The following is a 40,461-nucleotide window of genomic DNA, read 5'->3' as shown; positions in this document are numbered from 1 at the left end:
TCAAAAAAATCGCATTGCTACAGATAATGCGTAATGCCACTGCCCGATAGTCAATTGTGTGGACTGTTGCTCTACTTCCTGCTGCGCTTTCATTTAAAAGCGCAGCAGGAAATAGTAGAACAGCAACATATTTGATCGTTTTCCACGGCATCTAAGCATTGACACCATCCATCCAACCAATGCCAATTGCAGTATTTTTTGCCGTTTTTTGGATCGGCCCCCACTCTACTCCGCTGCTGATTAGCCGAATTTACAGCTTTTCGACCTCCTATGTCTTTGTCGCTGTTCCCATGTTTGTTCTGATGGCTGCGATACTTGACCGATCTGGCATTGCTAGGGATCTGTTTAATGCCATGCGCTTGGTCGGCGGTAAAATACGCGGCGGTGTGGCTGTTCAAACCCTAGTAGTCGCTGTGTTCCTTGCCGCTATGTCTGGTATTATCGGCGGCGAAACTGTATTACTGGGTTTATTAGCACTGCCACAGATGTTGCGCATGGGATACAACCGTAACCTTGCAATTGGTGTCGTTTGTGCCGGTGGCGCTCTTGGCACTATGGTTCCCCCTTCGATCGTATTGATTATCTACGGCTTAATCGCCAACGTCTCTATTGGCGACCTATTTACGGCCTCTTTTGTTCCGGGTTTCTTACTAGCATCTTTTTATGTTATCTACGTTCTGGTGCGCTGTTATTTAGATCCAAGCCTTGCTCCCATTGCCGATGAAGAAGAATTATCGATGAGCAGTGCCGAAAAATGGAAAATTATGAGTGGCGTCGCCTTGCCTGTTGCGGTGGCTTTCACCGTTTTGGGCAGTATCTATGCAGGCATCGCCTCAGTCACAGAAGCCGCTGGCATTGGTGTAGCAGGGATCACTATCTCCACTTGGGTCCGCGGCGAGCTCAACTGGGAGCTGATGCGTGAAAGTGCCAAACAGACCTTACGGACTTGCGGCATGATAATCTGGATCGGCATCGGCGCGACTATGATTGTGGGAGTCTACAATTTGATGGGTGGCATGCGCTTTGTGGAGAATTTAATTCTTAACTTTGGCGACGGTAGCCCACTGTCTATCCTATTGTTGATGATGGCAATTTTGTTCCTGTTAGGCCTGTTTCTCGATTGGGTCGGCATCGCATTGTTAACCATGCCAGTATTTGTGCCTATCATTATTCAACTAGGCTATGACCCTATTTGGTTTGGCGTAGTGTTCTCGATGAACATGCAAATATCATTTCTAACTCCACCCTTTGGCCCTGCCGCATTCTACCTAAAGAGTGTCGCACCACCCGATGTAACCTTGGCTCACATTTTCCGCGCTGTGTTGCCCTTTATCGGCTTGCAGGTATTAGCACTTACATTGCTAGTCACCTTCCCCGTGTTGGCACTGTGGTGGCAATAAATACGCTGAGATAAATAACGATAACCACCGGGAGGTGGTTATCAATTCTGACTAAAAATTGGGAGGTAAACTGGGGACAGCCATAACTATATTATTGATTTAACTGTAATTGAACCACGTTTAAGCATTAAAGTCATCTATGTCCTATACTCTCCAGTGCTACATACGACTAGCTGAGGTGATATATGACCCGCGCAAGACATTCTCAAATTGATTTAACCGCCACCAGTTTTTATCACGTTATCAACCGTTGTGTTCGTCGCAGTTATTTATGTGGAGATGATAATGTTAGCGGTAAAAACTTTGATCATCGTAGGCAGTGGCTAGTTGATCGCTTTACCACCTTATCTGATGTTTTTTCAATTAATATCGCAGCTTATGCGGTTATGAGCAACCACTACCATCTGGTGCTTCAAGTAGACAAGTTTACCGCTGAGACTTGGTCAATGGATGAAGTAATCGATCGCTGGTATCGATTGTTTAATGGACATTTATTAGTAGACCGCTACTTAACTGAGGATAAAATAAGCCCTGCTCATTTTAACGCGGTAAAAAAGCTAGTTGAGTTATGGCGAGCAAGGCTTTACGACATATCGTGGTTTATGAAGTGCTTAAATGAACACATTGCTCGACAAGCGAATAAAGAAGATAAATGCACCGGGCGTTTTTGGGAAGGCCGCTTTAAATCTCAGGCGTTACTTGATGATATAGCCCTGCTGAGTTGCATGGCATATGTTGATTTAAATCCTATTAGAGCGGGCATTTCATCAAATATATCTCAAAGTGACTTCACTTCGATTCAAAAACGAATTGCCCAATATAAATCCCATCAAAAACAACAAACCAAGCACAACCATGACATCACTGTAGCCGCTCAACCCAAAACTTTACTACCCTTTGCTGGTACCGATCACACCAAAGCTATTCCATTTAACTATAGAGATTATTTTGAATTGGTTGATTGGAGTGGCCGCCACGTTGCTCCTAATAAATCGAGTTATATCAACCTAGAAGAACCGACATTATTGACGACACTGGGTATCGATGAAGACGACTTTATTACAGCAGTTAAACATTTCAGACGACAGTATGGCAGCTTTGCTGGCTCCACTGAACATTTACGTGACTTTGCCCATAGTCACGGTAAAAGCTGGTGTAAGCATCCCAGCTAAGCTAAGCAATTCATTACAAAAACCCCAAGAAGGTGAGAGTAATCTCAGGCTCCGCTTTATCCAAAATTTAGTCCAACCTTAATAAATGCATTCTAGTAGATGGATTTGAGCCTAATTCGTAAGATAGCACCGCGTAGGGGCTAGTTCAGATAGATCTACCACCAGCACCATTGTTTGTATATCAACTATTTAGTAATGGCTGTCCCTTGTTGAAAAATCCATTTTAAGGTATCAAATGTTGATAAGGGGCTTCGTTAAACCAGTCTGCCAGAAAAGTCATCAGCGCTTTTATACCTCGGCTAACTTGCACATCGGGGTGAGCCACCAGCCAACATTCTAAAGGGGGTAGCTGAAAATCAGCTAATATTGGTGTCAGTTCCGTGTAATGTTCCCCAATTGGAACTTGGCATACAGCTATACCAGCTCCTGCACGCATTAACCCTAGTTGCGTTAAAAAACAATCAGTACGTAAAGAAAAATCATCTGCAGACATGTCCAAGCCAGCATCACCGGCTTGATTTATAAAGATGAGATTCTTATCAAAACCAATAAGGTTGTGGTTCTTCAGTTCTTCTATACTTTTAGGCATACCGAAGTTTTCAATATAGGATTTGTGAGCATAAAAACCGAGTTGAATATCTGGCAAGCGTCGACAGACTAAATCGGGTTCGCTTGGCTTGAACATTCGCAGAGCAATATCGGCGTCTCTCTTATGGAGGTTTGTTGAAAAATTATTCACGTCAATTTCAAGTTGTAGCTTCGGATGTAATTGTCCAAACGCGGTTAACGCCGGCGGTAAAATATACGCAGCCATGATCTGGGTAGCACTCAATCTTATTGCCCCAGTAAATTCGGTACTGGTACCTTTGATCTGACGATCAAATTGATCTGCCGCTAACGACATTTTCTGTGCAGTTTCTACTAGCTCAGCCCCAGCATCGGTTAGCCGCAATCCAGTCGTTGAGCGCTGGAACAGGCTGAGCTTGGTCTGGCGTTCCAATAATTGAATATGCCGGCTCAAAGTTGGCTGAGATATGCCTAACTCCCTCGCTGCAGCAGACACGCTACCTAACTCTGCAACCGTTAAGAAATGCCGAATTTGTTCCCAACTTACCCTATCCATTTTCGTATACCCATCATGAGCTAACGCAACTTCCATATTTAAAGATGTATACCCATACTACATGGGATCAAATACAAAACGATGAAGATAGATCATTTAAATGTTTATAACACAGATATATTTGCTCTTCCCCTTTTAACTTAAACGAAAATCAATCGCTTAACCAATTACTGACTAGGAAATAAGGAAAAATATATATGTTAATTTCAAAACGATCTCTTTGGTTTTTAATGCTCCTGTTTGCTATTGGTGTTTCGGGTTATTCAGTAAGTCTGTTCTTTATCCCTGAAATGGGGGCGCCTTTTATTAAAGAGCGGCTAGAGAGCGGCGCGGTGGCAACTTATATTCACCTTAGCAGTGCTGGTATTGCTCTGACTCTTGGTGTTTTTCAAATGAGCACTTGGCTACGTTCCCGTTATTTGAAACTTCATCGATTTACTGGTCGTTTATATCTATTAGCAGTATTGCTAGGTGGGTTATCTGGATTACAAATGGCAACGATTGCCCAAGGCGGTTTATTGGCTAAAACGGGGTTTGCCGCTCTGGCCGTTTTATGGATATATACCGGGTTTATGGCTTACTCAACTATTCGACAAGGCAATGTAGTTGGCCACCGAAATTGGATGATGCGTAATTTCAGCCTGACTCTAGCAGGCATAACGCTACGGATTTATCTTGGTATAACTCTGGGGGCTTTGCAAATGGATTTCATGGTCGTATACCCATATATAGCGTGGGCATGTTGGCTGCCAAACTTACTCGTAGCACAATTATTTTTTATCACTAAAAATAGCGCACTAACGAATAGGCTTGTGCCAAGTATTTAGAAAGAAGAATACAGATAGTTATGCCTGTCCCTTGTTGAAGACTTTGTTTAATACTTAGTGCAGGCTTTTAATTTCGCTGTGCAGTATTTCATCCGCCGGCAGTGTTGATAGCGGCACTTGTGGATCGATGGGGATTTGGCCCGATAACTGCAATGTTAAATAACGCATGCAACAGACGCGTAAAAAGGAACTAAAATTACCCAAATCGTGTCCGGCATCGATAGATTCGTGATAGAGTTTAGTCAGTAACTGCGGGATATTTAGCTGGTCCCGGTGACCAATTTCAGTCAGTGCCAACCAAAAATAGTTCTCTAGCCGGACACTAGTGACCATGCCATCAATCCGAAGCGACTTGGTACTTGAACTCCACAAGTCAGCATCGGCACCAATAAATAACTTACACATATCATCCCCAATAAAGAGGCGGGACGTATCGCCCCGCCAGAGTATTAGCCGTCAGTTTTTTGCAATAGCAGCTGAAATTGTGCCAGCCATGCAGGGTGTGCAGGCCATGCTGGTGCAGTAACAAGATTACCCTCAGTCACTGCACTGTCGATAGCGATATTGGCATACTTTGCGCCACTTTGGGTAATTTCAGGTTCGCAGGCGGGATATGCCGAGCAAGTTCTTCCTTCTAGTACTCCTGCGGCCGTTAATATTTGCGCGCCATGACAAACCGCGGCAACGGGTTTGTTGCTGGTGAAAAAGTGCCTGACCATCGTGAGAACTTGTGGATTCAACCGCAGATACTCTGGCGCTCTACCGCCCGGGATCACCAATGCGTCGTACTGCTGCGGGTCAATGTCGTCAAAACTGGCATTTAAGGTAAAGTTATGACCACGCTTTTCGGTGTAAGTTTGATCACCTTCAAAATCGTGAATGCAAGTAGCTACAGTATCGCCGCTGCGTTTGTCGGGACAAACAGCATCAACACTATGCCCCATGGCAATCAAGGTTTGAAATGGCACCATAGTTTCATAGTCTTCGGTAAAATCTCCAGTAATCATCAGTATTTTTTTATTTATCATTGCTGTGCTCCTTGTGATTATTTGGATCAATATAACAACGGACGATTGCCACTAGGTATTAATTGGCTACTACATCGCCAAAAATACAGCGACCATCACAGCAACTAATTTTGGTAAACGCCATAAAATCACACTACTTAGTCCTGCTTTAAGAAGTCTAACAACCGCTTTATGTTACTGGTGGCGGGTACATTGCCAGCCCACAACGCGTTTAATGGTATAGCTTGCGCTCGCCAGTGTGGCAATATATGCACCAACTGTCCCTTTTTTATTAAGTCTTCGACTTGATAGTCGCCGAGCGTTGCTAAGCCAAGCCCTAGTTGACAAAATTGGCTCATTGCACTGACATTATCAACACTCACTTGATGCGAAAAAGTTAGCTCTTTGACTTGGTTGTTCGCATCATAAAACTTTCGGACATTGGGCAGTTGTGCCAGCTTAATCCAATGCCAGTGTGCTAAGTCGTCAATGTGCTGGGGTTGATCGTGTTGGTTGTAATATTCTGGAGTGCACACTAGCAAGCGTTTAATTTCACCCAAACTTTTAGACTTAAGGTTGCTGTCTTCAAGAGCACCAGCCCGAATAGCAATATCGATACCTTTTTCAATGATATTTTCGCGGTTATCACTAAAAGATAAACTTAAACGTATTTTCGGATAACGCTTTGCAAACTTCGCAAGTTTTATATTAAGCGCAGAGTTAGCTAAGGCCGACGGTAAAGATATTTTTAACTGCCCTGTTGGCTCAACACTCGCGCCACCAAGTTGTTCAATGCCTTGCCTTGCAGCGCTTAACATTTCAACCACACTTCGATGAAACAACTCACCTTGACAAGTCATTGATAAGTGGCGAGTTGAGCGATAAATTAATGCAACACCTACCCGTTTTTCTAGTTGTGAAATATGATAACTCACCACCGATGGCGCTAAGTTCAATTCTTTAGCGGCCGCTCTAAAAGAGCCCATTTTGATTACTTCGGCAAAAATAGCCATGGCTTTTAAGTCATTAATCATCACATTGTTCTATTTAATCGAATTATAAATTTCAATTAAAGCAGCTAGTCGTACATAGAGCAATTAGCTAGAGTAATAAAAAAATTTGGAAAGCTGTTATGACACTTATTATTGCGATGTTCGCTTTTTCTTTATCAATGTCAATCTCGCCCGGGCCAGTCAACTTGATTTGTTTATCGAGTGGGCTTAATTATGGTTTTAAACGAACCCTACCCTTTATCAGCGGCGCCACTGTTGGTTTTGTGTTGTTATTAACGACCATTGGATTAGGGCTTAGTACGATAACCAGTGAGTATTCACTGGTCTTTAATACGTTAAAGTATTTAGGTAGCGCCTTTATCGGCTATATGGGTATTAATGTTTTCTTATCCGCAGGAAAACTCGAGATCAATAAAAACTATGCGGCCAAGCCAACCTTTAAACAAGGGCTGTTGTTACAGTGGTTAAACCCTAAAGCTTGGGTTGCCTGTATGGCTGGGTCTGCGGCATTTAACGCCGCTAATTCTCCAGAGACCTTGGGCTTATTTGTGACTATCTACTTTATGGTATGTTATTGCGGCATCGCTTGTTGGGCATTGGTTGGGGTAAAAATAAGTAAGCTGCTAACCCAGCCTAAACAGCTTAAAATTATAAATCGACTCATGGGCATAGCACTTGGCGCTGTCGCCATTTATTTGAGCGTTATTTGATCTACTGTAAAATGGCCCAGGACTGGAGCCAACTGACTAAAATAGCAAACGTGCATCTGTAATCTAAATATGACGACTCTTATGTTTGTTAAGAACGCCGCTTAAGTAGACAAATAGGATTAAGAATAAAAATAAATTTACCATTACATGGTAGAAACGCATACCATCTAACGGCTCTAATATAAAATTAAATACTGGCAGCTTATTTAAGATAAAAAATAGCAAGATTGTCGTCGTTAAAAACGAATAGATATAATACCTTGTTCTTCCAAACGTGCAAATCAACAACGTACTAAATACAGAGAATAGAAAAAGAAGTGGTAACTGTACCCACACTATCAAAAAAACAGTTTCAACAGTTTCATTTAAGCCGTTTATCCCAAACAAAAATTTCGTCAATTCAGCATAGAGTAAAACCCAATTTTGATTGATTATCGTAAGCGACTCGCCATTTAATAATAAACAAGTCACTATTCCCATTATAACTGACAACAATTTCACTTTTCACCACTCTTATAAATTAAAACGTCCATTTAATGAACAAAATTTCGCGACTAAGCACCTTACTAAGCTTTATCACCGTAACGCGCCATTATCTTGTAATAGCTTATAAATCTCTTGTGCCATTTTTCGATACCCTTGTTGATTGAAGTGGACATGGTCCGACTTTAACTGGGGGCTGGTCTGTAAATTTCGAATAAGCGAGCCATCAAAAACCAAGTCATATTGATCGGCGCCTTCCTGATAAAAAGGCGCAGAATTAGAAAATAGCTTCTTCTGTGGGATGCCAATCAGCGCCACAGGTACGCCTTTGCTAGCTCCAACATGTTTTTTATATTTTATCAGGATTTATATTTCTTAAAATATCATTGCCACCGTGGATCAATATCAGTAAATCGGCAGAACTTTGTTTGAGTTCCCCTGATAACCTTTTAAGCCCACCATCGCTGACCTCACCTGATACTCCAGCATTAACAACCCTAATTCCACTGAGCTGTTCAAGAGTTACAGGGTAGCTATTGGCGGAGGTGGTTCCGACACCGAGGGTCAAACTGTCGCCAAAGGCTAAAGGCTAAAGTGGTACCATTCGCACTGATAAGCTCTAATTTTGGTGAACCACATCCCGATAGAACAATTGACATCAACAAAACCATAAAGTTTCTAATCATGTACTTCTCTTTGCCCGAACTGCTTGTTTATTAACCTACGCTTCCATAGTACCTTATAGCTGGCTGTTCTGACTACTTTTAAATTTTTTATGTTGATTAAAAACAGGACCTTATTAAATTTTAGCCATTCAACCAATTAGAACTAGAATTTAACTTTAAGATTAGAATTTAGACAGAAATTTACAATGTGGCAACACATCTCATCGACCGTTGATCTACTAATGGCCCGCTAAAGCAAACCCGATCTCGATATATATTAGGTGTCTGGTCACTATAAAATGGATTTTTAGCGTCATGTAAATCGCCATGATAAAAATAGCGCTGGTTAAACAGCACTATTTTTGCCTCAAAATCCATAAACCTTGCCACGTATTTATCGAAACTGGGCGAAATCGCCACCAATACATTACCAATGTAATTTCTAACACGAGAAGACGATGGGCTCACCTCGCGATTATTGGCTATTTCAATGGCAAACTCGGCGGGTGTCAGTGCGGCCAATCTCTCTAACCGAGTGAAAAATGGTGCAGTAGCGTTAATTGACATATTAGGTTTGTAAAGCATTCGGGTGATCCAGCCCGGAAAATTAGCACCAAGCTCAAAAAAATCTGGGTTTTTGTCTAATCGCTTGAAAGTATAATAAGTCATTGCGAATTCTCTGGCACTAATCAAGCTAAAGTCTTTTTCAGCTTCACTCAAGGCATTAATCTGCTTGATGCTGCCATTACCGTTTGAATTGTTAAGCATAATACTTGCGACATCGAGTATTTCAGACAGTTTACTTAAAAACACCAGTTTGCCAATCAGGTTATCTTGCAAGGCTAATGAGTGTCTAAGTGCCTTTAAATGCACGAATAAAGCATTAATCGCTGGTTGAACCTGACCGGATTGGTAGGTTGATATCGCCAAAAGTACCGTTAAACGACTTGCCGTCGCAAGGTATGTATATGCTGGATATTGCTCTGAAATAGTCGGTTTAGTCAGCGTTGTGTATTCACTAAAGCGATGAAATATATTGGCACGCTGCACCAAAATTTGATGCTGTTTATAGAGCTTATTAAGATCACTGTCACTATTAAAAAGAGTCTCTAAACAACCCACTTGCCACGTTTGACAAAAAAGCGGGCCTTGTGGCAGCGATATTTTGTTAATGTCTGGATAGGCCACCACCCGATATGAGTCGTCAGTTTGCGCGCGTTGGAACTGATCGAACATCGCTTGTCCAACAACGGATGGCTGCTGGTTTTCACTGGCGTAAATGCCCGTTAAGAAGAGAAAAGCCTCACTGCTTGTCGTTGGGTCTATTGCGCTGATAAGCTTGGTTGACTCAGCGCTAAGCTTATCATCAACCTGCAATGCAGCCGCTACTGCAATCAGCAATAATATAATGATTAACAACGACTTTTTAAGCAAGATAGCGCGCTTTTCTAAGCTGAAGTGACCACTTTGGCATAAGATGATTTTTCTATGTCAAGCACTTCAACCGTTAATGAAGTCGCTGTTAAGCTTAACTTTTCAAGCTCGGCTAATATCAATTTAGCTAACATCGTTCGTTGTTCTAAACTGCGCCCAGATAAAATTTTAGCGGTGATATGAACAAAAGGCGCTTTAATAGGACCTGACTGATAATGATCAAAACCAATGGTTCTGGTTTTTATGTCGGCATCAGAAAATAATTGCGATTTTTTAGCCCCGTCATACACCGCTTTAAGCAAGCTTAACGGTGCTAAATCATTCGAATGTTCAATAATACAATGTGGCATGGCTAACGTTCCTGTGGAAGTAACTGGCGTTGGACGATCGGTGTTCAATCCAAAATATTATTATTGGCCAGCTGTTATCAGTCAACCGTTATCAGTCGGCATACTCCGCCACATTGTCCGTAAATCACCGCAGGTTAATTAGTCTTGGCTCTGCCATGCTTCAAATGTGAGTGCAATCGTTTCTTGTTCAGTGTTTAACCAAATCTCGCCACCTTGAATTGTAAATTGTAAATTCATGGTTCGCTCAGCCGCATTAGCCAACGCAGTCATCGATTCGTCATCTAAGAAATAAACTGACAAGTTTTTGTATTTTGCGGCGGTAGATTTTTGCTGCTTCCACCAGTTTTTAGCTGAATTTTCACCGTAGGTATAGATAACAGCTTGCTTACCACGCACACTGGATTTTTTGATTCGTTTTTCATCTGGGGTGCCAAGATCAACCCATAATTCAATTTCGTCGCTGTAATTAACTTGCCATAAGTCAGGCTCGTCTTCATCACACAGCCCTTTGGTGAACGTTAGTCGTTCATTGGCATTAACTGCCCAAGCAACGACACGTAACATCATGCGTTGCAGGGTTTCAGATGGGTGCAGTGCAATCGTCAGGCTTTGATCGAGATAGACTTCTCTATCCATATCGGCAACATTAACATTTGCCTTATAAATTGTTGCTTTTTGTGCCATTTTGTTACACTCGTATTTCAAATGCGCTATCTTACTCCAATTGTGTTTACTGTCTAGGTTTTTACTGCTTGAGCCTAATCCGTAAGCTAATTTTGCAAAACATGGGCCATAGATCAATGACAAAAAAATTAACGGTTGAATTATTACTGACAGGCAACGAATTAATGTCTGGTGATGTTGTCGACAGTAACTCAGCAATGATCGCACAACAACTTAGCTTGCTGGGGCTTGAAGTTTCTCGTCGTGTTACGGTAAAAGACAATCTGTCGTTGCTGACCGAAGAAATTATCAGCCAATCGCGCCGCGCTGACATCTTAATTATTAACGGTGGCTTAGGGCCAACCATTGACGACATGACAGCCCAAGCATTAGCTGGGGCTGCCAACACCGCGTTAGTTGTTCACCCACTGGCGCTCGAACAATTGAGCCAATGGTGTGAAAAACGCGGTTATCCGCTTAACCAAGCCAACAAAAAACAAGCTATTTTGCCTCAGGGCTGTGACATTATCGACAATAAAACGGGCAGCGCGCCAGGTTTTATTGTTCAGCTCAACGGCTGTGCTATTTACACCACGCCTGGAGTGCCTCATGAACTACGCACCATGCTTAGCGAGCAAATCAGCCCTATAATATCTCAAACGTTTGATCTCAGCAGCACCACAGATGTCACAAAGTTTCAGGTATTTGGCATTGGTGAGTCAACCATTCAAGAGCGAGTAAGCAACCAGTTAGCTGATTGGCCTGATGATATCGAGTTGGGGTTTCGCGCCGCAATGCCACTGATTGAAATAAAGTTGACCACAGATTCCGAGCAAGGTCATCGTAATAAAGCACACTGGCAACACAAGGTTAAACAATTATTAGGTGGCCATGTGGTTGGCGATAATAAAACCAGCCTCGGCCAAGCGTTAGTAACAGCGCTGGCTGAGAAAAATAAAACAGTGACCTTTGCTGAGTCTTGCACTGGCGGTTTAATGTCGTCGCTGATCACTGAAGTAGCTGGTAGTTCTGGCGTGTTCCACGCCGGTTTTGTGACCTATTCCAACCAAATTAAATCAAAAGTCATTGGAGTAGCGCCGCAAACATTACTAGATCATGGCGCAGTCAGTGAACAAGTCGTATTAGAAATGGCGCAAGGCGCGCTAAGTATGAGCGAGTCTGATTATGTGGTGGCAGTTTCAGGCATTGCTGGCCCTAGCGGCGGCAGTGATGACAAGCCAGTCGGTACCGTCTGGCTTGCTTGGGGCGATAATTCAAAAATGCATAGCTTGGGTTTGTGCATTGCTATGCCGCGCCGCGCCTTTCAGCAATATGTAGCCTCGGTCGGGCTCGATTTAATTCGCCGCTTGGTATTAAATATTAATGACATCCCCTACTACGTCGTCCAACGCCAAATAAAGTAACGCAGCAACAACTATCCTGATACAGGGCAACGACTAAAAATACGACTGAAATAACGTAGTACCGATGTCGGCCAAGATCAATCGTAGCGAGAGCGAACTTGAGCTGGCATCGAGTTTAACTGCTGTTCAACCATCACATTGAAAGTGTTGAGCAGTGGTTCAAAGTTCAAACTATCACCTTCTAACTCAGTCAGTAACTGATAACAGGCTTCAACAGTTGAAAGGCTGTCACTTCTTGACGATTTCCGAATTCGGTAATTGCTTTGATCGCTCGGCGTGATGCCAATACACGGCAATGACTGTAATAGCGGGTTAAGGCAATATATTTTATAGGCCTTTTTCCAGCTGCCATCGAGCACAATAATTGTAATATGACTTAACTTAACACTGCTGTCGGCCTCAAGTTGTTGTTTCAACTGACGGGGACTAATGGCGTTGTCTTGTGGATATAACAACAGCACCTGCTGGTCATTATTAAATAACGCGTTAAATTCGTCATTAGCGCTAAAATCTTCACCGATCATAATTTGACGATGAGTTAAACTCAGCTCGACTATTTTCGCGGTGCCTTTGGCATGTTTCACTTCGCTCGGGTGCTGTAATATAACGAGCTTGACCTGATTATCGAGTGACTTAATCGTGTGACAAAAACACGCCACTGGCGCTCGTAAACAGTGTGCACAACGTGCTCTTTTATTCATTAATTGGGTTCTCGGCTTACGCTTTGCAGCTTTCGTGAGTATAGTAACCTAAGTTTAAGTGCATTAGATCTTCTAAGGGTTGGTTTATTAAGATGTTATTTTCAGTTCGGTCCAAATTATTATTCGCAAAAACACTCACGCCGCAAGGACTCACTATGTGTGCATTGATGGTTATTGCAATGGTTTTAGCGCTATTTCAGCCGATGGTACAACCAGCACTTGAATTTAATCACGAACTCATTAGCAATGGCCAATACTGGCGCTTGCTCACCGGAAACTTTTTGCACACCAACGGCTGGCATTTGTTGTTTAACCTCGCGGGTCTGGTTTTGTTACATTTATTATTTGGTCAATATTTCAGTGCGCGAAGTTTGCTCGGTTTCACCATAATTAATGCCAGCAGTGTCGGCCTGTTGTTGTATTTTTTCAGCCCTGACATCACCTATTACGTCGGTTTGTCAGGTTATCTACATGGCTTATTCGTGGTTGGCTGTTTAAGTGAAATAGACCACGGTATAAAAACCAGTTACCTGTTGCTCGGCGCTATCGCGGCCAAAATTTACTATGAACAAACCTCAGGTGCATCGGCACAAATGAGCGAACTGATTAATGCCAATGTCGCGGTTGACGCCCATTTATACGGCGCCATTGCCGCTCTGCCAATATTTTTGGTTTATTGGTTATATCGTCGCAGCCTAGCGCGTTAGCAATAAATCATTAAGTGCGGCGACATCGTCACGAATTTTAGCCGCTTCCTCAAATTCTAAATTGCGGGCATGCTCAAACATTTCTTGTTCAAATTTCGCAATTTGTTGCTCCAGTTCTTTGTTTGATGACGTCAAATATTGCGCAGTAACATCGGCTACTTTATCGACCACATCGTTCTGACCGACATCGAGCATGTCTGTTACTTTCTTATTGAGACCTTTGGGAGTAATGCCATGTACAAGGTTGTATTCATGCTGGAGTTCACGCCGTGCAGTGGTCGAATCAATCGCCTTTTGCATTGATTTGGTAATTTTATCACCGTATAAAATCGCGCGACCGTTTAGGTTACGCGCGGCACGACCAATAGTTTGAATCAACGAACGCTCAGAGCGTAAAAAGCCTTCTTTATCAGCGTCGAGGATTGCCACCAATGAGACTTCGGGCATATCAAGACCTTCTCGCAACAAGTTAATCCCGATTAAGACATCAAACTTGCCTAAACGTAGATCACGGATTATTTCGATTCGCTCAACCGTGTCGATATCGGAATGCAGATAACGGGCCCGTACACCATGATCATCGAGATATTCGGCTAAATCTTCCGCCATCCGTTTAGTCAGTGTTGTGGCTAACACCCGTTCGTCAAGGGCGACACGAAGGTGTATTTCACTAAGTAAATCATCAACCTGGGTAGATACCGGTCGCACTTCAATTTGAGGATCAAGTAAACCCGTTGGTCGAACAACTTGACGCGCGACTTCGCCATTAGACTTGTTCATTTCATAATCGCTTGGCGTTGCTGAGACATAAATTGTTTGCGGCGAAATCGCTTCAAATTCTTCGAATTTTAAGGGCCTATTATCAAGTGCAGACGGTAGTCTAAAGCCGTATTGCACCAGATTCTCTTTGCGCGATCTGTCGCCTTTATACATCGCGCCTATTTGTGGCACGGTGACGTGCGATTCATCAATAATTAACAGCCCGTCACTTGGCAAGTAATCAATTAAGGTTGGTGGCGGCTCGCCCGGTGCCCGACCTGATAAATAGCGCGAATAGTTTTCAACGCCCGAGCAATAACCTAGTTCATTCATCATTTCGATGTCATAACTAACCCGCTCAGTGATCCGCTGTAATTCAATCGCTTTATTTAAACTGCGGAGCTGCCCTTGGCGCTCAGCCAATTCGGTTTTGATGTGCTCAACCGCCGCCAGAATTTTTTCGCGCGGTGTCACATAGTGAGTTTTGGGATAAACCGTAAAGCGGGCAACCGTTCGTTCAACCGCGCCAGTGAGCGGATCAAACAATGAAATTCGCTCAACTTCATCGTCAAACATCTCTACGCGCATCGCAAGCTTGTCAGAGTCAGCGGGGAACACATCTAACACTTCACCACGGACTCTAAAAGTGCCCCGCGCAAAATCAACATCATTACGCTTGTATTGCAATTCGGCTAAGCGGCGTAAAATACTCCGTTGTTCCATGACCTCACCCACGCGGAAATGCAATAACATTTTCATGTAGGATTCTGGGTCGCCCAAACCATAAATGGCAGATACCGAGGCAATCAACACAACATCTTTACGCTCAATGAGTGCCTTAGTCGCTGATAATCGCATTTGTTCGATATGGGCATTAACCGCGGCATCTTTCTCAATAAAGGTATCACTAGCCGGCATATAGGCTTCGGGCTGGTAATAATCATAATAAGAAACAAAATACTCAACCGCATTTTCAGGAAAAAATTCTTTCATTTCACCATACAGTTGCGCGGCTAACGTCTTATTAGGTGCCAAAATTAAGGTCGGGCGCCCAGTGTGAGCAATAACATTAGCCATGGTGTAGGTTTTACCCGAGCCAGTCACCCCCAGTAATGTTTGGTGAGCCAGACCCGACTCAAGGCCATCTATTAACTGGGCAATGGCAGTGGGCTGATCGCCCGCTGGTTTAAACTGCGAATGTAATTTAAAGGTCACGCTGATTTCTCATTTATCGATACTATGTCGTTAGTGGTGTCTGGCAGTGATTGGTGACAACGTGCAAGCTGGCGTGACAATGTCGCATAAGCGATGATGCCAGAAAAACCACATGCTAGTGCTACGCCAACAAAAAGACCCGTTATACCATTGATTTGACCGCCAATATAAACAAAAGGCACCAACAACACAAACAATCGGATAATATTGAGTTTAAGGGCAGACAATGGTTTATGAAGCGCATTAAAGGATGAGTTACTCAATATGGTGACGCCAATTAAGCCATGGGTTATCGGTACAATCATCAGGTAGCTGACAATTATTTCAATAACTTTAGGATCATCAGCAAATAACTGGGCAATCGGCTGCGCACTAAGCATTAATATTAAATAGACCAATAATTGCCACCACAGTACAAATTTAACGCTGGTATTGTACCCTAGTTTTACGCGGTTATATTGCCCTGCCCCATAGTTTTGGCTAATAAAAGGTGGCAAAGACATCGACAGTGCCAAGACGAAAATAAGCGCAAATGATTCAACCCTGCTGCCAACCCCAAATGCCGCCACCGCTTCGCTACCATAAGAAGCGACCATCGCGGTCACGATACTGGTGGCAATCGGGGTCATCATATTAGAAGCCGCTGCAGGTAAAGCTATCACTAACACCTTTTTGGCAGAATCTATGCTTTGCGCTAGCGAATAGCCCCAACCTAGCATGTTATAGGTGGTGGTCAGGCGATAGAAAACTAAGATGCAGCTAACGATACTTGCAATAATGCTGGCCAGTGCAGCCCCTGTAATACCCATTGGCGCAATGGGGCCATAACCAAATATTAATAGCGGGTCGAGTAACGCATTAATTAACGCGCCCAGTGCCATCACTTTCGCCGGCGTTTTAGTATCACCTGACGCGCGCATCACCGAGTTACCAACCATTGGCATGATCACAAAAACACTACCCAATAACCAAGGCGTCATATATAAACTAATTAAAGTAATGTGCGCTGGCGTGGCACCCAACGCCGTGAAGATTGGTGTTAACACCGACCATACTAATAATGCAACGCCATAGATAAGCACCATCGACAAAATCAGGGCTACCGTTGCATGTTGACGAGCATTAGCTTTATCCTTTTGGCCCAAGGTTATTGCAACGACAGCCGATACACCGACACCAAGGCCAATTGCCAAGCTAATGATAATAAAAGTCACCGGGAAGGTAAAACTAAAAGCAGCTAACGCTTGCGTGCCAAGTAAACTAACAAAGAACGTGTCGACTAAATTAAATGACATTAACATCATTAAACCGAACATCATCGGGATAGTCATATTTTTCAAGGTAGGTTTAACTGGACCGGTTAATAACACCGAAGAATTCATATTGCTCGCAACTTATAATGGCTAGAATGTAAATTTTAACAGAAAGACCAATAACAATGAACAATCAAGCCAAGCTTAACCCCGCAAAATTTGACTTTATTCTATTCATTTTTTGAATAAATAACAGCCTATCTAATTATTGTTTTTGGACTTGTTACCCAGGCCGATTGACACAAATTAACCTGTTGAATTTTAAAGAAAAACATCACCTGTACAAAAAACAACTATATCATCGCCAAGCCGCATGGGCACTGGCTTAGCCGCGCTTATAAATTTCCATGAACATAGTTATCCACAGATTTAGTGGATAACTATGCTCAGCCCTTTAATTATCAGTGCTTCGCTATTACAACTAATATTTTGATTAAGTCGGTATAAAATTTCTTTTATATCAATTTAGCTAACTATCACCATTTCATTTGTTTTTTGTTATGAGATAGTTTCCCAACGCAATATCTAGAGCAATATACTATTGTATAATCAGCGAGACTCATTGGATAAATGGTAAGTATCACTTTTGATCTCGCTAATTCTAAACTTTGGCCATTAGTTAAGTGTCAAAAAATTACTTAAACAGGGTTTATTTAACTAGCGTTAAAAACTTAAGGCTAAAAAATAGACTATTTCGTGTTTTATTGGCTAGTAATGCAACTAATTGCTTAAGTGTCAGCCAAACAGTGACTTTTTTGAAATTAGCCTGTTGACAGTTATCAATCAAGACTTTAATATGCGCTCCGTCTTACAGACAAAGGTTCAACAGCAGCACGGACGGCAGTAATGCTTAAGTATTGTATTAACCTTAGAAGTGGACAAGTTATCCCTGACAGTCCTGATGGTAAAACATCTATGTATTAGATTGGATGATGAAAAATGATTCCCCGATAGTTCAGTTGGTAGAACGCCGGACTGTTAATCCGTATGTCGCTGGTTCGAGTCCAGCTCGGGGAGCCAAAATCTAGATTTTAATATCTGTATATTATATAAGATATTGAAAATACATATTTTAAGTAGTATCTTGTTTGGGATTGATTTTGACGTTTATCGATAACCTAGGTTATTTATGAATTAATTATCAATAGTTTGTAAGATTAACTTAAATACTTTGTAGTTCCCTGATAGTTCAGTTGGTAGAACGCCGGACTGTTAATCCGTATGTCGCTGGTTCGAGTCCAGCTCGGGGAGCCAATTTCAAAACACCCTCCTGTAATAATTTTCTCGTATAAAATCCCGCAATCGTAAATAAATAACATCTAAAGAAGTCCACTATCTTTATCTGTATCTTCATCACCTTTTAACGATTAAGTAATGCCTCTAGTACTGCTCGCTATGCAAATATCAATCCTCGACAAAATTAATCGCCATTAAAAATAATATCCCCCTGATTACTGCTTTATAGATCGCTTAATAACAAATTCTAAATTAGCTAAAATCTTTGATAAATGTAACTTTTTTGTAAATTTTAACGCCCAAACTACGACCAGCTCTTTTATCTGACCTGTGCACCAATTTGTTTCATCAATTTGTTAACTCCCTTCACTATATGTGGTTGTTTCCAGCGCAAGAAACGCGGATAATAGCGCCATAATTTTATAAAAAACAAATCTACAATGGTCGAGTATCTTTTACTGTTAATTAGCACGGTGCTGGTTAATAACTTTGTCTTAGTCAAATTCCTTGGCTTGTGCCCTTTCATGGGGGTTTCAAGTAAGTTGGAATCGGCCATTGGCATGTCTATGGCAACCACATTTGTGATGACCGTTGCGTCATTATGCAGCTATCTCGTTAACGAATACCTGCTGGCACCGTTTGGGCTTGAATATTTACGGACCTTGAGTTTCATTTTGGTCATTGCGGTTGTCGTGCAATTTACTGAAATGGTCGTTAGAAAAACCAGTCCAACGCTTTATCGCATGCTCGGGATCTTTCTACCGCTTATCACCACTAATTGCGCAGTGCTCGGCGTAGCCTTACTCAATGTTAATGAACAACATAACTTTGTCGATTCGATTGTTTATGGCTTTGGCGCGGCACTCGGGTTCTCGTTAGTGCTCATCATGTTCTCTGCGATGCGTGAACGCATAGCAGCAGCTGATGTGCCACTGCCTTTTAGGGGCGCGTCTATTGCAATGATCACGGCCGGATTAATGTCGCTTGCCTTTGCAGGTTTCACCGGGTTGGTGAAGTAAGATGGAATTTTTATTAATTGCCATTGTGGTTTTAACTGTCTTAGCGCTAATTTTTGGTGCCCTACTTGGTTTTGCTTCCATAAAATTTAAAGTAAAAGAAGATCCTGTTGCTCAAAAAATTGACCTTATTTTACCGCAAACTCAATGTGGACAATGTGGTCACCCCGGCTGTCGACCTTATGCCGAAGCCGTTGCAAACGGTGAAGCTATTGATAAATGTGCACCCGGTGGTCAGGCGACCATAGTGCAAATAGCCGATTTAATGGGGGTGCCAGTTCCTGAAAAAAATAGTGATGAAGCGGCCCCAGTAAAAACCGTGGCCTTTATCATTGAAGATGACTGTATTGGCTGCACTAAATGTATCCAAGCCTGTCCGGTTGATGCCATTTTAGGCACCACCAAGCAAATGCACACGGTAATAGCCGATGAATGTACAGGCTGCGATCTGTGTGTTGAGCCCTGCCCGGTTGACTGCATTGAAATGCGCCCAGTCGCTACTACCCCGAAAAATTGGAACTGGCAATTAAATGCTATCCCCGTAAAGCAGTTGGAGTCTTGACTTGAAAACAATCCTTAACCTAGTCGATGACGGACAATTGTGGCAGTTCCATGGCGGTATAAAACCACCAACACGCAAAAAATTAACGCACAAAGTCAGCATTAGTGAATTGCCGCTGCCCCAGCAATTATTTTTATCTTTGTCACAACATATTGGCCAAGCAGCTATCCCAGTGGTGGCTGCAGGTGACTATGTCACAAAAGGACAATTGCTGGCGAAGCAAGACGGCTTTATTTCGGCGGCCATTATCGCGCCAACCTCTGGTACCATCAGCGACATCAGGTTGCACAATAATACCCACGCGTCGGGCATTCAAGCCTCAACCATTATTTTAACCCCTGATAAGCTCGAGCAATGGCGTGAGCAACAGCCGCTAACATTGAACGACGACAAGTCGGTATTACTGGAAAGAATACAACTGTCAGGCATTACCGGCTTGGGCGGTGCTAGTTTCCCGACCGCGGTAAAACTAGCAGCCACAGCCGCGATTGATTTTTTAATTATCAATGGCGCCGAATGTGAGCCCTATATCACCGCTGATGATTTATTGATGCAAGAGCGTAGCGATAGCATCGTCGCTGGCATCGAAATAATGCACAAACTATTGTCGCCACAACGGGTCATTATTGCGATTGAAGATAATAAGCCACTGGCAATAGCCGCGCTTAAGCAAGCCGTTAAAAAGGTAGCAGACCGACTCACGATTATTGTTCGCTCAATTGCGACTATTTACCCGGCCGGTGGTGAAAAGCAGCTGATTGAAATGCTCACCAGCAAACAGGTGCCTAGCGGTAAAATTCCCGCCGATATCGGCATTGTGATGCAAAATGTTGCCACAAGTTACGCGGTAGCCCAAGCCGTGTTAGCAGATATTCCCTTACTATCACGAATAGTTACCGTCACGGGTGATTTAGTCAATAAGCCGGGCAATTACGAAGTTCTTATTGGTACGCCGATTGAAACTTTGTTAAAACACGCTGAGTTTAAAGCCCAGCCTCAGCAAAAAATAATTATTGGCGGCCCAATGATGGGCTTTGCTTTGCACCATATTGATGCTCCGGTGGTTAAATCAACCAATTGCGTCATTGCCGCAAGTAAACATGAACTGCCAGAGCCGCCACCGGAGCAAAACTGTATTCGCTGTGGCGATTGCGAGCAGGTTTGTCCGGCTAATTTGTTACCGCAGCAATTACAGTGGTATGCCAAAGATCAAGATCAAGCCAAATTACTCGATCATGACCTGTTCGACTGTATTGAATGTGGTGCCTGTGCCTTTGTCTGCCCTAGTGCTATTCCTTTGGTCCAGTATTATCGCGTTGCCAAGGCTGAAATACGTCAAACTAACGAAGATAAACGTCAAGCAGACCGCGCTAAAGAGCGTTTTGAGCAACGTAACCTACGATTAGAACGCGACAAAGAAGAACGAGCGCAGCGCAGCAAAAAAGCAGCGGAAGCACGGCAGCAAGCAATGGCTAAAACCTCTGCAGGCGATGCTGTTGCCGCCGCGTTAGCCCGAGTGAAAGCCAAAAAGGCTGCAGCGCAGCAAACCGACGCCCCGAGCGATAGTGGCAAAGACCGGGTTGCCCAAGCCATTGCGCGTGCAAAGGCTAAAAAAGCGCAACAGCCAGGTCAGCAAGCCGTGCCAACTAGCGACAGCCCTGCACCCGTAACAGCTACAAACCATTCAGATGCAGCGCCATCAACTGGCAATGCTCAAAAAGATCGAGTAGCAGCGGCCATTGCCCGCGCTAAAGCAAAAAAATCTCAAGCCCAGCCTGAGCAATCAGAGTTAGCCAGTAGCGGCGCAGCAGAAGAAGATCCTAAAAAGGCTCGCGTCGCTGCGGCAATAGCGCGTGCTAAAGCAAAGAAAGCTGCTGCGCAAGCCGATACACAGCCAGTAGAAACAATTGAAGCTGACTTATCAGTCAAATCAACAAACGAACTTGAGTCAAATGTTGAGCCGATACTCGAGCCAAGTGCTGAGCCAGCAATAGATCCACAAAAAGCTCGTGTCGCCGCAGCAATAGCACGTGCTAAAGCAAAAAGAGCCGCCGCGCAGGCTGATACACAACCAGTAGAAACAGCTGAAGCTGACTTGTCTGTTACAACAAGCGAACTTGAATCAAGTGTTGAGCCAGCGGTAGATCCACAAAAGGCCCGAGTCGCCGCAGCAATAGCACGTGCTAAAGCAAAAAGAGCCGCCGCTCAAACAGAGCAGCAGCCGAAAACCCTAGCACCTGATTTACCTGCTGAGCCTATAGGTACAACGGAGCAAGCTAGTGCGCAGAATCCAGCGGCCAGCGACGACAAAAAAGCACGGATAGCTGCAGTCATTGCAAAAGCTAAAGCAAAGAAACTCGCTCAGCAAACTGACCACAACAATAACCTCGACCAGACTTAACAGGTAAGCTTTATGTATTTATCAGTGACTCCGTCACCACACCGCCATGGCAATACGAACACTGCCAGCATCATGCGAAATGTTATTCTGGCGACCTTGCCAGGGATCTTAGCGCTGGTTTATTTTTTTGGTTACGGTGTGCTTTTTCAAATTGCCATTTGTGTTGCGACCGCTATCGCCAGTGAAGCCGCTATTTTAAAATTGCGAAATAAAAATATTCGGGTCCACCTGAGTGACAATACCGCGCTGCTAACAGGTTTGTTGATTGGCATTGCGATCCCGCCGCTAGCCCCTTGGTGGATTGGTATCATCGGCACTAGCTTTGCGATCATTGTCGCCAAACAATTATACGGTGGCCTTGGTTTTAACCTCTTTAACCCAGCAATGATTGGCTATGTCTTGTTACTTATTTCATTTCCTGTTGCGATGACCAATTGGCTGGTACCACTTGAACTGAGTCAGTTTAGCCTGAGTATTGCTGACTACATTTCAGCCATCGCGACCGGTTACACCACCTCAGGGCTGACCGTAAACGAATTAAGGCATGGCCTTGACGGCGTAACAATGGCGACCCCACTTGATACCCTAAAAACAGATTTAACTTTAGGGCTAACCAGTGGCGAAAGTCAGTCTAAAGCTATTTTTGACAATATTGCCGGAGTCGGTTGGCAATGGGTAAACATTGCGTTTGCGCTTGGTGGCCTAGTGTTACTAAAAATGGGGATTATTCGCTGGCATATTCCGGTTGCGGTTTTAGGCTCATTAGCGGTTTGCTCATTAATTGGTATCGTACTTGATCCTGACGCCAATGGTTCGCCACTGTTTCATCTTTTTAGCGGCGCGACCATGCTTGGGGCATTCTTTATTGCAACCGATCCGGTAACAGCGGCGACCAGCAATAAAGGCCGGATCTTGTTTGGCCTGATGATCGGTTTTTTAACCTATATCATCCGAACGTTTGGTGGCTTCCCTGATGCTTTTGCTTTTGCCGTATTACTTGCCAATATGACGGTGCCAGTAATTGACTACTATTCAAAACCAACCACTTATGGCCGAGGCAGTAACAATGAATAAAATAATCAGTAAAAATGGCCTGATTTTGGCTGGTTTTGCGCTGGCTGTAACCAGTGTTGTCGCTATTACCGAACTGCTAACCAAAGACGAAATAGCGCGCCAAGAGCAAAAACAATTATTAAAAGTGCTCGATCAAGTCATTGAGCCTACTAGCTACAACAATCAATTATTTATGGCGTGTGTGCCAACGCAATCTCAGCAGTTCCTTGGCAGTGAAAAAATACAACGGGCATTTTTAGCCTTTAAAGATCAAAAACCTATTGCCGCCGCCATAGAAACCATTGCGCCAAATGGCTACAGCGGCAATATCTATTTGGTGGTCGGCATCACATTCGATGGCATGGTGACAGGCGTTAGAACCTTAGCCCATCAAGAAACCCCAGGGCTGGGTGACAAGATTGAACGGGCAAAATCAGACTGGATTACCTCCTTTAATCAACTTAAAATAACCAGTCATAAAGATCCACTGTGGCAAGTAAAAAAAGATGGTGGCCAATTTGATCAGTTTACTGGTGCAACTATTACGCCTCGCGCGATTGTTGCTGCAGTAAAAAATAGCCAAATTTATTTTGAGTTAAACAAACAAGCGCTCTTTAGTAGCAAGCAACGTTGCGGAGAATTGTCATGAACCAATATGCAGAATTAACTTGGCAGGGTTTATGGAAAAACAACCCGGGTTTGGTGCAATTGCTTGGGTTATGTCCATTGCTGGCAGTAACCTCGACCTTAACTAATGCACTAGGCATGGCCATTGCTACCATGGCGGTATTAATTGGCTCAAATGCCACGGTATCACTGGTTAGGCAATGGGTACCGAAAGAAATCCGGATCCCAATTTTTGTGATGATTATTGCCGGTTTTGTGACGTGTATTCAGTTACTTTTTAACGCTTACGCCCATGGGCTCTATCAGTCGCTTGGTATTTTCTTACCACTAATTGTCACCAACTGTGTGATCATCGGTCGCGCAGAAGCTTTTGCCTCAAAAAATTCATTGTTACCTTCTATTTTCGATGGTTTCATCATGGGGCTAGGTTTTACCATCGTGCTGGTATTATTGGGCGCAATCCGTGAAGTATTAGGTCAAGGCACCTTGTTTGATGGCGCACAGCTACTGCTTGGCGATTGGGCTGTGTCACTGCGGATTGAGTTGCTGGAAATTGACCAATCATTTTTATTTATTATGCTGCCACCGGGCGCGTTTGTCGCAATGGGCTTTATTATTGCGCTAAAAAACTCACTCAATTCACGGGTTGAGGCTTTCGTTGAATCACCTGCTGTGGTCGAAAAGCCACAACGCGTTAGAATTAAGTGATGCCATTATGAATAAAGTAAAACGTCAGAAAATTTTAGAAATTTTACGCGATGATAACCCGCACCCAGAAACCGAACTAAATTTTAGCTCGCCCTTTGAATTACTAGTAGCAGTAACACTCTCAGCCCAAGCGACGGATGTTAGTGTCAATAAAGCGACCGATAAGTTATTTCCGGTCGCCAATACCCCCCAAGCCATTGTCGATTTAGGGGTTGCTGGCCTATCTGATTACATAAAAACTATTGGTTTGTATAACTCAAAGGCTAAAAATGTCCATAAAGCCTGTCAAATGTTAGTCGACTTACACAATAGTGAAGTACCACAGAATCGTGAAGCGCTTGAAGCATTGCCCGGTGTCGGACGTAAAACCGCCAATGTCGTGCTTAACACCGCCTTTGGTTGGCCAACCATTGCGGTTGATACCCACATATTTCGCGTGTCGAATCGCACCAAGTTAGCTATGGGTAAAAATGTCGACCTAGTTGAACAGAAATTACTTAAAGTGATCCCCAAAGAGTTTATGGTCGATGTTCACCATTGGCTTATTTTACTCGGTCGCTATACCTGTATCGCGCGTAAACCCCGCTGTGGTTCGTGCCTTATTGAAGATCTGTGTGAGTTTAAAGACAAAACCGAATAACCCACAATTTTGCGGTGGCAAGCGTAACAGGCGGGCAGCAAAAATCGTTTTCAATTAATTGATCTCAAGATATCGCTGCTGCACTTTGTCACCAGCAATAAAAGAGTCAGCTTATAAACCTGACTCTTTTTTATTACGGTAAAGCTGCTGCTCAAACTGTTGAAATTAAGCACCAAGTACTTATGCTGGCTTAATTACAAAATGTTACGTTATGCTGATTGCTCGCTTGCGCTATAAACAACGCTTTGACTCACGCCCTTGCACTTGGCGTCAGCCAGCGCGATCTGAGCATTTTTAATCGCAGCAATAGCTGAACTGCTCGATTGCCAGTGATAACTGCAACCGATACTGACGGTGATTGTATCAACCTCTTCAAAAGAGCATGAGGCAATGTAACTGCAAATCTTTTTCGCGGTATTGTGGAGCTTTGCTTCATTGGTATCAGAAAAAATCAGCAAAAATTCATCGCCTGCCCACCGACCAAAAACATTATCGGGATTGGTGCCCTTTTTAAGTAACATTGCCAATCGTTTCAAAATATTATCACCGACTTGGTAGCCGTAGGTATCATTTAAATGTTTAAACTTATCGATATCGATGATCAAAACACCTAAGCCATGATCGTAATGTTTTACTACCTTGGTTTCTTGTTCAAGAATCTCGTTAATTTTGTGGCGATTAAAGACACCGGTTAAGTTATCGTATTGGGATGATTTCTCTAGGTATTCACGCTCTTTACTGAGGATTTGTTCGCGTACTTTTCCTTTCACTAATGCGTCGGAACGTTTACCTAGTTCAATATTTAACTGATTAAAGTTGTCGGTCAGTTTATCTATTTCATCGATACCAACCGAATCAAGCAAGATGAGATCGTCACTTTTTCCCAAATTGGCGGTATGGGTTGCGAGTTTTTCTATCGGCGTCGAAATTTTTCGCGATAATACCCGTGACTTTTTCACCAAATATAAAAAGAACAGCACATAAAAAACTAATATGACAATGATAGCGGCATAACCAATATCGGTGCTAAGCTTACGCAATGTTGTCATCGGCTGTAGCACTATGCTGCTATTAACAAGTGTTAGCATGCGCCAACCTGTTTCTGGAATAACCCCAACCTTTAAAATATAATTTTCGTTGTTAAATGTCAGTTCATAAGTACCACCATTATCGGTTAAGATCACATGAGCAAGCTTTTTCATCTCTGGGTTATTTGATTGTAGTATGCTGTATTCTTTAGGTTTATAGGTTGTTTCTTTAACTTTGACATACGGTTGTGTTGAGGTGATTTCTTTAATACCAAGTAACTGTTCTATTTCTTTGGTCATCGCTAAAATACCGCCTTCGCTGTCAACGACAAAAGAACTTGAGTCCCAGGGTAGCTCAATATTGAGGAAATCATCAACAATGGTTGAAATCGTGACATCAAGGCCAGTAACGCCTTCGAGCTTGTTGTTGTGATAAATAGGCGTCACGGCTGAAACCATCCAACCTAAACCATCGTTCTCGAGATAGGCCTTAGTCCAGACTGTTTTTCGCTCAGGGTTATGTTGTTGATCCGCTAAATAGTAAAAATTGTAATCCTTCAGCGCTACGTCAGCGCCAAATTGATTAGGTACATCGTCAATAAATGGATATATCCGTACCATATTGTCTTGAGTATTAAGATAGGCTTGCGTGACAATGCTATTAGTATCGACAATATTTTTAAGTAAAGGATCGAGTGTTTCAGTACACTTTGCTTTGCTTTTTTGCTCGGGGCCCAGCACCGTACTTTTAGCATAATAGAGACTGCCGCCGCCATTATTACGTAATTTGTAGTAAGCGCCATTTTTGTGAACCCCGTATTTCGCTTGGCCATTGGGCTGTTCGCACGATTTGTCTGATGAGAAAAACGTCTCATGATCTAATCGTAATAATTGGGTTAATTGCGAAATGCCGATAAGTTTTAAATTGATGTTGCTCACTTCTCGATCCACAATTTGCTCTAAACTGGTCACGGTTTCGGTATATAGGGCTTCTTTGTGCGCCTCTGACATGTACTGATTAATACCAAAATATAATAACAGTAATAATAATTCGATAAATAGAATTGGCGCCAGTGCACTAGAAAGGTAACTTTTATAGATCACACTTTGTAGGCGCAAGCTTTTGAACAAGGATGGTTCATCAGTCTTTGTCATCTTCTATAATTCCATTTATTTAGATGAGGGCTGCTAATTAAAAAGCTTAGTTAAAAACATAATAACGGTGCACAGTTAAATACAATGGTGCAAAATATCGCTTAAACAAGCAAGCACTATTTATGAGCGATTACGACTTAACTATCGGACTTAAAACTATATTAAGACGACTCTTAAAGAGAAGTTTTACTCTGTAAATAGCTTAACTCTGTCGGTTTAGTGTTAGTGAATTGGCAGTTGTCAAGATTGAGGCTCGGCTTAATCCAATGAGCATGCCCTAAGACAAAAGAAATAAGCACTCGTCATTAAAGTCAGCGCTCGCCGATTGAAAAATATCAACCGACTAATGTATCGAATAGAAAGTAATAGATATCTATCCTGCCTTAATGTCATCTATCACCAAATTAACCAAGAGTAACAATCTCTATTTTCGTAAAAATTGAACAAGAGTGGCCGACATGGCTTAACGGTGATATTAATTATTGGCTTTTTATTCAAGCGCTACAGCGAAACAATCCTCAGTTGTGGTTCGTACCTTATTGAAAAGCGGACTAATTTAAACAAAAGTTTTAAACAATTGAACAATCAAATTCCCAGATTAAAATCGTTGCGCAAAATGACTCTAATACAATGTTATTTATCACTATTTTATGAGACAATGCTAAATTCAACATAAGCTCAACTATCAACTCCATAGATTGTTGTTAGCACAGCTATAAGTACAGATTTTATTAATATCTTTGCTAAACCCATATCATAATAAGAACGGTTAACCCTTGATGTATTTTAATAAAAATAACCTTTGGATAGTCTTTTATTTAGTGGCTTTTTTCTGGCTACTTTCTTTTAGTGTCGCGCTAAGTTCGATCTATAAAAATACCTTTCGTGAAGTTATTATTGAGCAAGAAAATCTCACATCAATGACGGCAAATTCACTCACCGATTCTTTACACAAATATGAAGTGATATTAAACATATTTGGCGAGCTACTTGAAAACTGCCTACTTACCGATAAAGAACTTTCTCAAGCTAGAATCTATTCTTTCGTCAATTCGGACCCCTCTATTTTAGCGGTTGGTTTTTTTAAACCCGACGGCCGACTACTTTTAGGCTATCCACTCTCTGCATCATTGGTTCATCAACCGTTAAATCATATCGCCGAAACAAAAAGTACCTTTCAATACACGCTTGATTCGAAAGAAATGGTTATTGGCCGGACGTATTTTAACGATTATTTAGGGGAGCTTATAATTCCGGTAAGAAAATCCGTTAGAAATAAACAAGGAGAGGTGATTTTTGTTGTGTCTTTGGCAATTAGTTTAGAAAAAGGATTTAGCTACTTTATCGATAATATAGAGCAATCCCCGAGTCATAATAGCTATTTATACCGGGAAGTAGACCGATATCTTCAACTTGCCCCGATCAAAAAAATTAATGATAAGTCTATTTATAGCTATCAAATACCCGTAGCCGAAATCAATGATGCGATAAAAAAATTAGAGCTGACAACAGATATGTCGTATGACCAAATTAAAGCGTCAGGCAAAGTAATAACCCAAGAGGTAAAACGCTCGTCACAGCAATTACTTTCGACTAATTATTATCTGACACGCTATCAACTTTGGCTAACCACTGAAATTAGTAAAGATGTAATCGTTAATAACTTAATCAACAAGTCATTATTACTGTTTTTTGCTCATTTATTTTCGATAATTGTGATCTTTTTTCTGTTTCGAAAAGTCGCAACAGGTCACAAAAAACAATCCGATTTATTATTTTTTCAAGCGAGCCATGATTACCTGACTAATTTACACAACCGATTTTATTTAGACCAACAGATCAGTAATTTACCTCCAAACACTGCTTATCATCTAATCTATTTCGATATTGATAATTTTCAGAAAATAAATAACAATTTTAATTATAAAATCGGTGACAAGCTGCTGATCAAATCATCTAGGTTGCTAGAGTCATTTATCGCGGCGGATGATTTATTAATAAGAGCTTCCAGTGATAAATTCGTGATCGTTTCTTTTAGTCGAAACAAACAACAAGTCAATGAACTTGCTAAGAGAATACTCAATGGTTTCAACCATACTTTTAATGTTGAACAGTACAAAATTAAAATATCGGTCAATATCAGTATTGCTAGCAATGATTCCGGGTCCACAGAGCTGTTAACTCTCGAACAGGTCAAGAGAAATTCTGTGTTGGCGATGAAAGTAGCAAAGACACATAGTGAGCATCTTAGCTTTTTTGAAGATGAATTATTGGCGTCGTACCTTGAGCGCAATGAAATAGAGCTTCAGTTAAAAACAGCGCTAACCAACAATGAAATATACATGGTATATCAACCTCTTTTTGCTAAAAATGAACAACTCATTGGGGTTGAGGCGCTGATCCGTTGGAACAACTCAAAACTGGGTTTAGTGTCTCCTGAGACGTTTATCGCTATCGCTGAATCGACCCGTGAAATTTGTTCTTTAGGTGAGTTTATTTTACAAACGAGTATGCAAGAAATTAAACAGGTTATTGACTCAACCAACATTGAACTCGCTTTATCAATTAATATTTCAGTATGCCAGTTCCAACAAGAATATTTCTTTGAAGACCTTGAGCATTTTATCGATATTACTGACTTTAATCGATTACAGTTAAAACTTGAAGTTACAGAAAATGTCCTAATAGATGATATTGAAAATATTCGTAATTTGTTACTTAAAATTAAACACCAAGGGATCCAAATTTCTCTCGACGACTTCGGCACGGGTTATTCATCATTATCATTATTAAAAAACTTGCCGCTTGATGAACTAAAAATTGATAAAAGTTTTGTGATGGATATGTTGTCAGATCCTGATTCATATGCAATGGTCGAAGCTATTATCGCTATTGCAAAACAACGAGATTTAGCAATTGTCGCTGAGGGCGTTGAAACCCAAGAGATTGCTCACGCATTAGAAAACTTAGATTGTGACGTCTTTCAAGGCTATTTTTATGCTAAACCGCTACCCAAAAATGAACTAATTGACTTTATTAAACATAAAATGACAATTAATTAATAGCTGGGCCAATCCATCAAAAATAGTCCTTACACCGTAGCCTCTAGATTTTTTTGTTGATTTCACAATAATGAAATCAACTTCTTAGCCGATAAAATAAGCAACTGGCGATTGACAAAGTCCCTGATATGTTCTTAGATAATACTTACTTTGCAAGGGGTGAGATCTATGAGTAAACGTGTATTAGTTATTACAGACATAGAAAACGACGACATGCTGGCGCTAGAAAAGGCCCGTGATATCGCTTTACCCATGGCCGCAACCATGGAAATAATTAAATTTATTAATCACGATAACGTACCTCAGAGCCAGCTAGCACAACGAGCAGACCAAGAGCAGCAATCACTTTCAGTGACATTAGCTAAGGTTTTCGAATCTACTGCCGACATTACCAGCCAAGTTATTATTACCAACAATCTTGCTGATTGGGTGGTCAAATATTGCGAGCAACACAGTATTGATCTTGTCATAAAAGCAGGTCATCGTAGTGAGTCACTATTCCATACCCCCTGTGATTGGCAACTTATCCGACATTTAGCTTGCCCAATTTTAATCGCCAGTAATGTAAAATGGAAAACCAAGGCAAATATATTATTAGCCTTGAATTTATCGAGCAATGGCGCAAACCACCATCAACTAAATGGCTTAATTTTAGACTGGGGACAAACTTGGTCCCAAGTTACTCAAAGCCAATTACACGCAACCTATAGTATTCCCATTGCTAAACCATTACTTGAGTTTGACGTGGTAGACGCCTACTCTGTTGAACAAAAAAAAGCCCCCGCGGCCAAAGAAAAAATGCACAAATTATTGGCTGACTTTGATATGGAATCAATTAAAAGTCATATCTCAGCAGGACCACCAGACCGTACCATTCCCCACATGGCCAATCAATTACGCAGTAACCTTGTCATTATTGGCAGCGTCGGCCGCGCCGGTATTAGCAGTTGGTTGCTGGGCAATATTGCCGAAAAAGTGCTTCACCACTTACGAACCGATTGCTTAATCATCAAACGACCTCAAGATTAAAAGACTCAAACCAGCACGACGCAAACTAGAAAGTACAGCTAGCAGTAATTTGTTTTTGACCATGGACTAACGATTGAACCGCCTTTGCGGCAACCGGTTGTTCCATTGGTTGATCAAGGAGAATTATGCGTTACATATTGAGCTTATTGTTTTTGTTGATAGGATTTTGGTTGGTGAATTCTGGCTACTACACGGGTTTATTACTCGCATTAGGCTTGGGCTCTATTACCTTGGTCTTGCTAATTTGTCACCGTATGAACATCATTGATCATGAGTCCTGGCCGTTACAACTGCTTCCAAATATTTTTCCTTTTTATGGCTGGTTAATTAAAGAAATTGTGTTGGGCTGCATCGAAGTGCTCAAACTGATAGTGCAAGGGCCAAAATTAATCAGCCCTGAGGTTTTCTCGCTGAAATTAGATTTTAATGATGAAATCAGTAAGGTGATTTTTGCCAACTCAATCACCTTGGTGCCCGGTACCCTAACCCTTGAAATCAAAAATGACACGATTGTCGTTCATGCGTTAACTCGTAAACTCGCCGACGATTTGCGCAGTGGCGAACTGGCGAGTCGAGTCAAAAGATTAGAAAAGTCATGTTAGCTGCCGCGCTAATAGCCATTCTAGTCGTGATGTTGCTCGCTTTATGCCGCGCCTTTATCGGCCCGAGCCTTTATGACCGAATTTTGGCGGTGAATATGTTTGGGACCCAAACTGTTTTATTTATCGCGGTATTAGGTTTTTTCTTTGGCCGCCCTGATTTTCTCGATATCGCGCTGGTATACGCATTGCTAAACTTTATTAGCACCGTTGGCATCTTACGTTATGTTCAGCACAGTGTGGATAATCCACCGTGCTCACCAGACAAGGAAGGCTGATGACATTTATTATCAATAGCCTGAGTTTTGTGGCGATATTGTTAGGTGTCATTTGCATTGTTATTGCTGCTATTGGCAATTTTCGTTTACCTGATTTTTATACCAGGCTGCACGCGGCTGGCGTTGCAGATACCTTAGGCGTTGGCCTGATATTAGTGGGTTTAATGTTGCAAAGTGGCTGGGATACAAGCTTGAGCAAGTTATTTGTACTGCTCGTTTTTATTCTCATTAGCGGCCCAACAGTTAGTTATGCATTAGCCCACGCCGCAACTAAGGATAAGTTAAGCTCCAAAATTCCAAACGCTGACCATCAAGACTCAAACCTTGTAGACTCAAACCAAAAAAACTCTCAACATCAAACTTCTGCCGATGACATCGCAACAGATAAAACCAAAGGAGATCAATTATCGAATCATTAATTGATATCAGTTTATTGTGTTTGTTACTGCTCACTGTTTGCGGGATCACCCTAAGCTATGATTTGCTCGCCAGCGTGATGTTATTGAGTATTTATAGTTTGTTGTGCGCCAGTTTTTTCGTCCTGATGGACGCGGTTGATGTCGCTTTTACCGAAGCGGCGGTGGGCGTGGCCATTTCAACATTATTATTGCTGTCGACCTTATCGGTCACTGGCCGTTTTGAAAAAAAACAGCGCCAACAACCGAAACTTGCATTAGCTGTCGCGGCCTTTACCACTGGATTATTAATTTACGGCACCGTGCAAATGCCGCCATTTGGCGCAGCAAGTGCGCCGATTCATCAGCATGTCGCTTCGTATTATATTAATCAATCGTATGGCGATACAGGTATCGTCAACATCGTCACCAGTGTCTTGGCAAGCTACCGAGGTTACGATACCTTGGGTGAATTACTGGTGATTTTTAGCGCCGGCATTGGCGTGCTTGCTTTGTTAGGCAGCCGCATGATCAAAGATAAATCACCCGCTAACGAATCAATTGCTGGCACCATGAGTGAGCATCATATCTTACGGATTGTTGCAAAAGTGATTATCCCCTTTATTTTATTGTTTGCATTATATGTCCAGTTTCACGGTGATTTTGGTCCAGGTGGCGGCTTTCAGGCCGGGGTTATATTTGCGACCGCAATTATTCTCTATACCATGATCTTTGGCCTGCCCGCTGCCGTCAAACTAATCAGCATTGCCTGGCTTGAATTTTTGGCCGCGCTCGGTGTTTTATTCTATGGCAGCATTGGGCTGCTTTCACTATTAGCCGGACAAAATTTTCTTGATTATAAGGTGTTAGCACAAAACCCAATCGCTGGCCAACATCTGGGAATTTTCGCGGTCGAGCTGGGCATAGGCCTAACCGTTGCCTCGATTATCTTGTTAATTTTTATGTTATTTACCAGTCAAATCCCTAAATTAGGGGGCTATGATGAATATAAGTGATTCATTTAATTACTGGGTGGTGATGCTAGTGATGATGAACGGTTTATATATCGTGATCGCACAAGCTAACTTGGTCAAGAAAATCATTGGCCTGACTATTTTTCAAAGTGCCATTTTCATTTTCTTCATTAGCATGGCCAAAATAAACGGCGCAACCGCACCTATTTTGGATAAAAGCAGCAGCGCCGCAGCAACCTTGTACTCGAACCCATTACCTCATGTGTTAATGCTAACCGCCATCGTAGTGAGTATTTCGACCACTGCGCTGGCTCTTGCTTTAATTATCCGAATTAAGCAACGTTATGACACCATCGAAGAAGATGAAATCCAGGCTAAGGATCGTCAACAATGATCGCTCAGCTGCCGATTTTACAAGTTATTGTGCCGCTGATTGGCGCGCCGTTATGTCTGCTGATAAGTCGACCAACGCTGGCATGGCTGTTTGCGCTGTTGGCTAGTTTTACGTCCTTTGTGATATCGATGATGTTAGTCAACCAAGTCATGGACAGCGGCCCAATTAATTATGCACTTGGTGGTTGGAGCGCGCCTATCGGCATTGAGTATCGAATTGATTATCTCAACGCCTACCTATTATTAATCGTGTCAGGCATGAGCAGTATCATTTTGTTAGCCGCCAATACCAGTCTTAAGGCCGAATTGGCCACCCATAAACATCGATTGTTTTATGTCCTTTATTTGGTGTGCTTAACCGGAATGCTCGGCATCATTGCCACTGGCGACGCTTTTAATGTGTTTGTCTTTTTAGAAATAGCGGCGCTTTCAACCTACACCTTAATAGCCCTGGGCAAAAACCGACGCGCATTAACCGCGTCATTAACCTATTTATTAGTGGGTACTATTGGCGCGACCTTTATTTTGATCGGCATCGGTTTAATGTACATGTTAACGGGTACCTTAAACATGCATGATCTGGCGCTGCGACTGGCCGACGTATCCGATTCAACAACCTTAATCACTGCATTTTCATTTTTCACCGTCGGTGTTTGTTTAAAACTAGCGCTGTTTCCGCTGCATTGGTGGTTGCCCAATGCCTATGCGTTTGCTCCCTCGATAGTCAGTGCTTTTTTGGCCTCAACCGCCACTAAGGTTGCGATCTACATTTTATTGCGCTTTGTTTTTACCATTTTTGGCGTCAGCTTTTCCTTCACCGTATTACCGCTGCAAGATATCTTATTAACGCTTGGCTTAACCGGTATTTTCGCCGGCTCGATTGCTGCGATTTATCAACAAAATGTTAAGCATATTTTTGCTTACTCCAGTATTGCTCAAGTCGCTTATATGATGTTAGCACTGAGCATTAATAGTACCAGTGGTTTGACAGCAACTTTATTACACCTGTTTAACCATGCCTTAATTAAAGGCGCGCTGTTTCTCGCGTTAGCCAGTGTGATGTATCGGGTTGGCAGTGTGCAATTGTCGCAGTTTGCCGGACTAGGACAGCGCATGCCGTGGACGATGGCCGCTATCGTGATCGGGGGTTTAAGTTTAATTGGCCTGCCACTGACGGTCGGTTTTATTAGTAAATGGTATTTACTCAGTGCCACGCTTGAAAATGGATGGTGGCCAGTCGCGGTCCTCATCTTGTTCGGCTCACTATTAGCGGGCGTTTATGTTTGGCGCATTATTGTTATGGCCTACTTTACGCCACCAGCAACAGATATTAGCCAACTTAAAGAAGCTCCTATCAGCCTGTTAGTGCCAACGTGGATTCTGGTGCTGGCCAACCTCTATTTTGGGATTGATCCGAGCTTACCGCTTAATATCTCGACCTTAGCGGCCGAGTATTTAATGGAGATGTCGCCATGATCAGCGCAAGTGATAATTTAAGCTTGCAGCTGATTTTGATCTTGCCATTAATCGCTGCAGTGATGATTAGACTAGTTGCAAAGCACCCGAATATCCGCGAAGGGGTTTCGCTAATCGCTAGTTTTAGTCTGTTACTGTTAATTTATAACTTGGATCATAACGTCACGACTGATCCTGCGGCAGTCCTAGTATGGATTACCCTACTGCCCGGCTTAAGTTTAAGTTTTACCATTGAGCCGCTGGGACTTATCTTTGGCTTAATGGCCAGCTTTTTATGGTTTGTCACCAGTATTTATTCAATCGGTTATATGCGCCAGCATCATGAAGCGAACCAAAGCCGTTTTTATCAATTTTTTGCCATCGCGATGGCCGCAGTTATGGGCATTGCCTTCGCCGCTAATCTGTTTACCTTGTATATATTTTACGAGTTGTTGACCTTATCGACTTTTCCGTTGGTGGTTCATGCTGGCACCGAAAAAGCCAAACGTGGTGGCCGAATTTATTTAACCATTTTACTCGCAACATCAATTGTGTTTTTCTTGCTCGCGATGATAAATACTTGGCTCATTAGTGGCACATTAGACTTTACCACCGGCGGAATATTTACCACCCAGCTCGCGGCGAACCCTGCCCTTGCCACCACTATCTCAATATTACTGGCCTTATTTATTTTTGGCATCGCTAAAGCCGCTATTTTCCCTTTTCATCAGTGGTTGCCAGCAGCCATGGTCGCCCCAACACCCGCCAGCGCATTATTACACGCCGTTGCGGTAGTCAAAGGCGGTGTTTTCACCATTTTAAAAGTCTGTGTGTATATCTTTGGCACCGATACCCTACAACAACTTAGTTCGCACCAAGTCTTATTGTATGTAGGTGGTTTTTCGGTGTTATTTTCCGCCTTGGTTGCCATGCGCCAAGACAATCTCAAAAAGCGTCTCGCTTATTCGACTGTCAGCCAACTCGGTTATATCACCATTGGCGCATTACTGGCCAACAGCTCAGGCATCATTGGCGCCGCCATGCATATGGTTACTCATGCATTTGGCAAAATTACCTTGTTTTTTTGTGCCGGTGCAATCTTGGTGATGACCAACAAAACCAATATCAGCGAGTTGCGTGGCATCGGCCGACAAATGCCCATTACCATGGCTGCATTTTTTGTGGCAAGTTTATCGATTATCGGTTTGCCGCCAACCGCTGGCATGTGGAGTAAATGGTATCTCCTGCACGGTACAATTGAAGCGCAGCAATGGTTGTTGATGTCGGTATTAGGGTTGAGCTCAATATTGAACATATTTTATTTATTGCCAATCTCGGTTCGTGCTTTTTTCGACCCCGTTGGCGCTGCTCAGTTAAGTAAGCAGCCACTAAACAAGCCGTCGCTTGAAGCGCCGTTGCCAATATTAATTGCCATTGTTATCAGCGCATCCGCCTGCGTCATTTTATTTTTATTTCCACAATCACTGTATCAATTAGCGGCAAGTATTCCCGTCGCGGATAAATAGCCAGCAAACTCATTAGCTAAATCGATGTTTAATGTACTCACGGAGGGCACAAGATGACACAGAAAAAGCATTTGTTTGACGATCCTAAAAATGTGTCGCGGCTGATCCGCAGCCTAGCGGTGATGTGTGCCACCTTATTCGCTTTAGATTTTGTATTAGACCGCCACACCAGTCATCCGCTTGAAAGCGTGCCGGGCTTTTACGCGATTTACGGCTTTATTGGTTGTGTTGTTTTGGTCGTCGTAGCCAAAGGCATGCGTCATATCTTAATGCGCAGTGAAGATTACTACGATAACGATCTAGACAACAATCTAGACAGTAATTCGCAGAAGAATGGACAGGAGAATGCACTTAACACAGCAGCTAGCACTGATGATATTAGTGTCAGCTCTGATGCCAGCGCTCAAAGCGATAAATTAGCAACGACGGATAGGAGCAATAATGTCAGTCTTTAACCTGCCCCCTTTTGTACCGTTTTTAATCATTGCAGTATTAGTGCTGTTCTCTCGTGGCCGTCTAACCACCGTGTTGATGCTAGCTGCGCCGTTATGGGGAGCCTTGAATATATGGCAGGTGAGCTTACAACCTTTTGAACAAATTGGCTGGCAAGTTAATCTATTAGCACTAGATTTAGTGCCCTACCGCGTCGATAAACTCAGCTTGTTATTTGGTTATCTCTTTCATATTGCTGCACTTTTTGCGATCATTTATGCCTTGCACGTCCGTGATAAAGTTCAGCAGCTCTCAAGCTTAATATATACCGCCGCGGCCTTAGGCGCTGTCTTTGTCGGTGACTTGTTATCGCTGTTTATCTTTTGGGAGCTAATGGCACTGTCGTCAGTATTTCTGATCTGGGCACGGCGTAGCGAAAGGTCATTAACCAGTGGCTTTCGTTACCTGATTTACCAATGCCTGTCCGGTTTATTACTACTAATCGGCACGGCGTTTTATTGGCATCAACATGGTAGTGTCGCCTTCACCGAAATAGAGTTGCAAGGTGTCGGTGCCACCTTAATCTTTATTGCCTTTGGCATTAAATGCGGCTTCCCACTGCTGCATACCTGGCTAACTGATGCTTACCCAGAAGCAACGCCAACGGGCACCATCTTTTTAAGCGCCCTGACCACTAAAGTTGCTGTTTATGCGATGGCCAGAAGCTTTGCTGGCACCGAAAGTTTAGTCTATATCGGCGCGGTCATGACCTGCTTCCCGATATTTTATGCGGTGATTGAAAATGATTTACGCCGAGTGTTAGCGTACAGCCTGATCAACCAACTCGGTTTTATGGTAGTAGGTATTGGCATAGGCACTGAGCTAGCAATCAATGGGGCAATTTCACACGCCTTTAACGATGTGCTATTTAAAGGCTTACTGTTTATGTCGATGGGCGCAGTATTGCAAATGACAGGCAAGATTAACGGTTCTGATCTCGGCGCACTGTACAAAACAATGCCCAAAACTACCCTATTATGCTTAATTGGTGCGGCGTCAATCTCGGCCTTTCCGCTGTTTAACGGATTTATTAGTAAATCGATGGTCATGAGCGCGGCGTTAGCTCAAGGTTATGACGTTGTTTGGCTGATGCTGCTTTTTGCCTCAGCGGGGGTTTTCCATCATGCTGGTATTAAGATCCCTTATTTTGCCTTTTTTGGTCACGATAGCGGCCTGCGCGCCAGCGATCCACCAGCCAATATGCTAATTGGGATGAGCATTGCCGCGGCATTGTGCATAATCATTGGTGTCTACCCTAACTTATTGTACCAAATATTACCTTATAGCTCGGATTATAATCCCTATGATACTAGCCATATATTGGCTCAAACTCAGCTGTTGTGTTTCTCGGCACTGGCGTTTGTGTGGTTAAAGCTCAAAGGCATTTATCCGGCAGAATTACATTCAACCAATCTAGACAGTGATTGGTTATATCGGCGTTTATTACCCAACATTTGGGTGGGATTAATCAGCCAGGTAAGCACGGTTGACCAGCTAATTCGCCAGCATGGTGGCAACCTGTATCGTCAGCTGTTACTCAAGGTTGAACAATACCAGCAGTACCCTATTTTGATCCTCGCGAATCAGACCGTCGGCCAAATGACCTTATGGATTATTATTGTGCTGGCATGCTTTTTAGCCTTGAGCTTACTAGGCAGCTAATAGGTGTGACTCTATGATAAATATTGCACACTGGTGCAATCATTTGCATGCTGAATTGCCAGTGCTGAACTCCTAGTGATGATTTCCAAGCGCTGAATTCCCAGTGCTGATTAGTGCGCTGCTGGTTTCGCTACTGTACTGACAGCTTAATCTAGATTATGATCCGCACTTTCTATTGCATCGGCAAATAATATCAATTTTTCAGGGCGACAGCCCTTAGCAACCCCTTAGGATTTAGGTTATGAGATTACTTCACACCATGTTACGCGTTGGCAATTTGGAGCGCTCAATCGAGTTTTACACCTCATTAATGGGCATGGAGCTGCTGCGCACCTCAACCAACGAACAATACCGTTACACCCTTGCCTTTCTTGGTTATCAAGACGAAGCAACTGGTACTGTATTGGAACTAACCCACAATTGGGATACCAGCGATTATGATCACGGTAGTGCCTTTGGTCACTTAGCGATCGGCTGTGATGATATTTATCATTGCTGTGAGCAATTAAAGCTCGCTGGCGCAACCATTTGTCGCGAACCAGGACCCGTCAAAGGTGGTACCACAGTGATTGCTTTTGTTGAAGATCCTGACGGTTACAAAATCGAACTAATCGAAAATAAGGACAGTGGCCAAGGCCTAGGTTAAATAACCAGAGTACCAGATAAGCGATCGCGCCCAATAATGCTATTTTAGCCGCTATCAGCGTCGTTTGTCTTTTTAACTAACTGAATATAGATCATAAAAAGGGCGAGTTTTTAATAAACTCGCCCTTTTTATACAGCGTCTTGAATGGAGACTAGGATTAGTAACCACGACTCATGGTGATCACCACCCTGCGGTTAGCGTCGCGGCCATATATTTTTTCATTTGACGCAATATGGCGTTTTTCACCATAACCATTAACCGTAATTTTGTTGTTAGCAATGCCTGCTTTATTGAGTAACTCTTTCATTGAATTAGCGCGCTGCTTTGATAATAATTCGTTTTTATAACGACCGCCGTAGCTATCGGTATAAGAATCGATCAATACCAATTCCATTTCAGGTTCATATTTTAAGTATTGCTGGATCATATCGAGCTTTTTCTGAGACCGATTGTCTAACTGCTGGCTGTTTTTACGATAGTTTAAGGTCGTAAAAGCTATATCGTCAAAACTGTAAGGCAACAGACTGCTAATACATTCCATAAACTGCTGGTGTTGTG

38 protein-coding genes, 2 tRNA genes and 1 pseudogene (1 of these 41 cut by a window edge) are annotated in these 40,461 nt (G+C 42.6%); 27 read left to right on the top strand and 14 right to left on the bottom strand.

Features of this window, described 5'->3' with window-relative positions; all coding sequences use genetic code 11:
• Window positions 1-185: 185 nt before the first annotated feature.
• Window positions 186-1,400 (top strand): annotated as a pseudogene (locus HRU23_00745) (TRAP transporter large permease subunit).
• Window positions 1,401-1,585: 185 nt separating this feature from the next.
• On the top strand, window positions 1,586-2,572 hold the full coding sequence (locus HRU23_00740; protein ID NRA52655.1) for a transposase: 987 nt from the start codon (window positions 1,586-1,588) through the stop codon (window positions 2,570-2,572).
• A gap of 223 nt (window positions 2,573-2,795) precedes the next feature.
• Here HRU23_00740 and HRU23_00735 read toward each other — a convergent pair whose 3' ends face one another.
• A complete protein-coding gene (locus tag HRU23_00735) occupies window positions 2,796-3,695 on the bottom strand; it encodes a LysR family transcriptional regulator (GenBank protein NRA52654.1) in 900 nt (299 codons plus the stop codon).
• Between the two features lie 197 nt (window positions 3,696-3,892).
• On the opposite strand from HRU23_00735, the gene HRU23_00730 reads away from it, so the two are divergent.
• The gene (locus HRU23_00730; protein NRA52653.1) at window positions 3,893-4,522 is read left to right on the top strand and encodes a DUF2306 domain-containing protein; all 630 of its coding nucleotides are present in this window, start codon (window positions 3,893-3,895) and stop codon (window positions 4,520-4,522) included.
• Between the two features lie 54 nt (window positions 4,523-4,576).
• On the opposite strand, the gene HRU23_00725 is transcribed toward HRU23_00730, so the two are convergent.
• From HRU23_00725 to HRU23_00715, 3 genes are all read right to left on the bottom strand, one after another.
• A complete protein-coding gene (locus tag HRU23_00725; protein NRA52652.1) occupies window positions 4,577-4,927 on the bottom strand; it encodes a ribbon-helix-helix domain-containing protein in 351 nt (116 codons plus the stop codon).
• Window positions 4,928-4,971: 44 nt separating this feature from the next.
• Window positions 4,972-5,550 (bottom strand): DJ-1/PfpI family protein, encoded by a 579-nt coding sequence (locus HRU23_00720; protein NRA52651.1) that lies wholly within the window; start codon window positions 5,548-5,550, stop codon window positions 4,972-4,974.
• 137 nt (window positions 5,551-5,687) lie between these two features.
• A complete protein-coding gene (locus HRU23_00715) occupies window positions 5,688-6,563 on the bottom strand; it encodes a LysR family transcriptional regulator (GenBank protein ID NRA52650.1) in 876 nt (291 codons plus the stop codon).
• Window positions 6,564-6,661: 98 nt separating this feature from the next.
• Here HRU23_00715 and HRU23_00710 point away from each other — a divergent pair, with 98 nt between their 5' ends.
• On the top strand, window positions 6,662-7,252 hold the full coding sequence (locus tag HRU23_00710; GenBank protein ID NRA52649.1) for a LysE family translocator: 591 nt from the start codon (window positions 6,662-6,664) through the stop codon (window positions 7,250-7,252).
• Between the two features lie 576 nt (window positions 7,253-7,828).
• Here the strand turns inward: HRU23_00710 and HRU23_00705 are convergent.
• From HRU23_00705 to HRU23_00685, 5 genes are all read right to left on the bottom strand, one after another.
• Complete coding sequence (locus HRU23_00705) at window positions 7,829-8,053, bottom strand: hypothetical protein (GenBank protein ID NRA52648.1); 225 nt, start codon at window positions 8,051-8,053, stop codon at window positions 7,829-7,831.
• Window positions 8,054-8,084: 31 nt separating this feature from the next.
• Entirely contained in the window at window positions 8,085-8,303 is a 219-nt protein-coding gene (locus tag HRU23_00700) for a hypothetical protein (protein NRA52647.1), read from the bottom strand.
• 298 nt (window positions 8,304-8,601) lie between these two features.
• Window positions 8,602-9,834, bottom strand: a complete 1,233-nt coding sequence (locus HRU23_00695; protein NRA52646.1) for a hypothetical protein — start codon at window positions 9,832-9,834, stop codon at window positions 8,602-8,604.
• A 14-nt stretch (window positions 9,835-9,848) separates the two neighbouring features.
• On the bottom strand, window positions 9,849-10,184 hold the full coding sequence (locus tag HRU23_00690) for a 5-carboxymethyl-2-hydroxymuconate Delta-isomerase (GenBank protein NRA52645.1): 336 nt from the start codon (window positions 10,182-10,184) through the stop codon (window positions 9,849-9,851).
• 138 nt (window positions 10,185-10,322) lie between these two features.
• On the bottom strand, window positions 10,323-10,868 hold the full coding sequence (locus HRU23_00685) for a YaeQ family protein (protein NRA52644.1): 546 nt from the start codon (window positions 10,866-10,868) through the stop codon (window positions 10,323-10,325).
• A 116-nt stretch (window positions 10,869-10,984) separates the two neighbouring features.
• On the opposite strand from HRU23_00685, the gene HRU23_00680 reads away from it, so the two are divergent.
• Window positions 10,985-12,271: a CinA family nicotinamide mononucleotide deamidase-related protein gene (locus HRU23_00680; protein NRA52643.1), complete on the top strand. Its 1,287-nt coding sequence runs from the start codon at window positions 10,985-10,987 to the stop codon at window positions 12,269-12,271.
• Window positions 12,272-12,348: 77 nt separating this feature from the next.
• On the opposite strand, the gene HRU23_00675 is transcribed toward HRU23_00680, so the two are convergent.
• Window positions 12,349-12,972 carry a DTW domain-containing protein gene (locus HRU23_00675; GenBank protein NRA52642.1) on the bottom strand — a complete coding sequence of 208 codons (624 nt, stop codon included), beginning with the start codon at window positions 12,970-12,972 and terminating at the stop codon, window positions 12,349-12,351.
• A 155-nt stretch (window positions 12,973-13,127) separates the two neighbouring features.
• Between HRU23_00675 and rrtA the strand changes: the two genes are divergently transcribed.
• Complete coding sequence (gene rrtA / locus HRU23_00670; protein ID NRA52641.1) at window positions 13,128-13,679, top strand: rhombosortase; 552 nt, start codon at window positions 13,128-13,130, stop codon at window positions 13,677-13,679.
• Here rrtA and uvrB read toward each other — a convergent pair.
• Window positions 13,668-15,659 carry an excinuclease ABC subunit UvrB gene (uvrB, locus tag HRU23_00665; protein NRA52640.1) on the bottom strand — a complete coding sequence of 664 codons (1,992 nt, stop codon included), beginning with the start codon at window positions 15,657-15,659 and terminating at the stop codon, window positions 13,668-13,670. The two genes, rrtA and uvrB, sit on opposite strands and share 12 nt — an antisense overlap.
• Window positions 15,650-17,035: an MATE family efflux transporter gene (locus tag HRU23_00660; GenBank protein ID NRA52639.1), complete on the bottom strand. Its 1,386-nt coding sequence runs from the start codon at window positions 17,033-17,035 to the stop codon at window positions 15,650-15,652. Before HRU23_00660 ends, uvrB begins: the two co-directional genes overlap by 10 nt.
• A gap of 875 nt (window positions 17,036-17,910) precedes the next feature.
• Between HRU23_00660 and HRU23_00655 the strand changes: the two genes are divergently transcribed.
• The 9 genes from HRU23_00655 to nth all read left to right on the top strand — a co-directional run bounded on the left by HRU23_00655 (window position 17,911) and on the right by nth (window position 25,209).
• Window positions 17,911-17,986: transfer RNA gene (locus HRU23_00655), tRNA-Asn, on the top strand.
• Window positions 17,987-18,144: 158 nt separating this feature from the next.
• Window positions 18,145-18,220: transfer RNA gene (locus HRU23_00650), tRNA-Asn, on the top strand.
• Between the two features lie 422 nt (window positions 18,221-18,642).
• Window positions 18,643-19,221, top strand: a complete 579-nt coding sequence (gene rsxA / locus HRU23_00645) for an electron transport complex subunit RsxA (protein ID NRA52638.1) — start codon at window positions 18,643-18,645, stop codon at window positions 19,219-19,221.
• 1 nt (window position 19,222) lies between these two features.
• A complete protein-coding gene (gene rsxB, locus HRU23_00640) occupies window positions 19,223-19,780 on the top strand; it encodes an electron transport complex subunit RsxB (protein NRA52637.1) in 558 nt (185 codons plus the stop codon).
• A 1-nt stretch (window position 19,781) separates the two neighbouring features.
• Window positions 19,782-22,181, top strand: coding sequence for an electron transport complex subunit RsxC (gene rsxC, locus HRU23_00635; GenBank protein ID NRA52636.1), 2,400 nt, complete (start codon window positions 19,782-19,784; stop codon window positions 22,179-22,181).
• Window positions 22,182-22,193: 12 nt separating this feature from the next.
• Window positions 22,194-23,255: an electron transport complex subunit RsxD gene (gene rsxD / locus HRU23_00630; GenBank protein ID NRA52635.1), complete on the top strand. Its 1,062-nt coding sequence runs from the start codon at window positions 22,194-22,196 to the stop codon at window positions 23,253-23,255.
• Complete coding sequence (rsxG, locus tag HRU23_00625) at window positions 23,248-23,883, top strand: electron transport complex subunit RsxG (protein NRA52634.1); 636 nt, start codon at window positions 23,248-23,250, stop codon at window positions 23,881-23,883. Before rsxD ends, rsxG begins: the two co-directional genes overlap by 8 nt.
• Window positions 23,880-24,569: an electron transport complex subunit E gene (locus HRU23_00620; protein NRA52633.1), complete on the top strand. Its 690-nt coding sequence runs from the start codon at window positions 23,880-23,882 to the stop codon at window positions 24,567-24,569. Before rsxG ends, HRU23_00620 begins: the two co-directional genes overlap by 4 nt.
• Before the next feature lie 7 nt (window positions 24,570-24,576).
• A complete protein-coding gene (gene nth, locus HRU23_00615) occupies window positions 24,577-25,209 on the top strand; it encodes an endonuclease III (GenBank protein ID NRA52632.1) in 633 nt (210 codons plus the stop codon).
• A gap of 209 nt (window positions 25,210-25,418) precedes the next feature.
• On the opposite strand, the gene HRU23_00610 is transcribed toward nth, so the two are convergent.
• Window positions 25,419-27,392: a diguanylate cyclase gene (locus tag HRU23_00610; protein NRA52631.1), complete on the bottom strand. Its 1,974-nt coding sequence runs from the start codon at window positions 27,390-27,392 to the stop codon at window positions 25,419-25,421.
• Window positions 27,393-28,171: 779 nt separating this feature from the next.
• On the opposite strand from HRU23_00610, the gene HRU23_00605 reads away from it, so the two are divergent.
• The 12 genes from HRU23_00605 (at window position 28,172) to gloA (ending at window position 39,903) form a co-directional block, all read left to right on the top strand.
• Entirely contained in the window at window positions 28,172-30,454 is a 2,283-nt protein-coding gene (locus HRU23_00605) for an EAL domain-containing protein (GenBank protein ID NRA52630.1), read from the top strand.
• Window positions 30,455-30,622: 168 nt separating this feature from the next.
• Window positions 30,623-31,483: a universal stress protein gene (locus HRU23_00600; protein ID NRA52629.1), complete on the top strand. Its 861-nt coding sequence runs from the start codon at window positions 30,623-30,625 to the stop codon at window positions 31,481-31,483.
• Window positions 31,484-31,608: 125 nt separating this feature from the next.
• A complete protein-coding gene (locus HRU23_00595) occupies window positions 31,609-32,085 on the top strand; it encodes a Na+/H+ antiporter subunit E (GenBank protein NRA52628.1) in 477 nt (158 codons plus the stop codon).
• Window positions 32,079-32,360, top strand: coding sequence for a hypothetical protein (locus HRU23_00590; GenBank protein ID NRA52627.1), 282 nt, complete (start codon window positions 32,079-32,081; stop codon window positions 32,358-32,360). The genes HRU23_00595 and HRU23_00590 overlap by 7 nt, the downstream gene beginning before the upstream one ends.
• Window positions 32,360-32,779: a monovalent cation/H(+) antiporter subunit G gene (locus HRU23_00585; protein NRA52626.1), complete on the top strand. Its 420-nt coding sequence runs from the start codon at window positions 32,360-32,362 to the stop codon at window positions 32,777-32,779. The genes HRU23_00590 and HRU23_00585 overlap by 1 nt, the downstream gene beginning before the upstream one ends.
• Window positions 32,767-33,771, top strand: coding sequence for a DUF4040 domain-containing protein (locus HRU23_00580; GenBank protein ID NRA52625.1), 1,005 nt, complete (start codon window positions 32,767-32,769; stop codon window positions 33,769-33,771). Before HRU23_00585 ends, HRU23_00580 begins: the two co-directional genes overlap by 13 nt.
• Window positions 33,758-34,123 (top strand): cation:proton antiporter subunit C, encoded by a 366-nt coding sequence (locus tag HRU23_00575; GenBank protein NRA52624.1) that lies wholly within the window; start codon window positions 33,758-33,760, stop codon window positions 34,121-34,123. Before HRU23_00580 ends, HRU23_00575 begins: the two co-directional genes overlap by 14 nt.
• A complete protein-coding gene (locus tag HRU23_00570; protein ID NRA52623.1) occupies window positions 34,120-35,598 on the top strand; it encodes a monovalent cation/H+ antiporter subunit D family protein in 1,479 nt (492 codons plus the stop codon). The genes HRU23_00575 and HRU23_00570 overlap by 4 nt, the downstream gene beginning before the upstream one ends.
• Window positions 35,595-37,103: a monovalent cation/H+ antiporter subunit D family protein gene (locus HRU23_00565; GenBank protein ID NRA52622.1), complete on the top strand. Its 1,509-nt coding sequence runs from the start codon at window positions 35,595-35,597 to the stop codon at window positions 37,101-37,103. Before HRU23_00570 ends, HRU23_00565 begins: the two co-directional genes overlap by 4 nt.
• A 53-nt stretch (window positions 37,104-37,156) precedes the next feature.
• Window positions 37,157-37,558: a hypothetical protein gene (locus HRU23_00560; GenBank protein ID NRA52621.1), complete on the top strand. Its 402-nt coding sequence runs from the start codon at window positions 37,157-37,159 to the stop codon at window positions 37,556-37,558.
• The gene (locus HRU23_00555) at window positions 37,545-39,257 is read left to right on the top strand and encodes a Na(+)/H(+) antiporter subunit D (GenBank protein ID NRA52620.1); all 1,713 of its coding nucleotides are present in this window, start codon (window positions 37,545-37,547) and stop codon (window positions 39,255-39,257) included. The genes HRU23_00560 and HRU23_00555 overlap by 14 nt, the downstream gene beginning before the upstream one ends.
• A 241-nt stretch (window positions 39,258-39,498) precedes the next feature.
• The gene (gene gloA, locus HRU23_00550; GenBank protein ID NRA52619.1) at window positions 39,499-39,903 is read left to right on the top strand and encodes a lactoylglutathione lyase; all 405 of its coding nucleotides are present in this window, start codon (window positions 39,499-39,501) and stop codon (window positions 39,901-39,903) included.
• A gap of 157 nt (window positions 39,904-40,060) precedes the next feature.
• On the opposite strand, the gene HRU23_00545 is transcribed toward gloA, so the two are convergent.
• Window positions 40,061-40,461, bottom strand: partial view of an OmpA family protein gene (locus HRU23_00545; GenBank protein NRA52618.1) — the 3' portion only. It continues 412 nt past the right edge of the window; 401 of the gene's 813 nt are visible here — the last part of the coding sequence; its start codon lies beyond the right edge, outside the window; its stop codon occupies window positions 40,061-40,063.

Source organism: Gammaproteobacteria bacterium (assembly GCA_013214945.1).
Lineage (GTDB): Bacteria > Pseudomonadota > Gammaproteobacteria > Enterobacterales > Psychrobiaceae > Psychrobium.
The sequence above is the reverse complement of the archived record's forward strand: the minus strand, read 5'-3'. Positions and strand labels throughout refer to the sequence as shown.

Bases quoted from the DNA above. Each gene is read 5' to 3' on its own strand.
- HRU23_00555 (NRA52620.1), top strand. From the start codon at position 37,545: ATGTCAGTCTTTAACCTGCCCCCTTTTGTACCGTTTTTAATCATTGCA.
- rsxD (NRA52635.1), top strand. From the start codon at position 22,194: ATGTATTTATCAGTGACTCCGTCACCACACCGCCATGGCAATACGAAC.
- HRU23_00660 (NRA52639.1), bottom strand. From the start codon at position 17,035: ATGAATTCTTCGGTGTTATTAACCGGTCCAGTTAAACCTACCTTGAAA.
- HRU23_00570 (NRA52623.1), top strand. From the start codon at position 34,120: ATGATCGCTCAGCTGCCGATTTTACAAGTTATTGTGCCGCTGATTGGC.
- HRU23_00620 (NRA52633.1), top strand. From the start codon at position 23,880: ATGAACCAATATGCAGAATTAACTTGGCAGGGTTTATGGAAAAACAAC.
- HRU23_00595 (NRA52628.1), top strand. From the start codon at position 31,609: ATGCGTTACATATTGAGCTTATTGTTTTTGTTGATAGGATTTTGGTTG.
- HRU23_00675 (NRA52642.1), bottom strand. From the start codon at position 12,972: ATGAATAAAAGAGCACGTTGTGCACACTGTTTACGAGCGCCAGTGGCG.
- rsxG (NRA52634.1), top strand. From the start codon at position 23,248: ATGAATAAAATAATCAGTAAAAATGGCCTGATTTTGGCTGGTTTTGCG.
- HRU23_00680 (NRA52643.1), top strand. From the start codon at position 10,985: ATGACAAAAAAATTAACGGTTGAATTATTACTGACAGGCAACGAATTA.
- HRU23_00590 (NRA52627.1), top strand. From the start codon at position 32,079: ATGTTAGCTGCCGCGCTAATAGCCATTCTAGTCGTGATGTTGCTCGCT.
- HRU23_00685 (NRA52644.1), bottom strand. From the start codon at position 10,868: ATGGCACAAAAAGCAACAATTTATAAGGCAAATGTTAATGTTGCCGAT.
- HRU23_00565 (NRA52622.1), top strand. From the start codon at position 35,595: ATGATCAGCGCAAGTGATAATTTAAGCTTGCAGCTGATTTTGATCTTG.
- HRU23_00710 (NRA52649.1), top strand. From the start codon at position 6,662: ATGACACTTATTATTGCGATGTTCGCTTTTTCTTTATCAATGTCAATC.
- rsxA (NRA52638.1), top strand. From the start codon at position 18,643: ATGGTCGAGTATCTTTTACTGTTAATTAGCACGGTGCTGGTTAATAAC.
- HRU23_00720 (NRA52651.1), bottom strand. From the start codon at position 5,550: ATGATAAATAAAAAAATACTGATGATTACTGGAGATTTTACCGAAGAC.
- HRU23_00575 (NRA52624.1), top strand. From the start codon at position 33,758: ATGAATATAAGTGATTCATTTAATTACTGGGTGGTGATGCTAGTGATG.
- gloA (NRA52619.1), top strand. From the start codon at position 39,499: ATGAGATTACTTCACACCATGTTACGCGTTGGCAATTTGGAGCGCTCA.
- HRU23_00690 (NRA52645.1), bottom strand. From the start codon at position 10,184: ATGCCACATTGTATTATTGAACATTCGAATGATTTAGCACCGTTAAGC.
- HRU23_00605 (NRA52630.1), top strand. From the start codon at position 28,172: ATGTATTTTAATAAAAATAACCTTTGGATAGTCTTTTATTTAGTGGCT.
- HRU23_00730 (NRA52653.1), top strand. From the start codon at position 3,893: ATGTTAATTTCAAAACGATCTCTTTGGTTTTTAATGCTCCTGTTTGCT.
- HRU23_00585 (NRA52626.1), top strand. From the start codon at position 32,360: ATGACATTTATTATCAATAGCCTGAGTTTTGTGGCGATATTGTTAGGT.
- rrtA (NRA52641.1), top strand. From the start codon at position 13,128: ATGTGTGCATTGATGGTTATTGCAATGGTTTTAGCGCTATTTCAGCCG.
- rsxB (NRA52637.1), top strand. From the start codon at position 19,223: ATGGAATTTTTATTAATTGCCATTGTGGTTTTAACTGTCTTAGCGCTA.
- HRU23_00560 (NRA52621.1), top strand. From the start codon at position 37,157: ATGACACAGAAAAAGCATTTGTTTGACGATCCTAAAAATGTGTCGCGG.
- HRU23_00725 (NRA52652.1), bottom strand. From the start codon at position 4,927: ATGTGTAAGTTATTTATTGGTGCCGATGCTGACTTGTGGAGTTCAAGT.
- HRU23_00600 (NRA52629.1), top strand. From the start codon at position 30,623: ATGAGTAAACGTGTATTAGTTATTACAGACATAGAAAACGACGACATG.
- nth (NRA52632.1), top strand. From the start codon at position 24,577: ATGAATAAAGTAAAACGTCAGAAAATTTTAGAAATTTTACGCGATGAT.
- HRU23_00610 (NRA52631.1), bottom strand. From the start codon at position 27,392: ATGACAAAGACTGATGAACCATCCTTGTTCAAAAGCTTGCGCCTACAA.
- HRU23_00715 (NRA52650.1), bottom strand. From the start codon at position 6,563: ATGATTAATGACTTAAAAGCCATGGCTATTTTTGCCGAAGTAATCAAA.
- HRU23_00735 (NRA52654.1), bottom strand. From the start codon at position 3,695: ATGGATAGGGTAAGTTGGGAACAAATTCGGCATTTCTTAACGGTTGCA.
- HRU23_00740 (NRA52655.1), top strand. From the start codon at position 1,586: ATGACCCGCGCAAGACATTCTCAAATTGATTTAACCGCCACCAGTTTT.